The organism is Microbulbifer celer (assembly GCF_020991125.1).
In the GTDB taxonomy this organism is placed as follows: Bacteria; Pseudomonadota; Gammaproteobacteria; order Pseudomonadales; family Cellvibrionaceae; genus Microbulbifer; species Microbulbifer celer.
In genome coordinates this window covers 3445687-3503357 of sequence record NZ_CP087715.1, presented here as the reverse complement: position 1 = coordinate 3503357, position 57671 = coordinate 3445687, and the positions used below count along the sequence as shown (strand labels likewise).

Here is a 57671-nt window from a genome sequence, read left to right as displayed (position 1 = left end):
GGGTTTTGTATTTTGTTTTTTCGCCCAATTGCTTGCAGCGCAAGCGGATCTCTTCACTGGGCTTTTTCACCCAGCTTTCCGCGGCGATTAATGCATTGACATTGGCTTCATCGGTTTGTGGATTCTGTATATCCCGCGCCGAAAGGCAGGCCCACCATACTGCCTCCCGTTTAGGCAGGCCGTGCGCCAGCAGTTTGATCGCATCCGCATACAGCCCGGCTTCGCTCAGTTTGTTGATGCTGACTTCCGGTGCCGTATCCGGCACCAGATATTCTTCGGCCTCTTCGCTGACTTCAAAATGTTTCAGCAGTTCCGCGGCAGTGATTGCCTGGATTTTTACCAGATCTGTCATTGATCACACTCCTCAGTTAATCATGGTGACGCCGCCCTTGAGCGTCAACATTCCACCACCCTTGACCTCTGCCTTGGCATCTCCGCTGACGGATACCATAGGTCCTTTGATGGTAATGCCGCTGGGCGCGATCTTGATACTGCTGCCACCAACTTTCAATTCGATGGAGGCTTTGGAAGTGATCTTGATGGCCCCCATGGCATCGGTGGTCTGTTTGCCCTGGCTGATTTTCAGTGTGTGATCGCCGGCACCCAGCGTGGTTTTCTGGTTGCCCTTTTCGATATTTACGGTCTGGTCTCCCTTGGAGATGGTCACATTCTCGCTGCCGTCGGTGACGGTTACACTGCGATCCTGCTTGATCTCCAGGGTTTGCTTGTTCTCGATCTTGCCGGTCTGGTCATGGTGGATGACAAAGTTGTGATCTTTCCCCGCCTCCATGTAGATCTCTTCGTTGCCTTTCTTGTCATCGAAACGCAATTCATTGAACTCGCTGCCTTCATACTCGGTTTTCCAGCCGCTCTGGGTGGCGGTGTAATTGGGGCCTGGATTGTCCCCGTTATACACAGCACCGGTGATCAGCGGACGGTCCGGGTCGCCGTTGATATAGGTCACCACGACTTCCTGGCCGACACGGGGGACAAAGTTGGCACCCCAGTTTTTACCGGCGAAGGATTGCATGACCCGCACCCAGCAACTGTTCTGTGCCGAGTTCCAGGGAAATTTGACCTTCAGTTGCGTGTAGGGATCTTTGGAGCTCTCAGACGCAGTTGCCTTGACCTCCAGGACCTGTGCCACCTGGGGCGCATGAATCCGGTTACTCCGTGACAGGGGGTCGGGCCGCGGCATGGCCTTGGCGGGTATGCAGGTGAAGGAATTGTTGAAATGGGTCAGACCGCTATTACTGTCGGTAGCGTAGACTTTCACCGAGGTGAGCAGATACTTGCCTTTTTCCGTGTCCAGGGTGTGATCGAAATCAAAGCGACCGCCAGCGCTGAACGCCGGGCAGTCGCTGCTGCCCTGGGCGACATCGAACTGTGCTTCCTGGGATTCCATCGCCCTTTCTGCCAGCGCTTTGTGATAGCTGTCTTTAAACTTGTGCTTGTGCTCGCCATCCGCCTCAAAATGATTCAGGCCATACAGGCTGAGCATATAGCTGGAAACATCGTTGAGCTTGCTGGTGGTTTTGACTTCCTGCTTGTTGTCTTTGGTCGCAGTGAACTCACTGTAATCTTTAAATTCAAAACCACCACTGTGGTAATTGAAGATACGGTCCCAACTACTGACCGTGTGCTTGGTGGGATGGCTGCCACCGCCGTCATACTCCACCTTGCCTGAGCCGCAATCATAAAAATCCTGCGGGTCATCACACAGAACCAGCTCGTGCTGGCCATCACTGTGTTTGAAGTAGTAAACGATGCCCTCTTCGGCCATCAGGCGGGTGACAAAGTCGAAGTCGCTCTCATCGAACTGCACACAGTACTCACGGGTGATGTACTCCGCATTGAGCTTGGTGGAAAGCTTGATAACTTTGCTGTACTCCCCGAGTACCTCCTCGATAACCTGCTTGGCCGATTTTTTCTCAAACACCCGGTTCTTGCTGCCCAGGGTGGTGAACCAGAGGCCGGGGCGCAGAATGGCGGTATAACTGCGCATGCCTTCTGCATTCACATCGTGCATGGAGAAATGCGTTACATAGCCGTTGATATAACGGGGCTCTTCCGCGTGATGGATGGCCGCTGTCATCACCTTACCGACAATGTCCTGCTGAGTGATGGCGTGGTTATCGGAGATCAACTTGAGCTTGTAGCGGAACAAGCCGGAGATATGCTCGTCCCCATCTACCGTTGTGACAACCATCGCATCCTTGCCGAGTGGGCAGTCGATATTGATCATCCGTTTTTCTTGACTGAGTATAGACATACTTGTCCTCGGGATTCCTGATAATTTACTTTCGCCACGTCACTCTTGGTAAGGTGGATGGGAAATTTAATCTATTGGTGGTCACAGTAAAAATGAAGCAATTGATTCTTTCTGTGAACTTTATAATAACTGCTGTAATGCGCTTGCCCGCTCATTTCCAGGCCATCGTGCCAGTATTTCATTTACATCATCCAGAGCTGCTTGCAGGCTTCCCAGTTTTTGACTCAGCTCTGCACGTGCGATCTGCGCATCGTAATAAATATTACGACCGGATAGGTCAACGGCGTCAGAGAACTCGTCCAAAGCGATACTGTTCTCTCCGATTGAAAGATTGTATTGACCCATTAAGTAGCTTCCCAAAGGAGACACGCTGCCTTTACCCCGTGCCAGATGTATCTGATCGGGAATGTCATCTATTCTACCCAGGGTGTACGCGAGCTGCGCAAGATATATATGTGGTAAACCGTCGTTAGGCGTAGCGCCAATATAAGTATCCAGCGAAGAGCGTACTCTATCTTCAATTTCTGCCATGCTGTTCGCGTTTCTTTCACAGGATTTGATCAGAGAGGCTCCAAACAAGAAATGACAGCGATTATTCTCTGGGTCTGATTCGAGTGCGTCCCGAGAAACTTGAGCAGCATCTTTATAATGGTTGAGTTGAAACAGACATTCCGCTTCCAGCTGTAACATGGCTGCATGCGTTCGCGATGAGATGTCCGTAGCATTGATGCTCTCAAGTGCCTTGATAAAGTTCTGACTGCCAATGTAGTGCTTGGCGAGGGCTATCCTCGCGCTGAAATAATTTTCAGACTTTGGTGAAATGCCTTCAATAAGCATTGATCCTGCGGCACCCTCTCCCGCGTGGAAGAGGATCTCAGAAAGTTTTATTTTCTGAGAGTCCAAGATCGCAATCCCTGCGGAGCCATTTTTTGCAACCATCATAGATAATTGCACAATTTTCAAATTTGCTAATACATCAAAAGGGTAGACTTCTAGAATCTTCTGATAAATATCAATTGCTGAAACCAGATCGTTTCTGGTTTCAGCGATGCTGGCCCTGCATCTCAGAGCGACAGCGTTGCTCGAATCGGACTCTAGAATAGCTTTTATGTGCTCACCACCATCCTCAAATTTAGAAAGGCATGAGGCAGATCTCGCTAAAATTTCACTCTTTTTCAAAGAAAATGTTGAGTTATCAGGAATTTTTCTGGCAACTTCAGATGCTGTAGTCGGTTCATTGCTCAGAAATAAGCTCTGAGCGTACAAGTAAGTCGCATAGTCAAAATCTGGAGCCATTTTATAGGTGTTATAAAAGTGTTCACAGGAGGCTTCAAAGTTCAAACTTGCTTGGAGATGCTTTCCGGAATAAAAGTGAAAACTTATCGCAGCATGAGCCATTTGTTGATCGTCTTTTAACTGTTGATAGCATCTGAAAAACAATCTGAAGATGGTTGGATTCTCTGGCTCGATAGACTTCCAGGTATTTAAAACATCAATTGCTGCGGTTAGATTTTCTCTGGCAATATGGGCGTCAGCTAAAATGTTGTAAAAAAGGGGCTCTTGACTGATTGTTAGAGCGCGTTCAGTCAGTCGTATCAGGTTGTCGCTGGATCTCCGCGCTTCAATATTTGCCATTGCGATAATCTTATATCGAAAAAGCACGGCATTACTTTCGAAATCAGCAAGCTCTTCTTCGGGGATTTTTCCGTCAAGCGCGGCCCAATCCTTTTCATCAAAAAGCTTGTCTAATTCTTCAGAAACGTTAGATTCCATGGGGTTTCTCGACTATGTAGGCCTGCGGTCAGAGCTAATGGTTGACAGTTTCTTTTTCCTGGGTTTTGAACGCTGGGTACCTAACCCAGAGACTTTCTGGGTTGGTGAGCAAATATTGGCTCGCTGACAGGTATTTTTTTCCTGTTTCGTCGTCGAGGTTGCTCATTGAGTACTGCCTGCCAATTAGAAAGCTATGTGCAAACTCAAACCAGTTATCAAAAAAGCGGCGAGTGATGCCACCGTATTCCATTACAGTTTTCCATGCTTCTTCCTCATCTATATAGCCTGCTGTTACCGCCATGCGAGCCAAAAATGTCGCGCGCGCAATATCCCATGCGATAATGCCTCTTCCACCAATAACATCGCGGTAGTGGTGTATAGTCTTAAAGCGGGTGTACTGCTTTGGATCACTATCCCGAAGATTATCCAGGAGTCTGGGGAGGTTCTCTGGATGCAAAGTCAGATAGTAGCCCCAGTCCTGATTAAAAACACTACGCCCACCTTTATTACTCAGCCAATCAATCGTTTCTCTATATTCATTGGTACTGGTGATTTCCCACCAAGCCGACAGTATCTTGCGGTAAGCCGCTGGATTATCATGCCTGAGTACATCATGCCTCTGCCCATTCACCTGAACACTGATTGCAGATAGTCCCAGACACCAGAGCTGATCATCAGTGTAGTGGTGTGGGTTGAATTGGGCTGGTTTAGAGTTCATTTAAGTTGTATCTAAAATATGTTTGTTTATAAGTACTAACGTTGAAAAATTTTATGAAGAAGACGGTATTCCACCATTTGATCTTAGGTAGAGATTTTTAAATTCCTTTGGGAGCGAAGTGCCGATATTTGATTCGGCATTGGAAGTATCGATTTTTGAAAGTTGAATTCCAGAGTTAGAAAAAGCCACTGAATGCATATGATTTTCCAATGTTTGTTCTATCCGCAGTCTTTCATTATATCTGCTGATCTTAGTTTGCGGATTTTTAGGTGCCTTTTATAGCTGGAAGTTTCAACTGCGTGCTAGCCCCAAAAAAGCGGTCAAAATCTAGGCGTTCTCATACATGTCTTCTATTTCATCCCAGACTTTATCGTGGTGATGGTAAGCCTGGTAGGGAATGATAAATCTAGTCTCGCTGTCCCATGACTGAAGGCTTTTGCTATCTATAAATCCAACCACAGGGCGGTAATATTTTCCATTGTTTTCCCATTCTCCCTGGTCAAGGTTAGCGCATAGTTCAGCCAAAAACTCGCCGCAAATTTCCTCTTTATCGCTGTCAGGTAAATCTGTATTTTTCAGGCAGTCTTTTAAGTTTTTGACGATGAAAAATCGAAAATCCTCTGATAGTTCTTCAAATAAGTTCAATTGGCTATTGTCAATTTTCAAAATAACCTCCATTCATTAAGAACAGTCTCTGTTGCCGTTTTGAGAATTTCGCTTCCGAATTTCCTCGTTGTAAAATGCTCGAGAGTCGGTTCTTAATTGAGTGATTTTACTTTCCGGGATGCCGGCCCTTCTCATCGCCTCAGTGGTTATGTCTAGTTCTTCTTCAACTGTAGAGGCAAACTCATTTTTCCCTAATCCTAATGACTCTCGAACTTGTCTTTCATGGTAGTGAACGCCGCCGATCCCCCTAGAGTCCTTGAGTGGGCCTCTAGTGTGGTGATCTAAGTCAAGGGCAATGCTTGGATTGTTGGTCATCCTGACATCCTTTGTTGTTAACCCTTCTTGAACCAAAAACTCATGTCTGATTAATTCATGAGCTTGGAGGCCATCGCCAACATTGCCGGCTCCATTCAAACTGGAGTATGTGCCAACATCGAATATCTGAGCCAGCCCAAGCGGGTCTATCCAGGCAATGGGATTCTTCACATAGTTGTAATTATTTTTTCCTCCCAGCAACCGTATTGGGTCTTGAGTGGTAAACTCTCCGATTACCGGATCATAATACCGAAACCGGTTGTAATGTAGCCCACTCTCCTCATCAAAATACTGCCCCTGAAACCGAATCGGCTGCTCGATGCGGTTGCAGTGTTTGATGGCCACGTTGCCGTAGGTCTGATAGCTGACACTCCAGGCGATCTCGCCCTGGCTGTCGGTCAGGGTATCCGGGGTCCCGAGGTGGTCGAGGTGGTAGTGATAAGTTTCACCGTTTTCGCTAAGCGCCAGCGGCTGGAAGGTGCCGGGCTCGAAGTAGTAGCTGCGGGTCTTCAGGTCCTGGTGCGTTTCTGCGTCGTACGTGGTTTCACGCAGCAGTACATCCCCGTCCCACAGGAATGCTATCTGTTTTTCGCCATCGATTTTGGCAATGCGTCGGCCCAGTGGGTCGTATTGATAGCGGGTTTCGCGCTGCTGCTTCTCTTCTCCGCTGTCATCGACCTTCAGCTGTTCTACGCGTATCAGCTGTTGGCGGCTGTTGTAGTGGTAGCGGGTCTGTAGCTTCTGGCCCTTGCCGCGCAGCGCGGCGATACGGTTGCCGTGGGCGTCGTAGCGGTAGTGGATATCGCCGCGGAAGGCGAGGCGGTTGCCGCTGACGCGGGTTTCGCTCGCTTGTTGTTGGGCGCCTTCCGGGCTATCGGCGGCCGCGAGGATGTTGTGTGCCGGGTCGTGAACAAAGTGTTCCGGCTGCGGGCCATCTACCTGGGTGAGACGATCGAGCGCATCGTAGTGATAGTGACGGCTGCCGCGCAGGCTGTCGTCGATCTGTGCTATCTGCCCTGCCGGATTGTAGTGGTAGCCGCGTTCGATCAGCGGTTTCTGAACCGGGTCGTTCTCCGGGTTCTCTACCGGGCCGGCGGCTTTTACGGATAGCTTACGCAGTCGTCCCTGGGGGTCGTAATCCCGTTCCCCGGTGAGTCCATTGCCGTGTTGCCGCTCGGTTTCCCTGCCCTGTTCGTCGCGATCGATGGCCGTGAGCAATTGTGCTGCTTCGGCACCGGCGGGGCGATGATGCAGGCTCTCGAACTGGCCCGCGGGATTGTAGGCGAAGTGCAGTTCTTCGCCGTCCGGCAGGGTGCTGGCAATGCGGTTGCCGGCGGCGTCGTAGCGGTGGCTGATTTTGTGCTGGTCCTGCCAGTCAGCAATCACGCGGCCGCAGGCGTCGTATTGCCAGCGCAGTTTGCGCTGCTCGTTTTCCGCCTGGGTCAGCTGGCCCGCTCGGTTGTAGTGGAAACTGGTTACACCGTCGGGAGTCGTTTCCCGCAACAGGCGGCCGAAGGCGTCGCGCTCGAACGCGGTGTCCAGTCCCGCGCCGCTGTTGGTATCGGTGACGGCACGGCTGGCAATCAGGTGGCCGGCACGGTTGTACGCGTAGCGGGTGGTGCGGCCGTCGAAGCCGACTTCCTCGATCAGGCGTTCCGCCAGGTCGTATTTAAGCTGGTAGCGTTCGCCCTTTTCATTGGTAAGGCCCACCAGGTTGCGTTCGCCATCGTAGTGGTATTCGAGCCGGCTGCCGTCGGGGTTGGTGCGCATGCGCACCTGGCTCAGGCCGTCGTAGTCGTAGCGGGTGCTGCGGCCCGCCGCGTCGATGATTTCAGATATCAGTCCGTGGGCGTTGTAGCGGTATTCGGTGCGGCCGCCGTCCGGGGTAATGACGGCACTGATACGGTCCTGGCGGTCGTACTCGTAGCGGGTGCTCGCGCCGGGCGCATCTTTCGAGCGCTGACCCTGCTGGATTTCCACCAGCCGCTGCGCATTGTCATAGCGATAGTGGCGGGAGCGGCCCATAGGATCGTGTACCGCGCTCAGTTTGCCCTGTGGATTCCACAGGTAGCGGGTACTGTTGCCCAGTGGATCGGTGACGGCACCAACGAGGCCGATGGGGTTGTAGCTGTACTTTGTGGCGTTGCCGAGGGGGTCGATACTCTCGGCGATCTGGCCCTGCTTGTTGTAGCGGCGCTGCCAGCTGTGACCTGCCGGGTCGGTGATTTTGGCCGGCAGGCCTTCGTCGTTGTATTCGATCCGGTGGCGGCCGCCACTGGCGTCGATCTTGGCGGCAAGGCGGCCAAACTGGTCGTACTCGTAGCGCTCTTCCCGTGGCAGCCCCTCCTCGGCGGGGAGCTGGAGCCGGGTCAGCTGGCCGAGGGTGTTGTATTCGTAGAGGGTTTCCGCGCCCTCGGCATCCCGGTGATAGATGGGCAGGGCGCGCTCGTTGAAGCGATAGCGCTCACGCCCGCCACGGGTGTCGGTGACGGTGACGCCGCGGCCGTTGTCATCCCACTGGAACTGATAGCTGTAGGTGGGTTGACCGTCGATGGGGTCACCCCACTGGCGCACGCAGCGCGCAGCGGGGCCTTCGGCATCCCACTCAAAATAGAAGTTGTAGCCGCTTTTCAGGGTGCGCTGGGCGATGACGTGGCGGTGATAGCGATACTGCTCGCTGTGGCCGTCCGCATCGGTAGCGCTGATCAGGTCACCGTCGTCGCTGTACTGGTAACTGGCAATGGTACTGATCTGTCCATCGCGGGTTTCCTTTTTCAGGGTACCGATGCGACCGCCGCCGTTCTTGGCGGGGCTGATATGCAGGGCTTCGCCGAGGCTGCTCTCGAGGCAGATCAGACGGTTGTCTACGTAATGGAAACGGTGGAAGTTGCCATAGCCATCGCGGATTTCCGCCAGCGCAAAATGATCGGCATAGGCGTCGGCAGGTTTAAAGTGTTTCTGTACCCCATTGGGGGCGCCGTACGGGGCGATGACCCAGTGATCGTCGTTAATGCGGGTAAGGCTGAGCTTTTCCACCACATTGTGGCTGCGGCCGCTCTCACCCGGGGCCGGTAGTGCAATAACGCGCCCCTCGGCGTCGTAAAAATGCAGAGCTTTGCCTTTGCCCCGCCATATCAGCTTCTCGCCCAGGGTGTGGGTCCAGCCGTGGCCCAGGCCGAAATCTTTCGGGTTGCTGCTGCGGTAGGTGCGCGCGAGGGTGAAGGGCAGGGGGCCGTCGAGTACCGCGTCCACGAGGGTGAGGCGCTCTTCGCCGGTCTTGAGGTTGATCGGTTCGCCACCCTCTACGGCGGTTGCATTATTCTGACTGCTCTCGCCGTTGTGATTCTGGCCCGTTTCGTCGTTGGCGCTGTCGGGCTCGTTGCTGTCACTACTCTCGTTGGTATCACTACTATTGTTGCTGCGCGTGTCGCTACTGGAGGTGCTGTCCGCAGAGCCCTCACTGTTTGCAGTGCCTGAATTTCTACTTGCAGGTGCAGTGGACCCGGATGTCGTAGCGGCTTGCGGCGCGGATGCGTTCTCACTGGGCAGGTCGGAAAAGTCCGCAGCGTTGCCCTGAGCAGCACGGTTTTGTCGCAATGCGCGCTGTGCTCTCTGCTGGTCGGCAAACTCCGCCAGCAGATTACCCACTGTTCTGAATTTTGTGATATGTCGTGTCTGACTGGCGGCGCTTGCAGCAAGGCCGGCGCCAGCGGTGACGGCTGCCAGTGCCAGGGTAAAGATAATTTCAAAGGCGGCGCCACCGGACATATTGGTCAGTTCGATGGCGTGCTGGGCCTTGACATAATCGCGGGCAAAGCGGCCGATATCCTCGCGCAGGGCGGTGTCGTCCCAGACAAGTTCGGCGATATCCAGTGCCTGGTCGAACTGTTCCCGGGTGATATTGCTTGGATCGAACCCAAGCGCCTCTATGATTTCCCGTTTTTCCGCCTGCAGACGTTCTTCTGCATAGACCGCAAAGTAGTTCTCACCCGTCGTTCTACTGACGAGCCAGGCCCGCCGGCGCGCTCGCAGGTCGCGCAATTTGCGCTGTATCGGGTTGACGACATCGTTGACTTCCTTCAGCCACAGGGCAAAGTCTTTGCCGGAATCCCACAATCCGCTAAAGAAGGCGCCGGTATAGATCATCGCGCGGCTGCCTACGGATTCCTGGGCGAGCAGTTGTTCGTGACGTGCGGCCTCGGCCTCTTCCTGGGCGATAATCACCGCCAGGGCCTGTCGAATCCGCGTTCTCAGAATTGGCCGCTCATCTTCCACCACTTCTGGGCCCGGAGTGCTCTCCTCGATAATCAGCCGCTGCTCGGCGAGCGCCAGATAGACACTCTTCTGCTGATCGGAAAGGTGGGGGGGAACGTTGATGTAAGGGGGGGTAGTGCAGTTCCGGTTCAGTCCACAGGTGTGACCGCCGGTGGGGTCCGGTAGCTGCTGGCCAAAAAGCAGGAAGTGATCGAACACTCTTTCGATCGCGGCATCGTCGAAGCTCAGTAGCAACTGGAGATCAACAGAGCTCTCTGCATACGTCTGAGGCAGGCGCGGCCGGAGACTCCAGCCCTCTCTAATGCAGTAGCGAATACCCTGCGTATTTTCAACATCCAAATGCATGGCCAATTCCCTGAAGCCCGACGCATAAATCCCTGAGTTACAAAACGCACAAGGGTCGCGGCAACACAGTCTGAGACTGCGCGCCCGACCCCTGCGATCAGAACCGAATTGTCGCTTACAGGACAGTTGCGGTGGTGAGGTCGTACCCAACACGCATGTTTTTCGGGTTCTTGTTGGTTTTGTCAGCGTGGTTCAGGTCGGCTTCGATCTTGGCGAAGCTGATGGAGATGGATTCCATCGGCGCACCGCCAGAAGACGCGCTGATGCTGTAAGAAGAGATGATGGCATCTTCCAGTTTGTAAACAGCGTACTTCTCTACCGCATTAGCACCGGTCTGAACTACGTGGAATTCAGTAACCACACCTTCGTCACCGGAAACAGATGCCTTGAACAGGCCACCGGAAGCGGCGTCGATGCGCTTGGTTACGGTGATTTCGCTGATGCTGGGGCGGGTGGCTTCACGGTTTGCCATGGCGCCGGCTTCCATGCTGATGCCGCGACCAACACCGAAGTTGAAGCTATCGACTTCAATCCAGTCTTCGTAGCCCTTGGCAGTAACGTTACCTTTGGGAGAGTTGCTGTTGAAGTTCATGTAAATGGCCATTGGATAATCCCTCAAATATTTGGACGATGGCTTTCAAGTTTCATCCCTGATTACCGCGAGTGCAGTATCACGGGTACCGCCTGATTGGCGAGCGGGAAGGATTTAACCAAACCATTTTGCAAAAAAAAAGCACTGATTTTGATTATTAAATTGACTCTGGCACCATTTTTACGGGCTGTATTAAAAGAATCAACGAGCGCTGCATATCAGAAGGATATTGAGTCTGGCACCATTTAAGTATCGCCCGAAAAAGGTGGGTTTTTCTCCATAATTTGAAGTAGTCGATAGAAACCCGTTAATTCGACTCTGACACTTTTTTGCAGGAAATAAAATTGCCGAAATTGGTACGTTCGTTCTGGTTAGGGGTGGCTGTTCCAGCTTTCCAGAAGATGTAAGAAGATGTAATAAAATTTAAGCGTTATTTAATTGTTGCTGATATGGGCGTTCGCTATACTTCGCGGCTTGTGAAGTCCAACCGGCGCGTATTTGGTTAATTGGTACGATTGTGCAGGTTGCTGAGCGGTCGAACCAAAGCAGCGCAGGATTTGCTGTAATTTCTCACCAGGGAGACGGTAGTGAATGACAAGACACGCATAGTCAAGAAGGCTGGCGAATCATTGTCTGCATGCGGCGATGGGGATGTGACGGTATTTGTCGGGCACGAGAATACCGGTGTGAACGATCACCCACCCGTTGCCTCGAATCCGGGCCTGATACCCAGCGCCGCCACGGAATTTACCGCTGACGCGACAGTGATCCAGCCGGAAAGGCGCGCACACGCGGAGTACGGGGAAGGCTTTTCCGGCAATCCCGAGCCGATGCAGTTCGCGCCGTCTACCTCCGAGACGGGCGCGGTCACCAAAACGATCATCAAGGGCCGCTTCGAGCTGGATAAGCTGCTCGGTGTCGGTGGCATGGGTGCGGTATACAAGGCCCTGGACCGCCGCAAGCTCGAAGCCAGCGACAGCGACCCCTATGTGGCGATCAAGCTTCTGAACGAAGATTTCCAGAAGCACCCGGACGCCTTCATCTCCCTCCAGCGCGAGGCCCGCAAGTCCCAGACCCTGGCGCACCCGAATATCGTAACGGTGTACGACTTCGACCGCGAAGCCGACCGGGTGTTCATGACCATGGAGTTCCTGGAAGGGGCGCCACTGGACAAGCTTCTGCGCGAAAATGCAGGTGTCGGGCTCGAATATGAAAAGGCCTGCGCTATTCTGCGGGATATATCCCAGGCGTTGATCTACGCGCACTCGCACCGTATCGTTCACTCCGATTTCAAGCCCGGCAACATCTTTGTTACCCAGAAAAAGGGCGCCAAGGTTATCGACTTTGGTATCGCGCGCGCGGTTACCGAAGGCGGGCTGGCCAGCCAGGCCGGTGAGAAAACCCTGTTTGATGCCAGCACCCTGGGCGCGCTGACCCCCGCGTATGCCAGCCTGGAGATGCTCAAAGGCGGCGAGCCACAACCCAGCGATGATGTATACGCACTGGGTTGTGTGGCCTATGAACTCTTCAGTGGCCGTCACCCATTCGATAAGCAGCCGGCGGATAAGGCACAGAGTCAAAAGCTCAGACCAAAACGCATCCGATCACTGAGCCGTCGTCAGTGGAGAGCGCTGGAATCGGCGCTGGCATTCAATCGCGATGAGCGTACCGCCACCGTTGAGCAGTTCACGCAGAAATTCTTTGGCAGCAACCGCTGGAAGTGGACTTTCGGCGGGCTCTTTGTAGCGCTGGTGGCGGTGGGTATCACAGCCTATACCCATCAGGAGCAGGAAAACGTCGCGGAACAGCAGCGTGTTAAGCAGGAGTTGGAGCAAAAGCTTGAGCGCGAACTGCTGCTAAGCCGCATCACCGACAAGCGCAAGGCAATCGACCGCCTGGTGGAGCTCAGTGTTCTCACTCCGGCCTGGGAGAAAGACCTCCGGGCGGAACTGCAGGAATACGTCATCCTGAACCCCGAGGACAGCAGCTATCCCGAAAACATCCGGCGCCATGTCTACGAGCTGTTTGTATCCGCCGCTACCGGTCAGCTAAATCTCGGTAACCTCGATCAGGCGGACGATATGCTGACGCGGGGTACCGAATGGCACGATGAAACCGGCGAGGCGGAAGCCATCAAATCGCAGGTGGCGATAGAGCGCGAGGCGTTGCGTCAACGCCTCGAGGCTGAGCGTATTGCCGCTGAACGTGAGGCAGAGCGGTTGCGTCAGCAGGAGCTTGCCGAGCAGCGGCGTCAGGCCGCACTGGAAGAGCAGCGCAAAATTGATGCGGTACTCGACGACCTGGAAATGACACTGCGCTGTGATTACCAGATGCCGCTCTCCGCCATCCCCAGCCAGTTGGATCGACTTGCGGCGGTCGATCAAAGCAAGGCGCAAAAGATCCGCCCCGTTATCGCAGATGAATTGACCAGCTGTCTCACCCGCCTGGCCGACTCCAGCCCCTTACGTACCGAGCCGCTGCTACAGCAGGCGCGCACGGTCCTGCCTGAGCAACAACCATTACAAAACTTCAAGCTGGATTTCTGTGGGCACCTGCAGCCGGGCAGCGGCGGTCGCGGTGATCGTTACACCTGTGCCGACCGCCTGGCCGACGGCGGCTGGAGCCCGCCCATGGTGGTTGTTCGTGGTGATACCCACAAAGCGCTGGTGGTGGGCAAATACGAAGTCAGTAACGCAGAATTCAAGCAGTTCTGTAATGCCACCGGTCGTTGTGAAGGTCTTGAACTGGGCGATGACAGTATTCCAGTAAACAGTATTCCGGTTTCCCATGCCGAGGAATACCTCGAATGGCTGAGTGCGCAAACCGGTTACGACTACCGTCTGCCAAGCGAACGGGAATGGTTTGCTGCAGCCAGTGCCAATGGGCGCGTCGCGGTGCAGGACAGGAACTGCTATCTGAAATTTGGCGGTATCGAAAAAGGTGCCGAGCTGGTTGCGGCTCGGGCAGGTTCGGCCAATGGCTTCGGCCTGGTCAATGCTGTGGGCAATGTACAGGAGTGGGTAATTGACGCCGATGGCAGGTTGATGGCCGCAGGCGGTAGCCGCGAAGACGCCATGAGCCGCTGTCTCGCTACCACCAAGCGTTTCCACAGTGGCGATGCCGATTCACTCACGGGCTTCCGCATCGCGCGAACGCTGGACTGATCGCCAGGTACACAAAGAACAATATCAAATACTGATAACCAGACAGTTAACCCCGCACTGGCCTCACTAGACCGGGGAGCGGGGTTTAAAGGGATTTGTAGGGGGAGTTATGTTTACGCCAATCAAGAACCGTCTGGCGGTTGCCGGCGCCGGTTTGATGTTGTTATCGACCAGCGCTATTGCCGTTGATGACGAGTCCAGTTTTCGCAGTCGTGTGCGCTCTGCGTTTGAGCAGGACGTTCCCACCATCAACGATTCCGATCTCACCAGTGAATTCGAGCAGCGTACCCGGCGTGAAGACCCGAACCTGGATACCGATATTCCTGTGGTGTCACAGCGTGGGCAGGGGCCGCGGATCACGGTCAAAGCGTTTCGTTTCCATCGCCTGAAGGAATACCCGGAATTCGGTATCACCCGGGAGGCGGTAGAGAGCCGCGCCGAGGCGCTGCGGATCAAATTCATGAAGGATGACCAGCGCCTCGCCAGCGGCTATACCGCCGAAGAACTCGAGGAGCTGGCGTTACTGCTCGACGGTATGGGCGTGCGCTACGACACCGAAGATATGGGGCCGGCGCACCTGCGCAAGTTGAGTGAAACCATCGACCAGCAAAATGCCAAACGTGGTATCAGCTATGGCGATCTGGAAGAGATCGCCGCGGAACTCACCCGTTTTTATCGCAAGCAGGGGCTTTTTCTCGCCCAGGTACAGATCCCCGCACAGGAAGTAGAAAACGGCATCGTCACCCTCTCCGTTCAGGAGGGATTGCTCGGTCAGATTGTTGCCGAAGATAACCAGAATTACAGCCAGAAGCAGCTGGCGCAGCCGTTTGAGCGCAAGCTCGGCGAGCTGGTCAATCACCGGGATATTGAAGAAGGGCTCTACCTGCTCAACGATCTCCCCGCGCTGAATGTGACCGGTTACTTCAGCCCGGGTGAAAACCCCGGTGAAACCAAGCTGAACCTGAAGGTGCGCGACGAAAGCAGTTGGCATATGACGTCCCGCCTTGACAACCACGGCTCCCTTTACACCGGCGACCAGCGTGCCTTCACTTCTTTCAACTGGCTCAACCCGCTGGGCATTGGCGATGCGTTGACCATCAGCTATCTGAAGTCCAGCAACATTGAGGCCGACGAATCAGACTTCGGCTCGGACTTGGGGCAGTTCCGCTACAGCCTGCCGTTGTTTGGGCCACGCACACGCCTGGAGTTTTCTGCCGACTACAACGAGTTCAACCTGTACAACAAAGATGACCCCGGTGACATCGTCAACCTGCTGCAAATCAACGGCGTCAATGAAAGTTATGCGGTCAGTGTCGACCATAAATTCCGTCGCTCGCGCGACCTGAATATCTCCGGCTCTTTCAGCCTGACCGACAAAAAATCTGAACTGGAAGCGAGAATTCCACTGCCGAATCCGGGCGATCACGTTTACGGTAGCGAGATCGGTTTCTACATCGATGGCCTCTCCAGTAGCGGCGTGTCCATGCTGAACGTGCTCAATACCAAGTTCCAGTATGGCGAATTTCAAAATGCGGTGGACCCGGCTCGCGGTGACGATTTCTGGAAGTTTGCTGCCGACTCCAGCTCCCTGTTCTTCCTGCCCTTGCCCGGCATCGAAGCACAGTCCCGCCTGATCGTGAAAAGCCGTTGGCAATACAGTAAAACCAGCCTGCCCGGTTTTGAGCAATTCAGCCTCGGTGGTGCCAATGGTGTGCGCGCTTTCGGTGTGCGCGACTTCTCCGGCGACCAGGCCGGCATGTTGTCTACCGAATGGTACCTGCCCCTGCCCGATACCCGCGTGTTTGGCAATCGCCTCAACGACCTGATACAGGTGGCACTGATCGCTGATGCCGGCTACGGCACAGTGGTCAACTACGAGCAGAGCGGTGAGAAAGATGGAGAAACCATCCAGAATGACTGGGCGGCACTCTCCGGCGCCGGCTTCCTGTTCAAATTCAGTTGGGCAGACGCGTTCAGCAGTGAAGTTTCCGTTGCCTGGCCGACCATGTCCAAGTCCTCGATTGAGGGCACCGGTGACGACGCGGACAACCCCGCCGTGTACGCCGGGTTTACCTACTTCTTCTAAAAAATTACCGCTTCCGATCTGAGGAATACCGATGTCAATAAAACCGCTCAGCAGATTCGCCGCATTGTTCCTTGTGTTATTGCTGGCCGCCTGTAGTGGCGGGGGTAGCTCTTCCGGTGGTTCCGATACGCCGCAACCGGAGCCGCAGCCACAGCCCGAACCAGAGCCGGAGCCCGAACCGCCCACAGCGCCAACTTTGAGTTGGGAGCCGCGGCGGACCAAAACCTTCCACTTCAACTGGGAGGCAGTAGATAACGTGGATGAGTACACGTTGCTGGAAAATGTGGATGGTAAATCCGGTTACGAGTCGGTTGCCATCATTGAAGGCGATGCGTCGGAACACGATATGTCTGTATTCCTGCCGGAGAAAATCAATGCAAGTTATATGCTCGAGGCGTGTAATGAGTACGGTTGTGTTGAGTCGGAATCGATCGCGGTGAGTGGGAGTCTTGCCGAGGCGGTGGGGTATTTCAAAGCGTCCAATGCGGAAGGTGGTGTGCAGGGCGATAATAGTCAGCCCGGAGATCAGTTCGGGTACGCCGTCGCTCTATCTGCTGATGGGGCTACTATGGCAGTTGGCGCGCGTTATGAATTCGGTTCGTCAACTGGCGTAAATGGTGACGAGAGCGATAACGGTGCGAATTTCGCTGGAGCAGTATATGTCTTTCGAAAATCAGAACGTCACTGGGCGCAGGAAGCATATTTGAAGGCATCGAATACTGATCTGGGTGATCGCTTTGGATACAGCGTAGCTTTGTCTACAGACGGTAGTGTGCTGGCAGTTAGTGCTCCCTGGGAAGATAGTGACGCCCAAGATGTCGATGGTGATCAGTACGCCGATGGAGAGTCTTCAAGTGATCCCGGGTACGATTCTGGAGCAGTGTATGTATATACTCGCGAGAGTGAATCATGGTCTCAGCAGGCCTATATAAAATCATCGAATTCCGGGAAATCCGATAATTTTGGTGTATCTGTTTCTCTATCGGGCGAGGGCACCATTTTGGCGGTAGGCGCGAGTGGCGAAGCCAGTTCTGCGACGGGTATTGATGCAGATCAGAGCAACGACGATCAATATGGTTCTGGTGCAGTTTATATCTTTGAAAATATTGTAGGAAACTGGGATCAGAGATCATATATCAAGGCATCGAATACCATGCGGGGGAGTCGGTTTGGGGAGTTCTTAGCACTATCACATGACGGAAAGACTCTGGCGGTAGGCGCACCGCATGAGCGGAACCTTTCGGGGGGGGGAATTAATGGTGATCAATATGGCGACTTGGATGCTGTAGTCTTTGGTGGATGGGGGGTTGGCGCTGTGTATGTCTTTGCTCACAATGATGCAGCCTGGAAGCAGGAAGCCTACATAAAAGCTCCTTACCCGGATAGCAATGATGGGTTTGGGGCGAGCCTTGATCTTGCCGCGGATGGCGACACCTTGGTTGTAGGTTTCCCGGGCGACGATAGCGGATTTTACGGAGAAGAGGATTCCGAAGATAACAGCTTGGAGAATTCCGGTTCTGTCTATGTATATGGACGGCTTGATGGTGCTTGGAGACAAAGTGCTTATCTAGCAGCGTCAAATCCCGATGAGTTTGACTTTTTTGGCGGTGCTGTTTCAATTTCCAATGATGGAACGCTACTAGCTGTATCTGCTTTTGGAGAAAGTTCATCCGCAACTGGTATTGGCGGCGATCAACATGAAGATGATATTCATAACGCTGGCGCAGCGTACCTGTTTAAAAAGCGCCAGGAAGCGTGGTTTCAGGCTTCCTATATAAAATCTTCCAATCCTTCGGAAGGACAACGATTTGGCGCGCGTGGAGCAGTGCTAGCAGCTGATGGAAAGACAGTTGCCATCTCTACGATTGAAGAAACCAGTACTTCTACTGGTATCAATGGTAACCAGCATGCGTCTCCAGCTAAAAACGTCGGTGCTGTTTACCTCTATTAAGTACCCAGTTTGCCTGTTAGCAATGATCGCTGCCGGGCAGAGAAGCTAATCAGTTACTGACCTTATTCATTCACGCAACGTGTTATCGCTCGGAAAGCAGCCATCAGGTGCTCTATGGAACAGAATATGATGACCCGCAAACTCAAAAAACTGTCTTCTGCGATCAAGGTATGGCATCTGGCCTGTGCGGGTGCGATGGTCGGGCAGGTGATAAGCCCGGCGGCATTGGCAGGCCCCAAGGGCGGGGTGGTAACCGGTGGTGATGGGGATATCTCCATCAATGACCTGGCCACCATTGTGGATCAGAAAACTGACCTGCTTTCCATCGACTGGGATTCCTTCAATCTCAGCGAGGAGGAGCTGGTTAAATTCCTGCAGCCGAACTCCTCTTCGGTAGTGCTAAACCGGATTCTGGATCAGAGCCCCAGTGAGATCCGCGGCAGTATCCAGGCCAATGGTCATGTCATTCTAGCCAATCCCCGCGGCGTACTGTTTACCGAAACCGCCACCGTAAATGTGGGTTCGATTACCGCCGCCGGTCTGGATATGGACCCGGCAGATTTTCACAACGGTGACTTTTCCTTTACCTCGAAACCCGGCAGCGCCGGTGTAGTGGTTAACCGCGGTGTTATCAATGCCGCCAGTGCAGTACTGGTGGGCCGCCAGGTCACCAATGCACCCGGTTCCCTGATCAGCGCCGAACTGGTCAGCCTCACCGCCGCAGACGAGGCACTACTCACCTTCGATGCCGACGGACTGATCGGCGTACAGGTCACCAAGGCGGTGATGGAAAACCAGATGGGCGTGGACAGCGCGGTAATCAATCAGGGAGCCATCGAAGGCACTCAGGTTTTGATGGAAGCCAGCGTATCCGGTGACCTGTTTACCGCGGCGGTCAACAACGAAGGCGTGGTGCGCGCGCAGGGCATTGATACCAGCGGTGGCAGCATCCGCTTAACGGCCTCCGGCGGTAGCGTCACAAACACAGGCACCCTGGACGCTTCCGGCAGTACCGGTGGCAACGTCGTGCTGGAAGGAGATAGCACCAGTCACAGCGGTGCGATTACCGTACAAGCCAACGCCGGTGTCGGCGGTGAGGTAAAACTGCTCGGGGATACCGTGCAGGTCAGTGGTGAAATCAATGCCCGTGGCAGCGCCGGCGGTGGTGAAGTGCTGATTGGCGGCGGCTATCAGGGTAAAGATAGTGCAGTCCGCAATGCCGATAGCACGACGGTAACCGCTGAAGCCATCGTAGATGCCAGTGGTACAGGCAGCGGCGACGGTGGCACCGTGGTGGTGTGGGCTGATGGCGATACCGACTTTGCCGGTAGTATCTATGCGGAAAGTGGCGAACTGGGCGGCAACGGTGGTCTGGTGGAGACCTCGGGTAAACAGACTCTTAGGCTGGATAATGATGCGCTGTCTGTCTCCACGCGTGCGCACGGTGAAGGGAGCGGGGGAACCTGGCTGCTCGATCCGATCTGGTTGGAAATTGCCGGGGATTGTACAGGTCTAGAAAACTGCATGGAGGCAGCAACGCTTAAAAAGGAATTGGATGAAGGTAATACTGTAAGCATCGTTGCAGGCTCCGGTAACATCAACAGCGACACCGATGCCATCACCGTTTCTGGCGATCTGAGTTGGTTGAATGGAACTCTGGAGCTGATTGCCGACGGCAATATCCAGATTGAAGCCGGTATCAGCCTCACCGCAGCGTTGAATGATCTGGTCATCGATACCACCGGCGCAGACTTGGATGACCCTGAGAACCCCGGCGATCTCTTCCTTGGCGACGGTGCGAGTATCACCGTGGGCGACCTGACCGCCAACCTCGCCGGGAGTCTTACCAATGACGGCACTATCACTACAAACGACTTCTCGCTCACGTTAGGCGCCGGACAGATTGACCCTGTCGATACAACCAACACTTTGGGTGACCTGACGGTTAACGGCAGTGGACAGATTGTCGGCAGTGAAGCGACCGATAGCTTTATCCTGCAGGGCACAAACGATCTGGTTATCGATGGCGATAATCAGGTCACTTTGAACGGCAACATCGAGTTTTCGGCCGTAGACAGTATTGACCTGGGTGAAGCTGAAGATGGCGATACCGTCTCGGGTCGGGAGGCTGAAAGTTGGTTGGTAACTTCCAGTGGTGTAGAAGCTGCTGGTATTAACTTCATTTCTGCGGTGGAGTTCTCGGCTTCGGGCTCTTCATTGCAGCTAAGTTCTGATCTTGTCGGTTCCGACCCTGAGTATAAAGCCATACTCCTCGCAAGAAGAGAGACAGAAGACGAGGAGCTCGGAACACCATATGTCGGCTATGCGGGTTATAAATTCTCGGGCCTGCAGACTGCTGGACAGGTCGTGGATGGCAATGGAGATCAAGTTGTATCCGAACTGGAGTTAAACGCCAGCGGCTGGGATGAGGAAGTATCACTTACTGACACTGACAACAGTCTGAGTGCAGCAGGTGTAAATTTTTCCAATATTAAAAAAGCTACTGCTTCTAAATTAGTGGACTTTGAGCCTGAAACAGGAGAGGACGGCACCAATACAGTTTTCACGATCCAGGCAGACAACAAAGTTTCTGCGAACAGCATCGTTTTCTCAGGGCTTAATACTATTGATGCTGGTACTGGCCAGGATAGTGTTTACGGTATAGATGCGAACCCGGATGAGGGGATCAACGGACAAAACTGGAAGGTGACGTCCGACGGGATCGAAGCCAGTGGAATACTTCTGCAGTCCGCCGAGAATTTCTTCGCTGCGGGTTCCTCGCTGCAAATGGATTCAGACGTTGTCGACGATGGGCATAACGAAATCACACTCGCAAGAAGAGGCCCGGCAGGTGAGGAGCTAAATGGCACCGCGTATATCGACTATGCAGGTTATGAGTTCGAGGGCCTGCAGGCTGTTGGGCAGGTTCTGGATGGGGCTGGAAATGAGATCTCCACGAGCCTGACTTTAAATGCCGGCGGCTGGGACAAGGCCGTAAGTCTCACTGAGACAGCCAACACCCTGAGCTCTGAAGGGATCTCCTTCTCCAATATCTCAACGGCCATCGCGAATACCGTAAACACGAATTACGTAGATTCCTCTACCGGAAATACCCGCTCTGACAAATTGTCCATAACCGGCGCGGATACCTTTTCCCTGCTTGATGATTCCGATCAAGCCGAAATCAGCTTTAGCAGCGTCACCAGTATTACGGCAGACAGCGCCGATCAGCTTGTATTCAGTGATAAAGTCAGCCTGGACCAACAGGTTCTGGCGCTTACGTCGAACGATAAGCAAGTGACTTATCAAGATTCTCTGACAGTATCCGGAATCACCGATGTCACCGTAGCCAAACTGGAGGACTTTGAACCTGGAGCGGGCGAGGACGGCACCAATACAGTTTTCACGATCCAGGCAGACAACAAAGTTTCTGCGAACAGTATAGTGTTCTCAGGACTGAAGACTATTGATGCTGGAAGCGGTGATGACACGGTAGAGGCTGCCGAGGATATCGCAGAAGGGGCCACCTGGAATCTGTCAGATACGGTGAACAATGCGTCCGTTGAGCATTCAGGCTCGGTGAACCTGGCGTTCGAAAATATCGAGACGGTTAAAACGGTTGGTGCGATCGTCGATGGCACGCAGAACGGAATTTCTGAGAACTACCGGCTGGATGGAAGTGGCTTGAGCGCTCAGGGAATACTCTTTACCTCGGCCAGTGAGGTTAACTCCAGTCAGGAAGAGGTGGGTGCAGATACTATCTCAACTTCCTATGGCACGTTTAATCTTCGTACGAGCGCAGATGAGACCGAAGTTACTGCGGGTGGTGTCAGCATAGCCGGCATTGATTTTTCGGGAATCGATGAGGTCAATGCGGACAGCGGGGCAACAGTCGTCGGAACGAGTCAGGCAGATACTTTTACGATAATCACCCGGGATGGCGGGGGAGCGGAAAACACGGGTGTTCAGGCTTCGAGCATAGATTTTTATAATATCAGTAATGTTGAAGGTGGTGCTGAAGATTCCATCGTCACCGATATTCTGACCATCAATAATGGTGCGAAAAATGATGACTCAAAGGGAAAGCCAAACAAGTTTTCCGGTATCAGTTTTTCAAAAGATATTGCCAAGGTATCTGCGACCACGATTCAAGTTCTGGATTCGAATGATGCGACCTGGTCATTCAATGATGATGGCAATATTTTATATTCATTCGATGATAGTCTGAGTCCACTAGAATTTTTCGGTGTTGAAAAAATTGAGGCGGGATCTGGCTCGGATAACGTGGAGGGAGTCAGCGGCGAAAATTGGACCATTTTTGATGCAAATTCCGCTAATCATAACGCTATTGATTTTTACAATATCGAACAGGTGACTGCAGATGCTGCAGGCTTCCTCTCTGATCAGTACAAGATAACCTCCACCGAAATTGATGGCGCAGTCCAGTATGGTGTGTCCTCCTATGGCATTGAACTTCTAGGTAGCAATACATTTGATGCTGTTGATCCGGGTACTGCCTATGCGTCACTGGATGGCAGCGCCCTGTCCAAGGCAGTAATACTCGGAGGCAACGATCACGAAATTATAGTTGAGGGAGAAAACTGGTCATTCTCAAATGTTGGCAGTGTCACCGCACCAATATTGGAGACAAACGCCAACGGCCTGCAATTTACCGTAGGTGAGAACACGAATGATCTTACGATAAGTACATCCAGTATATCTTTTTCCGGACTCTCCGAAGTCCACACGGGTGATACCGTAAATAACCAGCTGTTTACCCGGTCGAATGTCGAGGTATCCGGAGCCGATGGTAGCCTGAAGAGCAATGACATCAGCTTCACAGGCATTGATAGTGTTGCCGGAGTTACAGAAGACGGATCTACCGTCACTTATGACATTATTGGCTCAGAAAGTGCCGAAACCTTTGCGATCGTGGGTGACAATCAAGTCAACTGGCTTGTTGGTGATAGCGAGACGGTCAGTTTTGCAGATGTAACCGGCATCGATGCCGGTGAGGCCTCAGCAAGCGAGGATCCAGGGAACCCCGCCATTGATAAAGTATTCGCAATCGGCACCGTGACCCTGACGGGCAATGATCATGAAGCCAACAGCGACAGCGGTATCTTCCTCTCCAATATCGATAAGATCAGCGGTGGAAACCTGGTTTCATCCGGGAATGGTGATACCTATACGATAGCTAGTGACAACGAAGTATCCGCCAACAAGATCTTGTTCAGCGCACCGGAGAAAATCACCGGAGCAAGCATCAATGATGAAGTTATTGTGACCGTCAGTGATGTCGTTTGGGGCTTTGATGATAATGGCAACGTAACGTTTGGTGACTGGGTCTTTGATAATATCCTCCATTTCGCAGCAGATGGCTCCACGCTCAATGGACCTGCTGGCCTGCAAGAATTTTCACTTGATTTTGACAATGACGAGCTTGTAGTTGATGTCGTAAGGAGTGGCCTGAGTGATGTCGCGTTTAAAGGCCTGGTGGCTGTTAATGGTAACGGAGCCGGAAGTGTAACCGGGGTAAGCGATGCCGCTTGGTTACTGGGTTCAAGTGCCGGAGAAGTGATAAGCAGCGGCATTACATTTACCGGAATTTCAAGTTTTAACGCGGTAGGTGGCGCTCTTACCGGTAGTGATGCGGCAGAAAATTTTGAAGTATTCAGGAGCGCTGAGGCGACTGATGAGCAATGGGATGTGCGTGTTGGAGACCTTACGTTCAAAGGCCTGACGTCGGTATCTGGTAACAGTGCCAGTAGCGAAAGTACTCAAATAGATACTGTATCTCTGGATGTTCTGGCGGAAGCCAAGCTCACCGGAATCGACGGTGAAGCCGATATCCACGGTATTCAATTCAAAGAAATTGAAGAAATTACCAACGCCACTGTCACGGCGTCGGCTGGCAGTGACAGATTCACCATCCTGGGTAACCAGCGCGTCGAAGCCAACGCCATTGATTTTGAAGGCATCTCGATCATCGACTCGTTGGGCGAGGGCGATCATGTTGCTGGTGGCGTGCAGTGGGAGCTCGTCGGGACGGACAGAAAGGCCAAAAACAGTGGCATCACGTTTACCGGACTGACGTCCGTGAGTGCCGATGGACAGACGCTTGTGGGGACCAGTGACCCGGACACATACACCTTGTCGACCGTCTCCGAGAGTGGCCGTACAGTAACGCAGCTGAATACGGCCGGGATTGACTTTACGGGGCTGTCAAAGGTCGAGTCTGACGCTTCCGATAGTGGCGGGGATGAGATTATAGCCAGCGGTTATGGCGACTATCTGACTTTGATCGGCGAACTAAATGCGCTTGAAGTCGAAAAGCGGGAGGGTGGAAATTTAATATTTTCCGGAATCAGTGATGTTGAGTCTGAATTCCTCAAGGGCACGAATGGTAACGATAGATTCATTGTAACACTGAACGCTGATGGCGAACCGATCACCTCCATTTATAGGATTAATTTTTCTAGTCTTGAGCAAGTTAACGCTAGAAACGGGCTCGGGGATACCGTCGTTGCCGAGGGCGCTGATGCCTCTATTGTGTTTGGTGGTGCGAGTATTCACGGAATCGACTTTACATGGGTTTGGTCGGTTGATGGCGTTGAGTCAGTCTTCGCAACTGGTGAATCCGATACTTTTGAGGTGCTCGGTTCTGGAAGGGTAAGTGTTACCAATAAGCTCGTAGATGGGCTTGTTTTCAATTCATTCGGTTCAGTAGATGCACTGGGCGGTGATGATACTGTCATTGGACTCAGTGGTGAGGACTGGACTCTCCTTGGATTCGAGAATGCAGAAAACAATGGAATTTCTTTCGAGGATGTAGAGCTCCTAATTGCAGACGACGGTGCTCTAGTTGGGTTGGACGTTACGGATACCGAGTCGGGTAACGATAATTTTGAACTGACGGGCGATGGTCATATCAAAACCCTGGGCATGGATGTCTCCGGAATGACCCGGGTGGATGCGCGTGGTGGCGTCAATAGTCTGGATGCTTCCTCTTTCACTGGAGCCTTCTTCCTTACCGGCACTGCTGGAGAAGTATCCACAGATATCGACTACTTGGTAGAAGTTGATGGCGAGTCGGTCACGCAAACCCGGGAGGGGGTCGTGTTCTCCGGTATCGATACGGCCGATCTGGTTACGCTCAACACGACGTCTGCCTCCGAGAGCCTGTCACTTAATGCGGATGGCGCTCTTCTGGTAGGAACGTCGGGTATCAGCTTCACAGGCCTCAGCTCGGTGATTGACCAGGGTGGAAGTGACACGCTGACTAGCAGCCTTAACAACAACTGGGTACTTGCTGATGACGGCAGCCTGGATGTCACACACGGCAATATTACCTTTGCCGGGATTGAGGTGTTCTCCGGTGGCAATGGTGTCCTGAATGGTGGCAGTGCCGCCAATAACTACGTGGCAAGCGGCCAGAAGATTACGGTCGATAACGAGGCCCGTACGTTCAACGACGTAGTTACCGTAAATGCCGGCGGTGGGGCAGATGACCTGGTGACCGGGAATGCGGTTACGCTCACCGATGCGTTGGGCGGTTTCAAGACCGATAAAGTTCAGTTCAGTGGACTGAAATCGCTACAGGTCGGTGATCTGACAGGCTCCAGTAGCAGCGACACTTTCGAGATGCTGAATGACAGCCAACTCAGTATCTACGGCCTTACCATTTCCGGTCTGGATACGGTAAGCGCCATTGGCGGTAGCACGGTGAAAAGCCCAAATAGTGAGGCGTACACGCTGCTGAAAACAGGCGGCGTTCATCATTTCGGTATCGATTTCACCGGCGTTACGCAGTTTGACAGTAGCGGTGCAGTACTCACCGCGACCGATGCCAGTGAAACCTTTACCTATTCCACTGGCGTAAAAGTGAATGGGATGACCTTTAATGGTCTTTCCTCGGTAGATGGCAACGGCGGCACCGACACGCTTGCTGCCGAAGGTTACAGTGGCGACCTGGTATTGACCGGCACATCCGGCGAGCTGACGAACCAGGACAGCAGCCTTACCTTTACTGATTTCACCAATGTTCAGGCCACCAGCCTGCGCGGCAGCACCGCGGCGGATGTCTTCAAAGCCAAGAGTGACGTAGATCTGGAGCAGGTTTCTGTCCGTGGCCTGACCTTCACCGGCCTTACGACGGTTGACGGTGGCGACGGTGAAGACACGGTCAACGCCGTTGGTGATGATATGGCGCTCGAGGGTCATGAAAGCGTTACCGTATTCGACAGCATCACTTTCACGGATATCGAGAATGCCAGCGGTGGTGGCTTTGATCTTGCTGGAACCAGCGATTCGGATATCTTCACCGTGACTTCCAGCGGTGGCGTGAAGGTCAGCGGTATCAATATTGAGAGCTTTGGGGAAATTGATGGCGGCGGTGGCAAAGACAAGGTCATCGGCGCAGACGGGGCTGACTGGCAGCTGCTGAGTGTAAATTCAGCCAGCAACAACAATGTAAATTTTATCAATGTTGAAGAGCTGCAGGCAGTCAACGCAAATCTGCTCGGTATCGACGACGCGACCATCAGTGACTTCTTCTTCCTGGACAGCGATGGCAGTATCCGTATGCAGGTTGGTGCCGCTAATTGGGAACAGAGCGATGTGTCGGAAATGCTGATCACTGGTATGGGGCAGGTGATTGCCGGCGCAGGCACCAGCGATCTGAATGCGAGTGTGTATGGTGCCGCGCTGGCCTTGAATGGCTCCTCCGGGGAACTGAAAGCGGGAGACTCGCTGCTGTTTAAGGGTATCGACTCCGCGACGCTCAGTTCGTTGACTCTGTCCGATGGCGTTGATGAGTTAAAGGTCTCTGGTAGTCAGCAGTTGCGTGTTGCCGATATCGATTTCAGTGGTCTGAGCACTGTGATCGATAGCGGTGCCAGTGACACGGTCACCAGCACCGTAGGCAGTGACTGGGTCATGGCCGACGATGGCAGCTTCGACGTTTCCCATGCCAATATTACATTCGCGGGTGTAGAAACATTCTCCGGTGGCAGTGGTGTCCTGAATGGTGGCAGTGCCACCAATAACTATGTGGCAAGCGGCCGGAAAATCACGGTCGACAACGAGACCCGTACCTTCAACGGCGTGGGTACCGTTAATGCCGGTGGCGACGATCACCTGACTACCGCGGATACCATTACCCTCATGGAAACCGAGGGCCACTTTACCAATGGAAGCGTCGACTTTAACGGCTTCGGTTCCCTGGCTGCGGATGCTCTGGTTGCAACTTCTGCCAGCGAAGAATTTGGGCTGAGTAACGGTACTGTATCCATTCACAAGCTGGTGGTGTCCGGCTTGTCCTCTCTGGATACGGGAGGCGGCACCGATACCATTACCGGTGAAGCCGGGGCCGATTACCTGCTTGCGGCGAATGGTGATGTTACGCATGGCAATATTGTTTTCTCCAACTCGGAGATATTTGTCGGCGACGGTGCTGCGCTTACTGCCAGTGATGCGGATGATGTATTTACCCTGACCGCGGCCGATGCTCTGACGCTGCAAGCAACGGGGCAACAGTTCAGCGGGCTGATCAGTGCCGATACAGCCGGAGGTGCAGACCGCATTGTATTCTCTGAAAACTTTGCTGATTCAGAGCGTGCCGCCACCATAACCGGCAATAACGCCGTAAGTGCGGGGAATATTCAATTCAGCAATATTGAGTCCCTGCGCAATACTGGTGCGCTCACCGCAACCGAAGGCAGCGATGTTTTCAGTGTTGTTGGCAACGGAATACTCGATAGCAGTTTCGGTATCCGCTTTGAAGGTGTCGCATCTGTTTCCGCGGAGGCGGGCAGCGATACCGTAAATGGATTGGCATCTGAAAGCTGGCAGCTGCGGGAGGGCGAGAAGTCGGTTTTCCACGCGGGGATGGAGTTTACCGGCCTGGACATCGCTAATGGCGGTAGTGGTGAACTGTTGGGCTCTGGCGCCAATGAGCAGTATGCGGTGACGGGTAACAATCAATTGACAGCGAGCGGAATCCAGTTTGACACCGTGCACGAGGTAAATGCCGGAGCGGACAGCGTCAACGAAGTCATTTCCCTGGGTGGTGAAACCTGGGCCCTGGGCGCAGATCGCGCCGCGTCGGCAAACGATTCCGGTATCGACTTCGTCAATATTGATTCGGTTGTCGGCAGTGATCTGCATGTAGATGCAGCTACGAATAATCGCAGTGAGCATTTTGTCCTGGCAGGCAATGTGCTCGGCGTACGTGGAATTGATTTCTCATCTGTAAGCAGTGTTGATGCCGGAACCGACGAAGGCGATAGCCTGACGGCAAACGATGTTGCCGAGTGGCAGCTCGATGGCACCAACGGTGCAGTCTCCAGCGCAGAGGTAAGTTTCAGCGGCATGGATCAGATTGCCAGCCAAAATGCGCAACTGCGAGGTACTGGTAACGTTGACAGCTTTGCGCTGGACGGAGAGCAGGCGCTGACAACCTACGGCATGGCATTTACCGGTATCACTGACGTGGTCTCTGGCGCGGGCCGGGATACATTGCGGGCAACAGAGGGAGCCGATCAGTTCTCTCTCGCGGCCAGTGGCGATATCAGTGTTGCCGGTATCCGCTTTGGCGGGCTCGAAAGTGTGGATGCCGCCGGTGGCAGCGATACCGTCGATGCCGAGGGCGCGGGCTGGACGTCTGTTGCCGATGGCGATGTGTACGCTGATGGCAGTGCGCTGGCCACCGTCGAAAGTATCGAAGTCCTGTTCGAAAACCTGGAGCAGGTGAACGGCACGGGCGCTTATACCGGTCTGGATATTGATAGCGAGTATCTCTTCGACAGCCTGAATACCATGACCGTTGGCGGAATCAGTTTTGCCGGGGTGAATTCGCTGGTTGCCGGCAGCGGGTCGGATATTTTCCGGGCTGCGGATATGGATACCGCGTGGGAGTTGAATAATACCGGTGGCCTGGTAACGGCAGGCGATGCTTCTCTGCAGTTCAGTGGTTTTGAATCGCTGTTCGCTGGGAACGGGGCGGATCAGTTTGAGCTGAACGGCGGTGCGTTAGCCGAGCTCGATACCGGTGGCGGTAACGATACTGTGCGCATGGCGGGAAGCCAATTGGGAGCGCTTTCCCTGGGAGAGGGCGATGATTACCTGCAAGTGGATGTCGCCAGTAATCAGGAGCTGTCACTGTCCGGTGGTGGTGGTAACGACCGCTTCCAGTTCAATGTCGCCGGTGCAACCTGGCAGATGGGCCGCACAGAAAGCCGTGTCGGTAATCTCCGGTTCTCAGGGTTTGAGTGGCTGGATAACAACACCGGTAACCTGACACTGGAAACCGGCCTGGATTTCAGCTTCGTCAACGGCGACGAAGCGTCGGCAGACTTCAATCGCAATGGCGCAGGCATCCTGTTCGCGGACAGTGGCGTGCGCCTGGGTTACGACGGCGGTGGTGACCTCAATATCATCAGTTCTACCACTGGCACCATCGGCGGCCACCTGCAGGCGGACCGCGCCGAGCTGGTAGTGTCTGGGGATGTGGATATCACATCCGACGTTCACACCCTGGCAATCGACACTGCCGGCGGAAATATCGATATCGCTGTAGTGGCAGATAAGGACCTTGTCATTGACGAGATTGATGCGGGCCGCGGTAGCGTGATCCTGAACAGTGCCAATTTCGGCAGTCTTACTGCAGAAACCTATGGTGATACCCACATTACTGCCGGCAACGTCCAGATCGGTTCTGACCTGCAGCGCTGGAGTGTCGTCGGTAGTGCGGTCAATCCATTGCGCATGAACGTGACGCAGACTGCAGAGCTCGTTGCCCTGAGTTACTTCCAGCCGGACTTTATCGGCCAGATGCCTGATTTCACCAGTCGCGGGGACGAGTTGCAGTCCGTGGCCGGTGCCCAGACATCCCAGGGCCTGAGTTCGGCGATGCAGAATGTGGTGGATGATTTCGCCCAGGTGGATCCGGGTATCTTCACCGCAGTGAACCCCTACAGTGCCGGTGTGGAAGTGGTGAACAACCAGGAAATGGCTTTGACCAATGGCGAGCTGCAACCGGTTGGCCCGCCGTCTGAAGACGATGAAGAGGAGGAGCGTGGAAGACTGCGCGAGCCGGTACCACCGCTCGATGCGGTGCGCGGCGGCGCCGGCCAATAAGGCCGGGCGCGTGTTGGTGGGGCTGGATTTGATTCATAAATAGTTTCGTTTGATCTGAAACCAATTGGCCTGGCCAGGGGCTGGACTTCTCTGTTTGTTTGTGTGGAAATGACGCGCTCTGCGATTTCGTAGTTTTTTTACAAAAAAACAGAAGAGGGTGAAACCCAGTGGATCAAGATCAGAATGCTCCTCTTAGGGAAGATGTTCGCCTGCTCGGCGAAGAGCTTGGCGCGGTATTGCGTGAACAGGCGGGCGAGCAGCTTTTCGATACGGTTGAAACCATTCGCCAGGCGGCGGTAGAAAGCCGCAGTCACGGAGAAATGCAGGGCGGTCGGCTGCGCGAACTGCTCGACCCCCTGGATGATCCCACCCTGCTGGAGGTGGCGCGCGCGTTCAGCCAGTTTCTGAACCTGGCCAATCTCGCCGAGCAGCGCCATCGCGAGCGCCTGCGTCGCCACCACCAGCGCTTCCCCGGAGACCCGGATACGGACCGCGGTCTGCGCCAGGTGCTGGCGGAGCTGAAAAAAGCCAATGTCAGCCAGGACAAGGTGCGCGAAGTACTGCAAGACCTGTCCGTGGAGCTGGTGCTCACCGCGCACCCCACCGAGGTCACCCGCCGCACCCTGATTCGCAAGTACGACCAGATGGCGGACCTGCTGGCCGAGCTGGATCGCCCGGATCTCAATGACGAAGAGGCGGAAAACCTGCGCCGTCATCTGCGCGAACAGATCCTGTCCGCCTGGAGCACCGATGAGATTCGCCGCGAGCGTCCCACCCCGGTGGATGAGGCCAAATGGGGCTTTGCCACCATCGAGCAGTCCCTGTGGCACGCGGTGCCCCAGGGGATGCGCGAAATCGAATCAGAATTGAAGCTGGCCGGCCTGCCAGACTTGCCCAGCGACTGGGTACCGATCCGCTTCGCCTCCTGGATGGGCGGTGACCGCGACGGCAACCCCAATGTGACCCATAAGGTGACCCGCCAGGTGCTGACCCTGGCGCGCTGGATGGCGGCTGACCTCTATCTGCGGGATGTGGAAAACCTGCTCGCCGATCTTTCCATGCACCGCGCCAGCGACGAACTGCTGGCACGCACCGGCCCCAGTACCGAACCCTATCGCCTGCTGTTACGCGCGGTGCGCGATCGCCTGCGCAATACCCGCGCATTGATGGAGGCCCGGGTCAACGGTAGCGCGGAGCCGGAAGGCGATATCTACAGCAGCGGCAGCGAGCTTTACGAAGAACTCAGTCTGATCGACCGCTCACTGCGTGAAGTGGGCCTGGCGGCGATTGCCGAAGGGCAGCTCAAGGACACCCTGCGCCGTCTCAACTGTTTCGGTATTACCCTGCTGCGCCTGGATATCCGTCAGGAGTCTACCCGTCACGCGGATGCCGTAGATGCCATTACCCGCTATCTGGACCTGGGCAGCTACGCGGACTGGGGCGAAAAGGTCAAACAGAAGTTCCTGCTGGCCGAGCTGGAAAGTCGCCGTCCGCTGGTGGACAAAGCATTTTTTGACAGCGAGTTTTGCACGCCGGAAGTGCGCGAAGTGCTGGAAACCTGTCGCGTGATTGCGGAGCAGGGGCCCGAAGGGCTGGGCGCCTACGTGATTTCCATGGCGCGCACCTCTTCCGATGTGCTGGCGGTGATGTTGCTGCAGAAGATCGCCGGGGTCAGCGAGCCCATGCGCGTGGTGCCGCTGTTCGAGACCCTGGACGATCTCGACAATGCCTTCGACACCATGAGTGCGCTGCTGGAGATTCCCTTCTACCGCGAGCGCGTGCGGGAAGGACAGGAAGTGATGATTGGCTATTCCGACTCCGCCAAAGATGCGGGTTTCCTGGGGGCCGCCTGGGCCCAGTTCCGTGCGCAGGAGTCGCTCACCGGAATTTTCCGCGAGCACAATATTCCACTGACCCTGTTTCATGGCCGCGGCGGCTCCATCTCCCGTGGTGGTTCCCCCACGCGGATGTCGCTGTTGTCGCAGCCCCCGGGCTCTGTCGCCGGCCGTATTCGCGTGACCGAGCAGGGCGAGATGATCCGCTTCAAATACGGGCGTCCATCGGTGGCAGCCTACAATCTGGAGCAGTATGTGGCCGCCACGCTCGAGGCCACACTGCTGCCACCGGCAGAGCCGCGTCCGGAGTGGCGCGCGCAGATGGATCAGCTGACCGACGTTTCGGTGCGCGCATACCGCGAGGTGGTACAGGATGATCCGGCGCTGGTGTCCTACCTGCGTACGGTGACCCCGGAGACCGAGCTGAGTCGCCTGGCGCTGGGCAGTCGCCCGGCGAGGCGCAAGCCTGGCGGCGGGGTGGAAACCCTACGGGCGATTCCATGGGTATTTGCCTGGACCCAGATGCGACTGATGCTGCCGGCTTGGCTGGGCACCGGTGCGGCGCTGGAGAATGGGTTGGCACATGCGCCGGATACACTGCGGGCCATGAGTGACCAGTGGCCGTTCTTCCAGACGGTGGTGGATATGCTGGAGATGGTGCTGGCGAAGTCCGATCCCCGCGTGGCTTCCTGGTATGAGGAGCGGCTGACGGACGATCCGGAACTGCAGCGTCTCGGCAAGGAGTTACGCAGCCGTCTCTCCCGCACGGTGGATGCGCTCGGTCAGTTGACGGGCCGCGAGAGTCTGCTGGATAACAATCCGGTGATGCGCTGGTCGATTCGTGTGCGCGATCCTTACACCGATCCATTGCACCTGTTGCAGGCGGAGTTGATGGACCGGTTGCGTCACCGCGAGGAAGATCCGGAGCTGGAAAGTGCGTTGATGGTGACCATCGCGGGTATTGCGGCGGGGATGCGCAATACTGGCTAGATTCGCTGCGTGCGCTAAAAGGCACATAGTGGCGGCGGCGCACCGGGTGCGGGTTTTCAGGACCGCTGTGAACCCATCCCTGGGCGCTGCGGCGCAAACGTCCCTGTTTGCGACGCTCCTGAAAACCCGCACCCGGCACACTGCCTTTGCTTCGGCGTTGTCACCTCGCTAGCTGGAAAGTCGCAGCAGTCGGGTAACTGGCTTTGTTTCAGCACAACGAAAAAAGGCCGACCCTTTCGAGTCGGCCTTTTTTGCGGATATGGTGCCCAGGAGAAGACTTGAACTTCCACGACCGTAAGGCCACTAGCACCTGAAGCTAGCGCGTCTACCAATTCCGCCACCTGGGCAAATCAACGTCTTTTAGCACTTGCTTTCGGGCGTGTGCTCCGTTGAGGACGCGAACTATAGGGATTTGCCCCGGGGGTGTCAACGGATTTTTTAAAAATAATTTAGGCGCCAAGTAATTCTGGGTGCGACAATGCCCTGGGAGTCACAGAGTCCCGGCCGCCGGGAGCAGGTTTCCAGCAAATGACCATTTGCTGGAATGGGTCGGGATCTCGGCTCAAATCGCTTATACTGCGGGCAATGTGCAACGTATCGGGTGGCCCGCGGCCGCTCCCGGCATTCGCCAGTTCTCGTATCCTAAAACGAGTTGCACCCACTCTTTACCTGCGCCGGGTGCTTTCCGGGGCCGCCTGAACTTTGCGGTCATCCGCAGAACAATGGAAACAGTTTTGAATCAAGACAAGCCAAATTCTACCTCCAATGACAGCGTTGGGTCGGGTGCCGACCCCCATGCCGAGCGCGAGGCAGAGAAGTACGAAAAGCCCGTTCCCAGCCGCGAATTTCTGCTGGACTTGCTGGAGCAGCAGTCTGAGCCGGTGGCCTGGGAGACGGTGGCTGACCTGCTCTCTATTGATGATGAAGACCGCCGCGAAGGGGTGCGTCGACGCCTGATCGCCATGTCCCGGGATGGCCAGATTGCCAGCAATCGCGCCGGGGATTTCGGCGTGCTGGACAAGATGAGCCTGGTGCGAGGGCGTGTGATCGGCCATCGCGACGGTTTTGGTTTTGTCTCCCCCGGGGATGGCAGCGATGATCTGTTCCTGTCCCACCGCCAGATGCGCAAGGTATTCGACGGCGACGAGGTGCTGGTTCGGGAAACCCCCGGCGGCTTTCGCGGCAAGCGCGAAGGTGCCGTGGTCCGGGTTCTCAAGCACAACACCCATGAGCTTGCCGGTCGCCTCTACCGTGAAGATGGCATCTGCTTCGTGCGTCCGGACAACCCGCGCCTGACCCTCGATGTGATGGTGCCGGAGGACAAGAGTGCCGACGCGGAAAGCGGCCAGTATGTGGTGGTGAAACTTACCGCCCAGCCGGGACGCAATACCCTGCCCCACGGTGAAGTGACCGAAGTACTCGGTGACCACCTGGCACCGGGCATGGAGATTGACGTCGCGATTCGCAATTACGCGATTCCTCACACCTGGCCCGCGGCGGTGGAAGCGCAGGCTGCGGAGATTGCCAGCGAGGTGTTGGAAGAGGACAAGAAGCCTCGTATCGATCTGCGTCAGTTACCGCTGGTCACCATCGACGGTGAAGATGCGCGGGACTTTGACGATGCGGTGTTCTGTGAAGTGCTGCCGGATGGCAATTGGAAACTGCTGGTGGCGATCGCCGATGTTTCCCACTATGTACAGGTCGGTACGCCACTGGATATAGAGGCCCACGAGCGCGGCAACTCGGTGTATTTCCCGGATTTTGTGGTGCCGATGTTGCCGGAGAAACTCTCCAATGGCCTCTGCTCCCTGAACCCGGAAGTGGACCGGCTGTGCATGGTGTGCGAGATGCACATCGATGAAGGCGGCAACATTGTCGATTACCAATTCTTCGAAGGCCTGATGCGTAGTCACGCGCGTTTTACCTATACCCAGGTCGGTGAAATTGTGGCCGAACGGGATGATCGCAACAGCGGTGTGCGCAAGCAGTTTGCTGCGCTCACGCCCCATATCGATAACCTGCACGACCTGTACAGCGCTCTGCGCAGTGCCCGCGATCGTCGCGGCGCGATTGATTTTGAAACCACCGAGACCCGCATCATTTTCGATGCTGCGCGCAAAATCGAGCGCATCGTGCCGGTGCAGCGCAACGACGCGCACAAGATGATTGAAGAGTGCATGCTGGCAGCCAATGTCTGCGCCGCAGAGATTATGGAGCTGGCGGAATTGCCGACGCTGTATCGGGTGCACGATACGCCCAAGTCTGAACGCCTGGAGAAACTGCGGGATTACCTGGGTGAGCTGGGTCTGCGTCTGGAGGGCGGTAGTGAGCCGCAGCCGAGCGACTATCAGGCGTTGTTGGATCAGGTCGAGGGTCGTCCGGATTTTCACATCATCCAGACCATGCTGTTGCGCTCCATGAATCAGGCAGTGTACCAGCCGGAAAACCGTGGCCACTTCGGTCTCGACTACCGTGCCTATGCGCACTTTACTTCGCCTATCCGCCGCTATCCGGATCTGTTGTTACACCGCGGTCTGCGCTGGCTGATCAGAAACGGCAGCGCCAATCCTCCCGCCGTGGCAGAAAAGGTGCGCCAGGCGCCGGGCGCGCATGCCATTGATCGCGAGGCGATACTGCCTTACGGCACCGGCGCCATGGTGGAGCTGGGGGAGCACTGTTCCATGACCGAGCGCCGCGCTGACGATGCGACCCGCGATGTGGTCAGTTGGCTCAAGTGCGAATATCTGCAGGATCACGTGGGCGAGATTTACCGCGGTGTGGTCAGTGCGGTCACCGGTTTTGGCCTGTTTGTGGAGCTCGACGATCTCTATGTAGAGGGCCTGGTGCACGTTACGGCGCTGCCAAAGGATTTCTATCATTTTGAACAGGCACAGCAGCGGCTGGTCGGCGAACGCAGCGGTGCGCGCTATCACCTTGGCGACGGAGTCACCGTCCAGGTGGCGCGGGTGGATCTGGAAGAGCGCAAGGTGGACTTCTCCTTTGTGGAGTTACACCCGCGCCCCAGTTACAAAAATCCCAAGTACCGCAAACCCAAGGCCGATAGCAAATCGAAAACCGATACAAAACCCAAAACCGATACAAAGTCCAAGGCCGGAAAAAAGGCCCCCAAAACTGAAAGTACTAAAGTGAGTGGTCGCGCGATGGAAATGGCGGTGGAATTCCAGCAGGAGCGCCAGCGTCGGGGTAAGCCCGATTTGGAGACTGAAGCAGACAAGCCGAGCCCGTGGAGTAAGGGCCTGAAAAACAAATCGGAAGGCAGCGACGAGCCGCGCCCGTTCCGCAAGCGCAAGGTTGGCAGCGATGAGACGGAAGTGGTCAAACCTTCTAATGAGCTGTTGCCCGAAACCGATGGCGAAACCGTAGAAGAGCAGGAGCCACAGAAGAAGCGCAAGCCCAAGAAAACTCCGCCCCGCAAGGGCGGCAAGCGTCCGGCCGTAGCCGCGCGCAAGGCAGCGCAGAAAGCGGAAAAGGCGGAATCCGCGCAGCGGGCTGCCAAGAAGGCGGCAAAGAAAAAGCTCAAGAAAAAACTGAGCAAGAAAAGCCCTGGCGATAAAGGAGCCGGAAACAAGGGACCCGGAAAAAAAGGGCCCGGTAATAAAGGCCCGAGGTAATCATCGGAAAAGTAACGTCCAGGAAGAAGGGTTAGTTCGTGGCACAACAATTGGTATACGGCCTGCACGCGGTGCAGGCACTATTGAAAAGTTCTCCCCAGCAGGTGCAGGAGCTCCTGTTGCTGCGTGGGCGCAAAGATCAGAAGTTACAGAAGATTGTGCGTCAGGCGGAGCAGAATGAGATCGTCATCCGTTACGTCGACCGTCGCACTCTGGATGAAAAAGTCGGCGACGACGGCAATCACCAGGGCGCGGTTGCCGTCTGCATGGGCGAGACCCAGGTATATGACGAGCAGTTCCTGAAATCCCTGCTGAAAAAGCTGGACGAAAAAGGTGAGAACGCTTTTCTGCTGGTGCTGGATGGCATCACCGATCCGCACAATCTCGGCGCCTGCCTGCGCTCGGCGGAGGCGGCGGGTGTGCAGGCGGTGATCGCACCCAAGGACAAGGCCGCGGGACTGACGCCCACTGCGAGAAAAGTTGCCTGCGGCGCGGCAGAAGTGCTGCCGTTTGTCACCGTCACCAATCTCGCCCGCACCCTGCAGATGCTGCAGCAGGCAGGCGTGTGGATCTATGGCGCCGCCGGCGAGGCGGAGCAGGATGTCTACCAGACCTCCCTCACCGGTTCCATCGCCATCGTCATGGGTGCGGAAGGTCCCGGGCTGCGGCGGCTGACCCGGGAAAACTGCGATCACCTGATCAAAATCCCCATGGCCGGCGAGGTCAGCAGCCTCAATGTTTCCGTAGCCACCGGCGTATGCCTGTTCGAGGCGGTGCGTCAGCGACAGGCGTAATACATTCCCCTGCATCTCCCTCTAACTCCAACGTCTTTCCATCACGGTGGTGCGGCTGCCGTGATGTCTATTCATCTCCTCGTCTCCAGAGCCGTTAGCACGAACTGGCTCCATCGCCCCGGAAATGTGAAACCCTGTGCCGGATTCTTGCACTTCTGGCGTTTATCTTTTCCGCCCCCACTCTCAACCTCGACACAGTCATCCATCGCGCTATTTTTGCGGGAACCTTTTGCGGGTCGGCTGCGTGTTAACCCGGGCAAGTAATAAGAATCAGTGCGCGGAAATTCAGGCGCGCGCATGTCAGGGTGAATGGGGAACGGGCAAATGGGTAAGCGGATAAATGGTTAAAGGAGTAAAGGGGTGTCCTTGATCGAATTCTTTCGCGGGCGGGCGGCAAGGCAAGACCGCTTTACCGCGCTGGTGCGCCCTCATCTGCGCCTGATGCATCGCATGGCCTACCGCTGGACCCAGGACCGGGGGGATGCGGAAGACCTGGTGCAGGACGTGCTTACCCACCTGTTTCCCCGCACTGAAGAGCTGGCTGCCGTGGAGAAGCTAGGCCCCTGGTTGATCAGGGTTCTGTATCGCCGCTACGTGGATCTGTTCCGTCGCCGCGCCCGCTCCCCGATTGATGACACCGGGTCGTGCATCAGTGACGACGCATTCTTTCAGGAGCGCTTGCAGGACGATTGCAACGGCTATCACCAGCTGGAGCTGCAGCGAATGCTCAATCGCGCACTGGTGGAGCTGGATGAAACCTGGCGCGATGTTGTGTTGCTGCACGATGTCGAGGGGTACACCGCGCTGGAAGTGGCCGAGATACTGGAAATCAGTGTCGGCACCGTGAAATCCCGCCTGCACCGGGCGCGGAAAAAACTGAAATCTGTACTCGAACCGGGAACCGTAGCGGCCTTTGCCGCGTGTTGATCAGTAATCGAGTGGCAAGCGCGAAGCGCCCGAGGAGAAAACCATGAACTGCTGTCAGGCCCGCCGCGAACTGGAATTGATGCAACGGGAAAATAACGGCGCACTGCTGAAGCACCTGCATCGTTGCAGTGACTGTCGCGAATACGCCGAAGAACTCCGCCTGCTCAACCTGCTGCGGACCATGCCGGCACCGGAGCCCGGTGAGCACTTTGAAACGCGGGTGCTCAATGCCGCACTGCCGAATCAACGCAACCGGGACCGGGCGCGCGTGCGCAGGTGGCAGCTGGCCACGGCGGCCAGCCTGCTGCTGGCGGTGTTCGCCGCGCTGCCCCAGTGGCAGTCGTCGACACCGGCGACCGAAGTGGTGAACGTCGCTTCGGCGGAGCCTGCGACGCTACCGGTCAATGTTTCGGTGGATACCGGGCGTGCCATACAGGGCGCGATGATCAGCGTATCACTGCCGGAAAATCTCGCGCTCGAAGGTTATGGGGATCAACGGGAATTACGCTGGCGCACCGACCTTGATGCCGGGGTGAACTGGCTCACCCTGCCGGTGCGGGTACGCAATGGACAGCGCACCCAGATACGGATTCGCATCGAACATAACGGTGCCCGCAAAGAATTTTATGTACCGGTGGACCTGCCCTCGGGGGCAGCTATGCCGGAAGCGCTTCTGGCGCCGCAGCAACGTGCGACACCGGAACCGCAAACCATCTGACTCCAAGCACGCTCTATAGACACAAGTGAGGTTGAATCATGAAAACGTTGAAAACATGGATGGCGCTGGGCCTGATTGTTGCCGCGCCGGTCAGCGGCAAGGCGCTGGCAAATGAAGTCGAGGTCAATGCCGACCTGGATGTGGAGGTCTCTGTGGTTGACGCCGAAGCCACTGCCGCGGATGCGATCAATGTGATCGAACTGCCTGAAGCGGCGAGCAGTATCGCCGTGGAAGCGGCCGCCGAGGGCCTGGCAACGGCCAATGCCGCGATTGCCGCCCGCAGTGCCGATGCGGAAGAGATGGAGGAAGCGGAAGCCGAGCTGCGTGCGGCCGGCAAGCTGAAAGCGGAAGAAGTTGCAGCCTTGGTCGCCAATGCCATGGCCCAGAGTGAGGCCGCGATGGCCAATGCCAACGCTGCGGCTTTGAGTGCGCAGGAAAATGCCGCTGCCGCTCGCGAGACGGCCGAAGAAGCGCTCAAGAATGCGATGAGCGGCGCCGACTACGAGGGATCCATGGAGGATGTGCAGTCCATCATCGACAACCTGCCGGAAGATGTGAAAGACCGCTTGCCGGTGGATCTGGAGAGTCTGATGGATCGGGCGATGGACCGGGATCCGGCAGCGGCGGCTGACGTCGCTGTTGAAGGCTGATTCAGCGGGCTGAAAAGAGGATAACGGGTGAAGCCTGTTAGTGAATGATTCTGACTTGAGGCTGGGCGCAGTGCGCCCGGCCTGTTGTGTTTGGAGAGATTGTAAATGGCGTTGACGTCAAAGTTGCTTGCCGGGTTGCTTATATACGCCGCTATTGCGGCGCCCGCAGGCGCCGCGGAGCCTTTTGTTAGTGGCACCGCCGCATTTAAGGATGGACAGTACGAGCGCGCCCTGGCGCATTTCGAGCAGGCCCGGCAAGCGGGTCAGCAGGGCCCCAGCCTGACCTACAACCTGGGGGTGACACTGTTCAAGTTGCAGCGCTACCCGGCTGCGCAGGCGCAGTTTCAGAAGCTGCTGGATGACCCGGAGTGGGGCGAGGTGGCGCGTCTGCAACTGGGAATGATGGCGGAAAAGCAGGGACGCCCAGTATCCGCTGTAGGGCACTATCGTGCACTCACCGATAGCGCCTCTCCCAAGCTGCGCCGCTTTGCACTGATGCGCCTCACTGCCCTGGCGCAGACGAGCGACCAGGAACCGACTGCGGAAGAGGATCGCGGGCTGGCCCTGCTCAGCCTGTCGTCCGGCTATGACAGCAACGCCTACTCACTGCAGAACGCGCTGCTGACCGATGACTCGGTAGGAGAGGACACCTACACCGAACTGTTCGCCTGGGGGCAGTACCGCCTGCAGGGCACCGCGGAGGATGGCTGGCGTCTGCACGGGTTTGCCTTCGGCCGCCGCTACAGCGATCTGGATAGCCTGAACCTGTCCAGTTTCAATCTGGGGGTCTCCCGCCATGTGCCCTGGCAGGGGTGGCTGGTGGAACTGGGGGGTGTCGCGGAAACTGCCTCGCTCGGCGGTGAACGTGTTACCAGCGAGTGGCGCTTCGTGGGTCGCATGCAGCAGTCGTTCGACAGTGGCGTATTGACCCTGGCATACCTGCCCGGCTATTTCGCCGCGACCGAGGATTTCCGTTATCTGGACGGCTGGCGTCAGCGCTTCGAGGCGCGCTGGACCACGCCGCTGGCAATGCTGGATATCGATGCCCTGTACCGCCTCGACCTGGATGATCGCCAGGACCTGACTACCGCCGATGATGGCTTTTACAGCTATTCGCCCCGGCGCCAGACCGTCGGGCTCGAAGCGGAACTGCCGGTGGCGCAAGGCTGGACCCTCAACGCTGGCAGCCATTACCGGGTGAGCCATTACCAGGATAACAACCGCCTGCAGGACAGCGACGGCCAGTTCAAGGACCGGGCCCGGGACGGCACCCGCCTGCGCAGCTGGGTGGGGGCAGAGCTACGGCTGCTGCCACGGTTGCAGCTGGACGCGCGGGTGGTGCGCACCGTCAACGACGAGAACTTCGATATTTACAGCTACGACAAGACCGAAGCCAACCTGAGTGTGCGCTACGTGTTCTGAGCAGCCGGTTTCGAGTCGCGATACGGGGTGGGAGCCCCGTATCCGGTCTGACTTTTTGGTCAGATTTTTGTCGGGCCGTTGTGCCCACTATGTTGTGCCCACTAATTGGTCTCTGTTGCAACATTCTCGCGCCCAGCGCAATCGATCAACTTGCAACCAGTTTCCCCCCCGCATAGAATACGCCGCCCGCAATAGGCCCGTGGTCCTAGACCTGTTGCCCGTTGCACTCCTTGCCTCACCGGGCAGTCACCAACGACAAGCCGGGAGGCTGTTTAACCCGTAAGGAGCAAAAATGCGTCATTACGAAATTGTATTCCTGGTTCACCCGGACCAGAGCGAGCAGGTGCCCGGCATGGTCGAGCGCTACACTGCGACCATCAAAGAAAGCGGCGGCGAAGTACACCGTCTGGAAGACTGGGGCCGCCGCCGTCTGGCTTACCCGATCAACAAGATCCACAAGGCTCACTACGTTCTGCTGAACGTTGAATGTACCGAAGAAGCACTGGCGGAACTGACCACCAACTTCAAGTACAACGACGCCGTGATCCGTAATCTGGTTATCCGCGAAGACGAAGCGGTTACCGAAGAAAGCCCGATCATGAAGGCTGAGAAAGAGTCCCGCGAGCGCAAAGCTGCCCGTGCGGAACGCTCTGAGCGTCGCGAGCGCACTGAGAAGGAAGACAAGCCTTCCGAGAAAGCGGAAGAGAAATCTTCCGATAACGCCGAAAGCGAAGAGTAAGGGGATAATCAGATGGCACGTTTTTTCCGTCGTCGTAAGTTCTGCCGTTTCACCGCCGAAGGCGTCAAGCGTATCGATTACAAAGATCTCGATACCCTGAAAGCCTACGTTTCTGAAACTGGCAAAATCGTACCGAGCCGTATCACCGGCACCAAAGCCAAGTACCAGCGCCAGTTGTCCACTGCGGTCAAGCGCGCGCGTTTCCTGGCCCTGCTGCCGTACACGGACAGCCACGAAGCTTAAGCTGCGCTTTGCTTCGTAAGCTTTGTTGTAAAAGAGAAGCTATCTAATGCGCGCCATCGCTGAATTTGCCATGCGGTCGCGCGTGCGGTCGGTACTCCTCACTATGGTGGGGATACCACTGATCAGCCCTGCGGTGCTGGCACTGGTAGGGCTGCGCCGCGGCAGTAGCGACGGCCTGTTTGTTCTGGCCTGGGCTGCATTGCCGGTGGTGGCCGCTGCCGGCGCCGGTTACATGACCCCGCTGATGGCGGGACTGGCGCTGACCCACTTTGTGGCGGTGCTGATCGGCGCCCTGGTACTGCGCGCTACACGCGCGTGGAGCTGGGCCCTGGTTGCACTGACCCTGGCCTCCGCAGTGGGCATTCTCATCACCTCCCAGGTATCTGGCGGAGTGATGGAAATACTGCTGCAGGCCGTCACGGAAGCCGCTGGCGGCGCCAACAGCCCGGAAGCACAGCAACTGGGCCAGGCATTTGCCAGTGAGACCCAGGCCACCGGGTACCTGGCATGGGTATCAGTAATCAGCGCGATGTTGGCGCTGTTGCTGGCACGCTGGTGGCAGGCGTTGCTGTACAACCCCGGCGGTTTACGCCTGGAGATGCATCAACTGCGCATGCCGCTACCGATTGCCGCACTGGGCATGCTGTTGTGGGTCCTGTGCCTGGTGAATGAGCACTATGTGTTCTGGGGTGCAGTTGCCGCCTTCCCCATGCTGGTGGCGGGTATCTGCCTGATTCACTGGCAGGTCGCCGAACGTGGCTGGGGACGCGGGCCGTTGATCGCGCTGTATGTGATGTTGGTCATTGCGGTACTGCCGCTGGCCGGGTTCCTGTGTGGCCTGGCTCTGATAGATAGCTGGATAGATATTCGCGCGCGGACAGGCAAAAAATCCTGACCGCCGCACACGAACTGAAACTGAGGGTTCCGAGATGGAAGTTATTCTGCTCGATAAAGTAGGCAAACTGGGCAACGTGGGCGACCGCGTTGAAGTAAAAGCCGGTTTTGGCCGCAACTTCCTGCTGCCTACCGGTAAAGCCGTGCTGGCCAACGCAGCGAACGTTGCTGAGTTTGAAGCCAAGCGCGCAGAACTGGAAGCGGCTGCCGCCGCCAAGGTGAGCGAAGCTGAAAGCCGCGCTGAAAAGCTGACCGACCTGGTTGTTACCATCGCCGCCAACGCCGGCGACGAAGGCAAGCTGTTCGGTTCCATCGGCACTCGCGACATTGCCGAAGCGATCACCGCTGCCGGCGTTGCCGTAGAGAAAGCCGAAGTGAAGCTGCCGGAAGGTGCGCTGCGCGAACTGGGTGAATTTGACGTGGACGTGCAGCTGCACTCCGACGTGATCACCACCGTCAAGGTTGTGGTAGAAGCCGAGTAAGCTTCTCTCATACCACTTGCGGTACTTGTGCGACTGATTGCAACGGAGTTGTCTGTTAGTGGTCAGGTCGCGCTACAATCAGGCGCTGGATTCCGGAAGGAATCCAGCGCCTGATTTGTTTCTGAACCCGGTAAATTCCGCACCATGAATGATTTCGTTCCGCCAGAAGAAGAAACCCAGGAAGCTCAGTCGAGCTCCCCGCTGCCGCATTCCGTAGAGGCGGAGCAATCGGTACTGGGTGGCCTGATGCTGGATGCCAGCCGCCTGGATGCGGTGTCGGAACAGCTCAGCGATGTTGACTTCTTCGTTGCCAGTCATCGCACTATCTTTGCGGTGATGCAGGATCTGGTTGCCAGCGAGCAGCCGCTGGACATTGTGACCCTGGCCGAAGCCCTGGCCCGCCGCGAACTGCTGGCGGATGTGGGTGGCCCCGCCTACCTCGCCGAACTGGCCGAAAATACCCCGTCTGCAGCCAACATCGTCGCTTACGCCAAGATCGTGCGCGAGCGCTCCATGTTGCGCCAGTTGATCGCCGCTGCCGGCGAAATCAGCCGCACCAGCTTCAATCCTGGTGGCCTTGGTTCCGCCGAGCTGCTGCAGATGGCAGAGCGCCGCGTGGTGGAGATTGCCGAGGGGCGCGCCAAAGAGGGCGGCTTTGTCGGCGTCGACACACTGCTGAAAAAGACCGTTGAACGCATCGATGAGCTGTTCAAATCCGAGGGCGACATTACCGGTCTCGGGACCGGACTTTCCGAGCTGGACGAGCGTACCTCGGGCTGGCAGCCCGGGGAGCTGATCATCCTCGCCGCCCGTCCGTCCATGGGGAAAACCGCGCTGGCGCTGAACTTTATTGAAGCCGCTATGCTATCCCAGGAAAAGCCCACGCTGATCTTCAGTATGGAAATGCCGTCCGACAGCCTGGTGATGCGGATGCTGTCCTCGATCGGTCGTATTGATCAGGGACGGATTCGTAACGGCAAGTTGCAGGAAGAGGACTGGCCGAAGCTTTCCAGTGCGGTGCAGAAGATGAAAGGCAAGGGGTTGTATATCGACGATACCCCCGGTCTTTCCCCGAGTGAGGTGCGCGCGCGGGTGAAGCGGACTGTGCGCGACCATACCAACAAGCTGATGCAGGCGGATCCGAAACTGAGCCGGGAAGAGGCGGAGCGTCGATCGATGCCGGCGATGGTGATGGTGGATTACCTGCAGCTGATGCAGGTAAAAGGCGCAACGGAGGGCCGTACCCAGGAGATTTCGGAGATTTCCCGCTCGATGAAGGCGCTGGCGAAAGAGTATGAATGCCCGGTAATTGCGTTGTCGCAGTTGAACCGGGGGGTGGAGCAGCGCCCGAACAAGCGGCCGATGAACTCGGACCTGCGGGAATCCGGGGCGATCGAGCAGGATGCGGATGTGATCCTGTTTATCTATCGCGATGAGTATTACAACGAGGACAGTCCGGACAAGGGCATGGCGGAGTTGATTATCGGCAAGCAGCGTAACGGTGAGATCGGTACCTGCCGTGCGGCGTTTATCGGCAAGTACACCCGGTTTGATGATCTGGCGCCGGAGTATTACCAGGGCGGGGATTGATCTGGAGAGTAGAAGCCTGTAGTCGAAGTGCAGTTGTCAGATGCGAAGGCAGAGCACCGGGTGCGGGTTTTCAGGAGCGTCGGCGACAGGGACGTCGCCGCCGCAGCGTACAGGGATGTATATACAGCGGTCCTGAAAACCCGCACCCGGTGCTCTGCCGCCACTCAGGGAGCTTAAATACCCTCAGTGGCGTCACCGCTACCGGGCAGCCCTTTGCGAGACACGCCGTGAACCCATCCATGGGGGCTCTTCTAAAACGTCCCTGTTTTAGAAGGTCTCGCAAAGGGCTGCCCGGTATCGCTGCCTTCGCATCTGACCTTCTGGATATTCTGGATACCCTGTGGTTTTTACGAAGCAGTTCTTACGGAAAAATCTCAATCGGCGTACCGGTATCCACCATCGCCCAGATCTCGTCCATCTCCGGATTGGTCACCGCAATACAGCCATTGGTCCAGTTCATCCGCGTCAGGTACTTCTCGATATTTTTCCACTGAGGCTTCTGGCCGTGGATCATGATCAGACCACCGGGGCTTCGGCCCATTTTGCGCGCCCGTGCGCGGTCCTGCGCATTGGGATAGGAGATATGGATCGCGCGGTAGTAGGTGCTGTTCTTCTTCTTCCAGTTCAGGGTATAGCGGCCCTCGGGGGTGCGCTGGTCGCCCTCGTACTGTTTGTGGCCAACCGGGTTTTGCCCGAATACCACCTTATAGCTCTTCACAACACGGCCATTGCGCTTCAGCTGCATCAGGTGCTTGGACTTGTAGACCACCACCTCGTCGACCGGTTTGATTTTGGCCACGGCAAAGGCCGGGGCCAGCAGGGCAAGTATTAGAATGATCGTTCGCATAGCTCTCGTCGATTTTGTTTATATGACCGGGGCGAAGTCAGCGTCTGCACTGTCGCACCACCTTGGGACTTCCACATCTCAGCCAACTGGCGGAGAGCAATGTGGTTGCGCGGTGCGATGCAAAGGCGCAAAAGCGTTATGACAGCGCTGTCCTTTGCTGCCAACCCAAACCGCAGTCGGGGCAATTATTAGGCGATTATCCTAAACCTCGACAACGTTTAGTGGTCCGGGTTGTGTGAATAGTGCGCTATATGGTTAATTTATCACCACGTAGTCTATGTTTAAAGAGGCGTCAATAAAAAGACCCGAAAACAAGACTCCAAAGAGAAGGGGGAAATTCCGTGACCCGTACATTTTTTGTCACCGGTACCAATACCGAAGTGGGTAAAACTTACGTTTCTGCCGCGCTGCTGGCAGCGGCCGGCGAGCAGGGGCTGCAGACCGCGGCGGTAAAGCCGGTGGCCTCCGGTTGTGAGCAGACCGATGCGGGACTGCGCAACAGCGATGCGCTGACCCTGCAACAGGCGATGACCGTGGAGATGCCCTACGAGCAGGTGAATCCCATCGCGCTGGAGCCGGCCATTGCCCCGCATATTGCCGCCATGGAAGCGGGTAGGCGACCGGACCCGTCGCGCCTGGCGGGTATCTGTCGTGGCGTAATGAGTGGTGCGGCCGAGTTTGTACTGATCGAGGGCGCTGGCGGCTGGCGGGTACCGCTGGCACCCCGTGCCTTCCTGTCGGATCTGCCGCGGGCGTTGGAGCTACCGGTGATCCTGGTGGTGGGGATGGAGCTGGGTTGTATCAATCACGCGCTGCTGACCGCCGAAGCGATCCGACACGACGGCCTGCCTCTGGCGGGCTGGGTGGCCAATTTCGTGCGCGGCCCGCAACGCGAGATGCCCCGCAGCGATGAAAACCTGATGACCTTGCGCGCGCTGCTACCGGCCCCCTGCCTGGGCGTGATGCCCTTCGATGAATCCGGCGACTACCGCAACGGCGCCGCCCACCTGGACCTCTCCCCGCTGCTATCTTCTGCTGACTAATGTGCCCCGAGCACGGTTAGCGATTCTTACCAGCGGCCCACCGGTGGGCCGCTGGCACATGCAATTCCCTGACTGACCTGCTGGCCGTACGAGGGCTGGCGTCTTGACTTGGGCGTCCCTTGGCCCTAAATTTCAAACAGATATTTCAAACATGTGTTTGAAACAAACGATTGAACGCTAATTATTCCATCTGAACCGACTGGGAGAGGTGACACCATGGCCGAGTACAAGGCGCCACTGCGCGAGATGAACTTCCTGCTGCACGAGGTATTCGAGGCCGACAAGCTGTGGGCACGCCTGCCGGCACTGGCGGAAACCGCCGATCGCGAAACCGCCGATGCCATTCTCGAAGAGATGGCCAAGCTGGCCGCCAACACCCTCGACCCGATCAACCGCAGCGGCGATGAAGAAGGTTGCCACTGGAGCGACGGGGTCGTGACCACGCCAAAAGGTTTCCCGGAAGCCTACGCCACCTATTGCGAAGGCGGTTGGGGGGCGCTGGTAGGCAACCCGGAATACGGCGGCATGGGCATGCCCAAGACCCTGGGCGCCCAGGTGGAAGAGATGATCTGCGCGGCGAATATTTCTTTCGCCCTGTATCCGGTACTGACCAACGGTGCCTGCCTGGCGATCGACGCCCACGCCACTGAGGAGCTGAAACAGAAATACCTGCCGAAAATGTATGAAGGTAGCTGGGCCGGCGCCATGGACCTGACCGAGCCCCACGCCGGTACCGACCTGGGCATCATCCGCACCAAGGCGGAGCCACAGGAGGATGGCAGCTACAGCATTACCGGTTCCAAGATCTTTATCACCGGCGGTGAGCACGATCTGTCGGAAAACATCATCCATCTGGTCCTGGCCAAGCTGCCGGACGCGCCCAAGGGGCCAAAAGGCATCTCCCTGTTCCTGGTGCCGAAGATCATAGTCAATGAAGACGGCAGCCTGGGTGAGCGCAATGCGGTCAGCTGTGGCTCCATCGAGCACAAGATGGGCATCAAGGCCTCCGCTACCTGTGCGATGAATTTCGACGGCGCCAAGGGCTGGCTGGTGGGTGAGGTGAACAAGGGGCTCGCGGCCATGTTCACCATGATGAACTACGAGCGCCTGGGCGTGGGCATCCAGGGCCTCGGCGCGTCCGAGCGCTCCTATCAGAGTGCCATCGAGTACGCCCGCGACCGCGTTCAGAGCCGCTCGCCCTCCGGCGCCAAGCAGCCCGAAAAAGCCGCCGACCCAATTCTCGTGCATCCGGACGTGCGCCGCATGTTGCTGACCCAGAAAGCCCTGATCGGCGGCGGCCGTGCGCTGTCTACCTACGTGGCCAAGTGGCTGGATATTGCCAAGTTTGGCGAGGGTGAAGAGAAGAAACACGCGGAAGCCATGGTGGCGCTGCTCACGCCGGTTGCCAAAGCCTTCTTCACCGATAAAGGGCTCGAGTGCACCGTACTTGGCCAGCAGGTGTTCGGTGGCCACGGCTATATCCGCGAGTGGGGTCAGGAACAGCTGGTACGCGATGTGCGTATTACCCAGATCTACGAAGGCACCAACGGCATCCAGGCACTGGACCTGATCGGTCGCAAGACCGTGGCCAATGGCGGCGCCTTCTTTGATCTGTTCGCGGCAGACGTGCAGGCTTTTATCGATGCCAATGCCGATAACGAAGCGCTGGCGGAGTTTATCGGCCCGCTGACCACCGAGCTGCAGCGACTGAAAGATGTGACCGCCGCGGTGATCGAGGCCTCCAAAACCGACCCCAATGCACCGGGTGCGGCGTCGGTGGAATACCTGCACTTGTTCGGTTACGTGGCCTATGCCTTTATGTGGGCCAAGGTGGCGAGCGTTGCCGGCCCGCAGGCGGAGACGGAAGATTTCTACCGCAGCCAGGTCAAGACTGCGCGCTTCTTCTTCGCGCGCCTGCTGCCCCAGGCCACCGCACTGGCCAACAGCGTACTCGCGGGCAGTGAGACCCTGATGGATCTGGAAGAAGAGTTGTTCTAAGCCTGAAACCAGCTCTGCCGATCAGCCCCGCACTGCGGGGCTTTTTTCATTGAGGGGATTCTTCTAGACTCGGGGTAACACAATAAAAATCGAGGTCCGCACAGTCATGTCTGACAAAGACCCGTTCATACCAGAGAAAAAGCTCTCCGAGGAGGATCAGGCCAAGGTGGATGCCTACCTGAAAAGCGGCCACAACGACGTCGAACGTAAGCCCTTCCGGCCGTTCCTGTTACTTGCGGTGATTCTGGTGGTACTGACTGCGCTCTCTCTGCTCAGCCTGGTAATCGCCGGTACCAAAGGCGTGGTGTGACAAAGGGCGGAGGAGTGGGCTCATCCGTTACCGAGTTTTTCGATCCGCCGCCACTCCTGCTCGGTCACCGGCTGAATTGACAGCCGTCCCTGCCGCACCAACACCATCTCCTCCAGTGCCGGGTCCTGCTTGATCACCTTGAGGGGCACTGGGTGTGCGAACTGGCTCTGCCACTGGATATCCACGCAAAACCAGCGCGGCTTGTCCCGGGTTGCCTTGGGGTCGAAGTACTTTGACTCGGGGTCGAACTGGGCCGGGTCTGGATAGGCGGCACGCACCACTTTGGCGGCGCCCACCACCGCGGGAATCTTGCAGGCACTGTGGTAGAACAGCACTCCATCCCCCACAGCTACTTTGTCGCGGAGAAAGTTGCGTGCCTGGTAGTTGCGGATACCATCCCAGCGCCCCGTCCGCCGGGGTTCTGCCTTCAGGTCGTCGATGCTGTATTCGTCCGGTTCGGATTTGAAAAGCCAGTGGTTCATGGGTGTTCCTGGTTGTGGAGGCAGGTTTTTCCCCGGGGCCAGCGCCAATCCCTGTGGCATGCGGCAGTCCGTCCGATTGACGCGTTTGGCGGTATTTCGCCGGGGCCGGTGGTGGATTAGTCTATTTTCTCAAATTGGCGTGCGCTTTTCCTGGCAACCTGCCAGTGGGCGCCCACTTACAGTTCGCGGCTACCGCAGCGGCGGTAACGGGATGTTATAGGAACTGAATGGGTATTTCTGTTTTCAACTGGCTGTCCGAAAAGCTGGCGTCACAGCGCTGGCAGTACTGGGCGCTGCAATGCAGCGGCTGGGGCGGCTATACACTGCTGACGTTTGTGGGCAGCTTCTTCTGGGTGGCAAACCACTGGCTGCACACCGGCTATATTGCGGTGGCGACGGCGTCCGGTGTGGCCCTGACCGAGGTGATGCACCGCTGCTTCCAGCGCCTGTGGGACAAGCCGGCGGGGAATCGCCTGTTCGGCTCCCTGGGGGTGGTGATTGTCGCCGCAGTGGTGTGGGCAGGGATCAAGTTCGGCGGTTCCCTGTGGTTGTACGGTAAGGAAAGCGATGAACACCCGGCGGTGATGGCGGTGTACTGGTTCTCCTATTCGTTCCTGATCTACATGACCTGGACGGCGCTCTACTACGGCATCAAGTACTATCAGGCGTCGCTGTTGCAACAGGAAAAGGCGCTGAAGGCGGAATCCATTGCCCATCAGTCGCAGCTCAAAATGCTGCGCTACCAGCTCAACCCCCACTTTCTGTTCAATACCCTGAATGCCATATCGACCCTGATTCTGGAGCAGGATGGCAAGACCGCCAACAGCATGGTCACCCGCCTGTCGCAGTTCCTGCGTCATTCTCTGGATAACGACCCCATGCAGAAGGTCACCCTCGCCAAAGAGGTCGAGGCGCTGAAACTGTACCTGGATATTGAGCGGGTACGTTTTGCCGACCGCCTGCAGGTCAACGTGGATCTGGAGGGGGAGGCGGCCACGGCACTGGTGCCCAGTCTGCTGTTGCAACCTTTGGTGGAGAATGCGATCAAATACGGCATCTCCCAGCGGGAGTGGGGTGGAGAGATTGTGATCAAGGCGCGGGTATTTGCCGGCGAGCTGCTGATTGAAGTCTCGGACAATGGCCCCGGCGTGCCAGAGGCGGATCTGGCGCGATTGGGCAGTGGCAGTGGCGTCGGTGTGCGCAATACCATTGAGCGCCTGCGCGCACTGTACGGTAGCGAGCAGAAAACCCGCTTCAGCAATCGTTCCGGCGGCGGACTGTCGGTACATCTGCGCATTCCGTTTGAAACCGAATAACATCACTGATATCGACCAAGAGGCGCCTACATGACTGCGCAATCACCACTCAGAACCCTGATTGTCGATGACGAACCCCTGGCCCGTCGCGGCCTGCGCCTGCGCCTTGAAGCCCTGGGGGATACCGAAGGCGGTGTGGAGGTGATTGCCGAGTGCAGCAATGGCCGCGAAGCGCGGGATCAGATCCTCGCCCTGCATCCGGATGTGGTATTTCTGGATATTCAGATGCCGGGGATCAGTGGCCTGGAACTGGTTCAGCTGCTGCCCCGCGATGAACTGCCGCAGATCGTATTTGTTACCGCTTACGATCAGTACGCGGTAGAGGCCTTTGAAGTCAACGCAGTGGACTATGTACTCAAGCCCATAGAAGAGGATCGTCTGACGCTGGCGCTAGAGCGCGTGCGCGACAAACTCGGTAGCGAGGACATCGCCGCGCAGCGGGATCAGTTGCTGGAAGCGGTGGCGGACCTGACCCAGGAAACGCCCGCAGCACTGGAGGAGAAGCTCGTCTCCGGCGAACTGGGCGGGAGCCGCTACCCGGACAAGCTCGCGATCAAGGATTCCGGCAAAATCACCCTGGTGCCGGCGCGGGAGATCGACTGGATCGATGCCGCCGGCGACTATATGTGTGTCCATGCCAATGGGGAAACCCATGTGATGCGAATCACCATGAAAGAGCTGGAGCAGCAGCTGGATCCGAAAGTGTTCCAGCGCATCCACCGCTCCACCATCGTCAATCTACAGCAGGTGCGTGAGATCTGCGCGCATATCAACGGGGAATATCACCTGGTACTGAATAACGGTGAACGGCTCAAAATGAGCCGCAGTTATAAAAACAAGGTCCAGCATTTCATTTAAAGTTGGTCTGTTTTTCCTCTCTACCCTATAACTCCCGGTGCCATTGTTTTAGCAGCAGCTTTATCAAGCCGGGAGTGCCCATGTCCGATCAGATGATCAATCTTTCCACCCGCCCCATGCTCCGATTGATGGCGGACAATTGGTGGGTTGCCCTGTTGCGGGGGCTATTTGCGATTCTCTTTGGTGTGCTTACGTTTGTGTGGCCGGGCATAACCCTGCTCAGCCTGATCATCCTGTTCGGCGCCTATACCCTGGTGGATGGTGTGGTCGCGATTTACGGTGCAATTCAGGGGCGCGGACAGGCGAGCAAGTCCTCCCTGTGGTGGCTGCTGTTTGTGGGCATCACCGGTATCGCCGCCGGTATCGTCACCTTCTTTTATCCTCAGGTTACCGGCCTGGTACTGGTGGTCTTCATTGGCGCCTGGGCCCTGGTGCGGGGAATCTTTGAAATCATCGGCGCCATCCGCCTGCGCAAGGAAATCGACCACGAATGGTTGCTGATCTGTGCCGGTGTGCTGTCGGTGATTTTTGGTCTGGTGCTGTTGATGAAGCCTGGGGCGGGTGCGTTGGCGCTGCTGTGGCTGATCGGCGGTTATGCGATTCTGTTCGGGCTGATTCTCGTTTGGTTGGCGTTCCGGCTGCGGAGATTAAAGAAATCGTGAGGTAATAAAAAAAGAAATGAAACTAAAAACGGCAGCCAATGGCTGCCGTTTTTGCTTTTATGGGTCAGCGTTTTATTTCACACTGCTTGTTAGCGAGTGTCCTTTTTCTTTCAGAGCCAGACACAGATTGATGCTCTCTTCTGTCTGCGACATGGCCCGCTCGTAGCCGGGTACCAGTTTTTTCTGCTGGCTAAAGAGCAGCTTTGCCTGCTTCAGCGAATCGGCATCACAGAAGTGGGCGGCAAAGCGCGGGGTGTTGCGTCGCCACTGTTCCGGAATCTTCTCCACCACCTTGCTGAAGTTATCCCGCAGCCAGTCCCAGTTTTTTGCCTGCAATTCCGGTTCGGCGAGGGCATTGCTCACCAGCCCGAATGCTTCCCGTGCCCCCATATTGTCGCTCAGTGCGAGCTGGTGCACCGTGTCCAGTAATGCCGGGTCGGTGACACGGCCGAGGGCATTGGCGCTGGCGCTGTCGAACAGCGGGTCGTCCAGTTCGCTGCGGACCTGAATCAGTTGTTTCACAAAGGGCTTGCCGGAATCCTGTACCGCGACGGTCAGGGCACTCTGGTAGAGGTCGGAGTTGAGTGCCTTCGGATCGCGCGGTTGTTCAAAGCCGACAAACTTTTCGGCCTGCTGTTGTAGCAGTGCGCGCGCGTCTTTGTCCTTGGCGTCCAGGGCGAGGAAACCCAACAGCTCACTGTACAGCAGCTTGTTTTCGTTATCGCTGCTGTTTTCCAGCGCTTTGACCTTTGCCCCGTAGAGATCGGCGAGGAACGTCTGCCAGTTTTCCTGCTGCTTTGGCTCCACATAGTGGTCGGCGTACTTGGTGAGATACCCCAGCGGGGCTTCGACCACCTGACGCTTGTCGGATTTTGCCGACAGGCGGACCACTTCCAGCAATGTCTCCGGTTTCAGCTGTCCGGCTTCAAACGCGGCGAAAGCGCTGTCGATCACGGAGAGCTTTTCGGTGGGTTCGAGTTTCGCAAACTGCCCCAGTAATGCCTGCCACTGCTTTTCATCCATGGAGAAGCGGTAGTAGCCGCTGCCATTGGCATTGGGCAGTACCCAGGAGGGGCATTGGCCACCGGAAACATCGATCGCCTGTTCGGTGTCTGTCAGGAACTCACACTGGGTCACGCTGGAGCTGCTGCGCATGCAGAAAGGAATACTCCATTGCTGACCGCTGTCGGCGATGGGGGAGCCGAGCGGTTTGTAGCGCTGCTGCTTGACGAGCACTTTGGCGGCGTCTTTGGTATTGCAGTCCACGGTCATCTGCAGCAGCGGTACGCCTTTCTGCTCCACAAAGCTCTGGAAGGTATCGGTCAGTTGCGGGCTGTTGGTTTCTTCGCCGATGACTTTGTAGAAATCCGGTGAATCGGCAACGCCGTCGGCAAAGGTTTCGATATAACGGCCCAGTGCCGGGCGGAAAGTATCGGCGCCGAAGAATTCGTCCACCATATGAATGACACCCAGGCTCTTGGCGTAGGTGATCGAGTCGTAGGCATTGCGGATATTATGGTTATCCTCAATGGGCTCACGGATGGCGCGGGTGCTTGCGAGGGAGTCCAGCTTCATGGCACTGATGGCGCGCACGGAGGCGTTCAGGTCGTGGCCGCCGTCCGGTTCCATCAGGGTCAGTACCAGCGGTGTGCCCCAGGTAGCGAAGCCTTCTTTCAGCCACAGGTCATCCCACCACGGTGGTGTGACCAGATTGCCGAACCACATGTGGGCGATCTCGTGGGCGTGCACACCGAGCAGGGCCAGGCGCAGGCCCGGGGCGGGCTCGTCGCCATCCACCAGAATACGTTGTTCGCGATAGGTGATGGCGGCAGAGAGCTCGGTAGCGCCACTCGGCCATTGTGGCGCGGCCACAATATCGAGTTTCTTGAACGGGTAGGGACGCTGCAATTGCTCTTCAAAAATGCGCAGCATCTGTGGGGTCACATCGAGGATGTAAGCGAGGTCTTTGCCGCGACCTTTGCGCGCGAAGCCGCGCAGGGGCAACTCATGCTTGCGGTATTCATTGGCGGGGATCGCCGGGCGTTCTACCACATCGAACGGGCCCACCGCCAGGGACAACAGGTAGGTGGGCATGGGGCGGGTCTGGGCGAAGGTGACTTTGTCCATGCCGTCGCCGGCGTCCTCGCGGCTGATTTCCGGGGCGTTGCCGATGGCGACGTCGCCCTTGGGAATGGTGAGGCTGATGTCATAGGTGGCTTTGAGGCCGGGCTCGTCAAAGCCGGGCAGGAAGCGACGGGCCTGGATGGACTCGGATTTGGCCAGCGCGTAGGCATTGCCCCGCTCTTCCACTTTGAACAGGCCGGCGAGGTTTTTATCGAACGGCGCGCTGTAGTTGATCTGCAGGGTGATTTCGCCGGCGGGTACTTCATCGGAGAAGTCGACCCGCACTACGCCGCTGTCGAGCATCTGGCGGTAGTGGGCGGGAATGACGGTGTCTTCGGTTTTCTGTTTGCTGTCGTCGCCGGGGACCAGTGCGTTAATTTCGGCGACGTCGATATTGTTACCGTGCATCCAGATATGGCCGTTGGGCTTGTCGAGCTCGATGTCGATTTCCACCTGGCCGTGGAAGCGGTCTTCGCGCGGGTCGAGGATGAGGTCGAGGCGGTAGGCTTTGGGGCGTACGCCTTCAGGCAGCTTGCCGGCGGGGGGCTGCTCTTCCTGGTTGCTTGTGGCCGATTCCTGCTGTTTGCTGTCTTCGGCGGTGGGTTGGTCGGTTTCCGGTGTGGGCTTTTTGCCGCCGTCGCAGCCGCCCAAGAGTAGTAATCCGGCGAGGAGGGGGATCAGGGCTGTGTGTCGCATAGTGGTTGGTTTGGAATTTCTGGTTAGAGGTTTGCCCTATTGTAGCGGTAACTGGGTGGTCAGCTGCAGGGGCGATAGGACAGGGAGGTGGGGTTGTGCGCTGGGTTGAGTTGGGTGCCATGGGGGCGTCGAATCGCTTGGTGGCGGCAGAGCAGCGGGTACGGGTTTTCAGGACCACTGTGAACCCATCCCTGGGCGTTGCGGCGCAAACATCCTGTTTGCGACGCTCCTGAAAACCCGTACCCGCTGCTCTGCCTTCGCTTCTTACTTCTCCGCGTAGTTAGAGGTGCGGAATAGTGAGCACCGACTGCTTATCCCGGCGATAGGGCACTTCGATCTCGTAACGGGTGTCCGCGGGCTTCTGGTAGATCGCGCCTTCGGTATCGATCGCCAGGGTCACCACATGGCCCGGCGGTACGTCATAGGAGGTGGTGAACAGTTCCAGCGAGACTTTCTGTGCCCGGCCCACGTCGGCGTTGTGCAGGGTGACGGGGGCGTGTGTGATGAGGCGGCCCCAGCCGAAGGGGTCGGTGTCGTAGAGGTGTACCTGCAACTGTACTTCCGGTTTGCTGGGTTTTATCCACAGGTCGAGGGTGGGGGTGCCGCGGATTTTGAAGGTGTCCCAGTGTACCGGGGAGTTGTATTCGATGGCGTGGTAGCCGTTGATGCCGTTCATATTGGTGAATACGGGGATGCCGAAGCCTTCCAGGGCGTCGGAGATCAGGGGGATGCCGGTGCCGGCTGCGGTGTCGGCGCCGCCGTGGAAGTCGTTGCTCCAGCCCCAGCCCTTGTAGGGGCCGGTTTTCATGCGGCCGTTGTTGAAGTAGCTGAGACGCGGGTGCAGGTAGTAATGGGTGGAGCGGTCGGTTACCGGGAAGTCGTCGAACTGTTCCAGTTTGTTGCTGATACGTACGGTCATGTCGACTTTGGGTTCGCTGTCGATGCCGTTGGTTTCTCCTTTCACAAACCGATCAAACCAGCGGAAGCTGGTGGCCCAGATGTGTCCTTCATTGCCGCCCAGGGTCTCGCCGATGGCGTGGGTGCCGGGGTTGAGCATGAGTTTCTTGGGGCCGTCCAGCAGAGAGTAGAGATGGGTCATGCTGTTGGGCTTGAACAGGTAATCGGCAAAGTTGTTCGACATCAGTACCGCGGTGCCGTTGCTGTTGAGCTGCTCCACATAACTGAGTGCGGAGCGGGGCGCGGCGAAGTCGTACACGCTGTCGATATCGGTGCCGTTGCGCAGGTTACTCCAGATGGTGTCCACGGATGGATCGAGGTTGAACGCCGTGAAGGTGAGCAGGCTGCCCCAGACCAGGTTGACGGTTTCATTGGGGTAGAGACCCTCGACAATGTCTGACCAGCCGGAAAGCGCCGCCACTGCATCCACGCGCGGATCGGCTGCCGCCACCACCAGGGAGGTGCCTGCGCCGTAGGAGATACCGGCGAGACCGAGATTGCCCACCGGATAGTTGGATTCCAGCCAGTCGATCAGCACCCGCGCGTCTGCCACCGTGGCGGGGCCGGTGACATCCACGGTGCCTCCGGAGGCGCCGAAGCCTCGGGTGGAATGGCTCATCACCAGATAGCCGCGGTTCGCCAGTTCTTTTGCCTGCAGCAGGTACTGGTGCTTGTCGAGTGCCCAGCTGTTGGTAAACAGCACCGTGGGGTAGCCGCTTGCAGGGGCAGGGGACTCGGGCACGAACAGGTTGGCGTCCAGCTCGGTGCCATCGAAGCTGGTGATATCCAGGTCGGGAATGAAAGTAGGGGCGGCGTGCGCCGGCGTGGCCAGATTCAACGACAGGGCACCGGCCAGCAGCGCCATTACAGCGAGTTTTTTCATGGTTTTCTCTCTGGGCTTTATTGTTTTTTGATTGTTGCTTTTACTTTTTCATCGCATCCGCCAGTAGCGCCGACGGATCTCGTAAGTTTAGAAAAACCGGCGCACACAAAATCCCCGAAAGGCTATGACTGTGAGGGTGTTCTCGGTCACTGTCGCAAATGACCACGCAGAACCTATTGGTCACCAAACCACGGTTGTGACTGGTTGGTCTTTATTCCCCCGTTGAATTATGGGTTCCGCTTTAAGATTGTTCTTTTTTTAACCAATAAAAACGGTTATTGTGG

Annotated in this window: 33 protein-coding genes and 1 tRNA gene (1 of these 34 running past the window's edge); 22 read left to right on the top strand and 12 right to left on the bottom strand. The window is 56.6% G+C overall.

Annotated elements, in window-relative coordinates; genetic code table 11:
- From LPW13_RS14465 to LPW13_RS14435, 7 genes are all read right to left on the bottom strand, one after another.
- A protein-coding gene (locus LPW13_RS14465) for a DUF6931 family protein (RefSeq protein WP_230436447.1) crosses the window boundary here: on the bottom strand, positions 1 to 352 show its 5' portion. 227 nt of this gene lie to the left of the window's left edge; the window shows 352 of its 579 coding nt (coding positions 1-352); the start codon lies at positions 350 to 352; its stop codon lies beyond the left edge, outside the window.
- 12 nt (positions 353 to 364) lie between these two features.
- The gene (locus LPW13_RS14460; protein ID WP_230436445.1) at positions 365 to 2272 is read right to left on the bottom strand and encodes a type VI secretion system Vgr family protein; all 1908 of its coding nucleotides are present in this window, start codon (positions 2270 to 2272) and stop codon (positions 365 to 367) included.
- Between the two features lie 120 nt (positions 2273 to 2392).
- Entirely contained in the window at positions 2393 to 4045 is a 1653-nt protein-coding gene (locus tag LPW13_RS14455; RefSeq protein ID WP_230436444.1) for a tetratricopeptide repeat protein, read from the bottom strand.
- Positions 4046 to 4079: 34 nt separating this feature from the next.
- Complete coding sequence (locus tag LPW13_RS14450) at positions 4080 to 4763, bottom strand: DUF1266 domain-containing protein (RefSeq protein WP_230436442.1); 684 nt, start codon at positions 4761 to 4763, stop codon at positions 4080 to 4082.
- A gap of 327 nt (positions 4764 to 5090) precedes the next feature.
- Complete coding sequence (locus LPW13_RS14445; RefSeq protein ID WP_230436440.1) at positions 5091 to 5429, bottom strand: hypothetical protein; 339 nt, start codon at positions 5427 to 5429, stop codon at positions 5091 to 5093.
- 15 nt (positions 5430 to 5444) lie between these two features.
- Positions 5445 to 10364: an RHS repeat-associated core domain-containing protein gene (locus tag LPW13_RS14440; RefSeq protein ID WP_230436438.1), complete on the bottom strand. Its 4920-nt coding sequence runs from the start codon at positions 10362 to 10364 to the stop codon at positions 5445 to 5447.
- Positions 10365 to 10479: 115 nt separating this feature from the next.
- Positions 10480 to 10968 (bottom strand): Hcp family type VI secretion system effector, encoded by a 489-nt coding sequence (locus LPW13_RS14435; protein WP_230436436.1) that lies wholly within the window; start codon positions 10966 to 10968, stop codon positions 10480 to 10482.
- 575 nt (positions 10969 to 11543) lie between these two features.
- On the opposite strand from LPW13_RS14435, the gene LPW13_RS14430 reads away from it, so the two are divergent.
- From LPW13_RS14430 to ppc, 5 genes are all read left to right on the top strand, one after another.
- Entirely contained in the window at positions 11544 to 14120 is a 2577-nt protein-coding gene (locus LPW13_RS14430; protein WP_230436435.1) for a protein kinase domain-containing protein, read from the top strand.
- A gap of 109 nt (positions 14121 to 14229) precedes the next feature.
- Positions 14230 to 16206 (top strand): ShlB/FhaC/HecB family hemolysin secretion/activation protein, encoded by a 1977-nt coding sequence (locus tag LPW13_RS14425; RefSeq protein WP_230436433.1) that lies wholly within the window; start codon positions 14230 to 14232, stop codon positions 16204 to 16206.
- 256 nt (positions 16207 to 16462) lie between these two features.
- Positions 16463 to 18157: an FG-GAP repeat protein gene (locus tag LPW13_RS14420; protein ID WP_230436431.1), complete on the top strand. Its 1695-nt coding sequence runs from the start codon at positions 16463 to 16465 to the stop codon at positions 18155 to 18157.
- A gap of 126 nt (positions 18158 to 18283) precedes the next feature.
- Positions 18284 to 30295, top strand: coding sequence for a two-partner secretion domain-containing protein (locus tag LPW13_RS14415; RefSeq protein WP_230436429.1), 12012 nt, complete (start codon positions 18284 to 18286; stop codon positions 30293 to 30295).
- A gap of 167 nt (positions 30296 to 30462) precedes the next feature.
- The gene (gene ppc / locus LPW13_RS14410; RefSeq protein WP_230436427.1) at positions 30463 to 33120 is read left to right on the top strand and encodes a phosphoenolpyruvate carboxylase; all 2658 of its coding nucleotides are present in this window, start codon (positions 30463 to 30465) and stop codon (positions 33118 to 33120) included.
- A 260-nt stretch (positions 33121 to 33380) separates the two neighbouring features.
- On the opposite strand, the gene LPW13_RS14405 is transcribed toward ppc, so the two are convergent.
- Positions 33381 to 33467 (bottom strand) — tRNA-Leu (locus LPW13_RS14405).
- A gap of 375 nt (positions 33468 to 33842) precedes the next feature.
- Between LPW13_RS14405 and rnr the strand changes: the two genes are divergently transcribed.
- The 11 genes from rnr (at position 33843) to dnaB (ending at position 45211) form a co-directional block, all read left to right on the top strand.
- Positions 33843 to 36752, top strand: coding sequence for a ribonuclease R (gene rnr, locus LPW13_RS14400; protein ID WP_377563404.1), 2910 nt, complete (start codon positions 33843 to 33845; stop codon positions 36750 to 36752).
- A gap of 38 nt (positions 36753 to 36790) precedes the next feature.
- Positions 36791 to 37546 carry a 23S rRNA (guanosine(2251)-2'-O)-methyltransferase RlmB gene (rlmB, locus tag LPW13_RS14395; RefSeq protein ID WP_230436424.1) on the top strand — a complete coding sequence of 252 codons (756 nt, stop codon included), beginning with the start codon at positions 36791 to 36793 and terminating at the stop codon, positions 37544 to 37546.
- Positions 37547 to 37906: 360 nt separating this feature from the next.
- Entirely contained in the window at positions 37907 to 38473 is a 567-nt protein-coding gene (locus LPW13_RS14390; RefSeq protein ID WP_230436422.1) for an RNA polymerase sigma factor, read from the top strand.
- Positions 38474 to 38516: 43 nt separating this feature from the next.
- Positions 38517 to 39191 carry a hypothetical protein gene (locus LPW13_RS14385; RefSeq protein ID WP_230436420.1) on the top strand — a complete coding sequence of 225 codons (675 nt, stop codon included), beginning with the start codon at positions 38517 to 38519 and terminating at the stop codon, positions 39189 to 39191.
- A gap of 38 nt (positions 39192 to 39229) precedes the next feature.
- Complete coding sequence (locus tag LPW13_RS14380) at positions 39230 to 39841, top strand: hypothetical protein (RefSeq protein ID WP_230436419.1); 612 nt, start codon at positions 39230 to 39232, stop codon at positions 39839 to 39841.
- A gap of 105 nt (positions 39842 to 39946) precedes the next feature.
- A complete protein-coding gene (locus LPW13_RS14375) occupies positions 39947 to 41263 on the top strand; it encodes a tetratricopeptide repeat protein (protein ID WP_230436417.1) in 1317 nt (438 codons plus the stop codon).
- Positions 41264 to 41555: 292 nt separating this feature from the next.
- The gene (gene rpsF / locus LPW13_RS14370) at positions 41556 to 42002 is read left to right on the top strand and encodes a 30S ribosomal protein S6 (protein ID WP_230436416.1); all 447 of its coding nucleotides are present in this window, start codon (positions 41556 to 41558) and stop codon (positions 42000 to 42002) included.
- A 12-nt stretch (positions 42003 to 42014) separates the two neighbouring features.
- Complete coding sequence (rpsR, locus tag LPW13_RS14365; protein WP_230436415.1) at positions 42015 to 42245, top strand: 30S ribosomal protein S18; 231 nt, start codon at positions 42015 to 42017, stop codon at positions 42243 to 42245.
- A 46-nt stretch (positions 42246 to 42291) separates the two neighbouring features.
- The gene (locus tag LPW13_RS14360) at positions 42292 to 43140 is read left to right on the top strand and encodes a YybS family protein (RefSeq protein WP_230436414.1); all 849 of its coding nucleotides are present in this window, start codon (positions 42292 to 42294) and stop codon (positions 43138 to 43140) included.
- Positions 43141 to 43174: 34 nt separating this feature from the next.
- Positions 43175 to 43621 carry a 50S ribosomal protein L9 gene (rplI, locus tag LPW13_RS14355; protein WP_230436413.1) on the top strand — a complete coding sequence of 149 codons (447 nt, stop codon included), beginning with the start codon at positions 43175 to 43177 and terminating at the stop codon, positions 43619 to 43621.
- Between the two features lie 144 nt (positions 43622 to 43765).
- On the top strand, positions 43766 to 45211 hold the full coding sequence (gene dnaB, locus LPW13_RS14350; RefSeq protein WP_230436412.1) for a replicative DNA helicase: 1446 nt from the start codon (positions 43766 to 43768) through the stop codon (positions 45209 to 45211).
- Between the two features lie 361 nt (positions 45212 to 45572).
- Here dnaB and LPW13_RS14345 read toward each other — a convergent pair whose 3' ends face one another.
- Positions 45573 to 46058: a L,D-transpeptidase family protein gene (locus LPW13_RS14345; protein ID WP_230436411.1), complete on the bottom strand. Its 486-nt coding sequence runs from the start codon at positions 46056 to 46058 to the stop codon at positions 45573 to 45575.
- Between the two features lie 341 nt (positions 46059 to 46399).
- Here LPW13_RS14345 and bioD point away from each other — a divergent pair, with 341 nt between their 5' ends.
- The 3 genes from bioD (at position 46400) to LPW13_RS14330 (ending at position 49409) form a co-directional block, all read left to right on the top strand.
- Positions 46400 to 47101: a dethiobiotin synthase gene (bioD, locus tag LPW13_RS14340; RefSeq protein ID WP_230436409.1), complete on the top strand. Its 702-nt coding sequence runs from the start codon at positions 46400 to 46402 to the stop codon at positions 47099 to 47101.
- A gap of 216 nt (positions 47102 to 47317) precedes the next feature.
- Entirely contained in the window at positions 47318 to 49099 is a 1782-nt protein-coding gene (locus LPW13_RS14335) for an acyl-CoA dehydrogenase C-terminal domain-containing protein (RefSeq protein ID WP_230436408.1), read from the top strand.
- A gap of 106 nt (positions 49100 to 49205) precedes the next feature.
- Positions 49206 to 49409: a DUF3094 family protein gene (locus LPW13_RS14330; protein ID WP_230436406.1), complete on the top strand. Its 204-nt coding sequence runs from the start codon at positions 49206 to 49208 to the stop codon at positions 49407 to 49409.
- 20 nt (positions 49410 to 49429) lie between these two features.
- Here the strand turns inward: LPW13_RS14330 and LPW13_RS14325 are convergent, their stop codons facing one another.
- Positions 49430 to 49891 (bottom strand): EVE domain-containing protein, encoded by a 462-nt coding sequence (locus LPW13_RS14325; protein WP_230436404.1) that lies wholly within the window; start codon positions 49889 to 49891, stop codon positions 49430 to 49432.
- Between the two features lie 227 nt (positions 49892 to 50118).
- Between LPW13_RS14325 and LPW13_RS14320 the strand changes: the two genes are divergently transcribed.
- The 3 genes from LPW13_RS14320 (at position 50119) to LPW13_RS14310 (ending at position 52727) form a co-directional block, all read left to right on the top strand.
- Positions 50119 to 51207 (top strand): sensor histidine kinase, encoded by a 1089-nt coding sequence (locus tag LPW13_RS14320; protein WP_230436402.1) that lies wholly within the window; start codon positions 50119 to 50121, stop codon positions 51205 to 51207.
- A gap of 30 nt (positions 51208 to 51237) precedes the next feature.
- Positions 51238 to 52065, top strand: coding sequence for a LytR/AlgR family response regulator transcription factor (locus LPW13_RS14315; protein ID WP_230436400.1), 828 nt, complete (start codon positions 51238 to 51240; stop codon positions 52063 to 52065).
- Between the two features lie 80 nt (positions 52066 to 52145).
- Positions 52146 to 52727, top strand: a complete 582-nt coding sequence (locus LPW13_RS14310) for an HdeD family acid-resistance protein (protein ID WP_230436398.1) — start codon at positions 52146 to 52148, stop codon at positions 52725 to 52727.
- Positions 52728 to 52799: 72 nt separating this feature from the next.
- Here LPW13_RS14310 and LPW13_RS14305 read toward each other — a convergent pair whose 3' ends face one another.
- Both LPW13_RS14305 and LPW13_RS14300 read right to left on the bottom strand, forming a co-directional pair.
- A complete protein-coding gene (locus LPW13_RS14305; protein WP_230436397.1) occupies positions 52800 to 55547 on the bottom strand; it encodes a M1 family metallopeptidase in 2748 nt (915 codons plus the stop codon).
- A 280-nt stretch (positions 55548 to 55827) separates the two neighbouring features.
- Positions 55828 to 57387 (bottom strand): CocE/NonD family hydrolase, encoded by a 1560-nt coding sequence (locus tag LPW13_RS14300; protein WP_230436395.1) that lies wholly within the window; start codon positions 57385 to 57387, stop codon positions 55828 to 55830.
- Positions 57388 to 57671: the final 284 nt, after the last annotated feature.

What these genes read in the sequence shown, in the direction of transcription:
- LPW13_RS14455 (WP_230436444.1), bottom strand. Translation starts at nt 4,045, where the DNA reads ATGGAATCTAACGTTTCTGAAGAATTAGACAAGCTTTTTGATGAAAAG.
- LPW13_RS14330 (WP_230436406.1), top strand. Translation starts at nt 49,206, where the DNA reads ATGTCTGACAAAGACCCGTTCATACCAGAGAAAAAGCTCTCCGAGGAG.
- LPW13_RS14385 (WP_230436420.1), top strand. Translation starts at nt 38,517, where the DNA reads ATGAACTGCTGTCAGGCCCGCCGCGAACTGGAATTGATGCAACGGGAA.
- LPW13_RS14325 (WP_230436404.1), bottom strand. Translation starts at nt 49,891, where the DNA reads ATGAACCACTGGCTTTTCAAATCCGAACCGGACGAATACAGCATCGAC.
- rpsF (WP_230436416.1), top strand. Translation starts at nt 41,556, where the DNA reads ATGCGTCATTACGAAATTGTATTCCTGGTTCACCCGGACCAGAGCGAG.
- LPW13_RS14300 (WP_230436395.1), bottom strand. Translation starts at nt 57,387, where the DNA reads ATGAAAAAACTCGCTGTAATGGCGCTGCTGGCCGGTGCCCTGTCGTTG.
- LPW13_RS14415 (WP_230436429.1), top strand. Translation starts at nt 18,284, where the DNA reads ATGATGACCCGCAAACTCAAAAAACTGTCTTCTGCGATCAAGGTATGG.
- LPW13_RS14450 (WP_230436442.1), bottom strand. Translation starts at nt 4,763, where the DNA reads ATGAACTCTAAACCAGCCCAATTCAACCCACACCACTACACTGATGAT.
- LPW13_RS14375 (WP_230436417.1), top strand. Translation starts at nt 39,947, where the DNA reads ATGGCGTTGACGTCAAAGTTGCTTGCCGGGTTGCTTATATACGCCGCT.
- LPW13_RS14460 (WP_230436445.1), bottom strand. Translation starts at nt 2,272, where the DNA reads ATGTCTATACTCAGTCAAGAAAAACGGATGATCAATATCGACTGCCCA.
- LPW13_RS14380 (WP_230436419.1), top strand. Translation starts at nt 39,230, where the DNA reads ATGAAAACGTTGAAAACATGGATGGCGCTGGGCCTGATTGTTGCCGCG.
- LPW13_RS14335 (WP_230436408.1), top strand. Translation starts at nt 47,318, where the DNA reads ATGGCCGAGTACAAGGCGCCACTGCGCGAGATGAACTTCCTGCTGCAC.
- rnr (WP_377563404.1), top strand. Translation starts at nt 33,843, where the DNA reads ATGGAAACAGTTTTGAATCAAGACAAGCCAAATTCTACCTCCAATGAC.
- LPW13_RS14345 (WP_230436411.1), bottom strand. Translation starts at nt 46,058, where the DNA reads ATGCGAACGATCATTCTAATACTTGCCCTGCTGGCCCCGGCCTTTGCC.
- rplI (WP_230436413.1), top strand. Translation starts at nt 43,175, where the DNA reads ATGGAAGTTATTCTGCTCGATAAAGTAGGCAAACTGGGCAACGTGGGC.
- LPW13_RS14425 (WP_230436433.1), top strand. Translation starts at nt 14,230, where the DNA reads ATGTTTACGCCAATCAAGAACCGTCTGGCGGTTGCCGGCGCCGGTTTG.
- LPW13_RS14360 (WP_230436414.1), top strand. Translation starts at nt 42,292, where the DNA reads ATGCGCGCCATCGCTGAATTTGCCATGCGGTCGCGCGTGCGGTCGGTA.
- LPW13_RS14315 (WP_230436400.1), top strand. Translation starts at nt 51,238, where the DNA reads ATGACTGCGCAATCACCACTCAGAACCCTGATTGTCGATGACGAACCC.
- LPW13_RS14435 (WP_230436436.1), bottom strand. Translation starts at nt 10,968, where the DNA reads ATGGCCATTTACATGAACTTCAACAGCAACTCTCCCAAAGGTAACGTT.
- LPW13_RS14310 (WP_230436398.1), top strand. Translation starts at nt 52,146, where the DNA reads ATGTCCGATCAGATGATCAATCTTTCCACCCGCCCCATGCTCCGATTG.
- LPW13_RS14440 (WP_230436438.1), bottom strand. Translation starts at nt 10,364, where the DNA reads ATGCATTTGGATGTTGAAAATACGCAGGGTATTCGCTACTGCATTAGA.
- rpsR (WP_230436415.1), top strand. Translation starts at nt 42,015, where the DNA reads ATGGCACGTTTTTTCCGTCGTCGTAAGTTCTGCCGTTTCACCGCCGAA.
- LPW13_RS14320 (WP_230436402.1), top strand. Translation starts at nt 50,119, where the DNA reads ATGGGTATTTCTGTTTTCAACTGGCTGTCCGAAAAGCTGGCGTCACAG.
- LPW13_RS14305 (WP_230436397.1), bottom strand. Translation starts at nt 55,547, where the DNA reads ATGCGACACACAGCCCTGATCCCCCTCCTCGCCGGATTACTACTCTTG.
- dnaB (WP_230436412.1), top strand. Translation starts at nt 43,766, where the DNA reads ATGAATGATTTCGTTCCGCCAGAAGAAGAAACCCAGGAAGCTCAGTCG.